Origin of the sequence: Polaribacter pectinis (genome assembly GCF_014352875.1) — a bacterium.
Classification (GTDB): Bacteria; Bacteroidota; Bacteroidia; order Flavobacteriales; family Flavobacteriaceae; genus Polaribacter; species Polaribacter pectinis.
In genome coordinates this window covers 1,688,185-1,745,855 of record NZ_CP060695.1, presented here as the reverse complement: position 1 = coordinate 1,745,855, position 57,671 = coordinate 1,688,185, and the positions used below count along the sequence as shown (strand labels likewise).

The 57,671-nt window shown below is 29.2% G+C and carries 58 protein-coding genes (2 of these 58 only partly in view); 25 read left to right on the top strand and 33 right to left on the bottom strand.

Translation table 11 applies throughout. The features are described 5' to 3' along the window. On the bottom strand, nucleotides 1-711 hold the 5' portion of the coding sequence (locus H9W90_RS07950) for a biotin--[acetyl-CoA-carboxylase] ligase (RefSeq protein WP_187481101.1). 21 nt of this gene lie to the left of the window's left edge; 711 of the gene's 732 nt are visible here — the first part of the coding sequence; the start codon lies at nucleotides 709-711; the stop codon falls past the left edge of the window. Nucleotides 712-798: 87 nt separating this feature from the next. On the opposite strand from H9W90_RS07950, the gene rsfS reads away from it, so the two are divergent. The 10 genes from rsfS (at nucleotide 799) to H9W90_RS07900 (ending at nucleotide 10,734) form a co-directional block, all read left to right on the top strand. Further along, on the top strand, nucleotides 799-1,167 hold the full coding sequence (rsfS, locus tag H9W90_RS07945) for a ribosome silencing factor (protein ID WP_187481100.1): 369 nt from the start codon (nucleotides 799-801) through the stop codon (nucleotides 1,165-1,167). A gap of 21 nt (nucleotides 1,168-1,188) precedes the next feature. Beyond that, the gene (gene ftsH, locus H9W90_RS07940; protein ID WP_187481099.1) at nucleotides 1,189-3,168 is read left to right on the top strand and encodes an ATP-dependent zinc metalloprotease FtsH; all 1,980 of its coding nucleotides are present in this window, start codon (nucleotides 1,189-1,191) and stop codon (nucleotides 3,166-3,168) included. Between the two features lie 21 nt (nucleotides 3,169-3,189). Then, complete coding sequence (locus H9W90_RS07935) at nucleotides 3,190-3,774, top strand: LUD domain-containing protein (RefSeq protein ID WP_187481098.1); 585 nt, start codon at nucleotides 3,190-3,192, stop codon at nucleotides 3,772-3,774. A 1-nt stretch (nucleotide 3,775) separates the two neighbouring features. Further along, on the top strand, nucleotides 3,776-4,570 hold the full coding sequence (locus H9W90_RS07930; protein WP_187481097.1) for a phosphatidate cytidylyltransferase: 795 nt from the start codon (nucleotides 3,776-3,778) through the stop codon (nucleotides 4,568-4,570). A 3-nt stretch (nucleotides 4,571-4,573) separates the two neighbouring features. Then, complete coding sequence (locus H9W90_RS07925) at nucleotides 4,574-5,230, top strand: phosphatidylserine decarboxylase family protein (protein WP_187481096.1); 657 nt, start codon at nucleotides 4,574-4,576, stop codon at nucleotides 5,228-5,230. A 4-nt stretch (nucleotides 5,231-5,234) separates the two neighbouring features. Next, nucleotides 5,235-5,495, top strand: a complete 261-nt coding sequence (locus H9W90_RS07920; protein ID WP_187481095.1) for an acyl-CoA-binding protein — start codon at nucleotides 5,235-5,237, stop codon at nucleotides 5,493-5,495. A gap of 10 nt (nucleotides 5,496-5,505) precedes the next feature. Then, nucleotides 5,506-6,135: a YceI family protein gene (locus H9W90_RS07915; protein ID WP_187481094.1), complete on the top strand. Its 630-nt coding sequence runs from the start codon at nucleotides 5,506-5,508 to the stop codon at nucleotides 6,133-6,135. A 114-nt stretch (nucleotides 6,136-6,249) separates the two neighbouring features. Further along, nucleotides 6,250-10,017 carry a T9SS type A sorting domain-containing protein gene (locus tag H9W90_RS07910; RefSeq protein WP_187481093.1) on the top strand — a complete coding sequence of 1,256 codons (3,768 nt, stop codon included), beginning with the start codon at nucleotides 6,250-6,252 and terminating at the stop codon, nucleotides 10,015-10,017. Nucleotides 10,018-10,035: 18 nt separating this feature from the next. Then, nucleotides 10,036-10,206, top strand: a complete 171-nt coding sequence (locus H9W90_RS07905; protein WP_187481092.1) for a hypothetical protein — start codon at nucleotides 10,036-10,038, stop codon at nucleotides 10,204-10,206. A 54-nt stretch (nucleotides 10,207-10,260) separates the two neighbouring features. Further along, complete coding sequence (locus H9W90_RS07900) at nucleotides 10,261-10,734, top strand: hypothetical protein (protein ID WP_187483895.1); 474 nt, start codon at nucleotides 10,261-10,263, stop codon at nucleotides 10,732-10,734. Here the strand turns inward: H9W90_RS07900 and H9W90_RS07895 are convergent. Both H9W90_RS07895 and H9W90_RS07890 read right to left on the bottom strand, forming a co-directional pair. Beyond that, a complete protein-coding gene (locus H9W90_RS07895) occupies nucleotides 10,727-11,605 on the bottom strand; it encodes a TIGR01777 family oxidoreductase (RefSeq protein WP_187483894.1) in 879 nt (292 codons plus the stop codon). The two genes, H9W90_RS07900 and H9W90_RS07895, sit on opposite strands and share 8 nt — an antisense overlap. 63 nt (nucleotides 11,606-11,668) lie before the next feature. Next, nucleotides 11,669-14,287: a zinc-dependent metalloprotease gene (locus H9W90_RS07890; RefSeq protein WP_187483893.1), complete on the bottom strand. Its 2,619-nt coding sequence runs from the start codon at nucleotides 14,285-14,287 to the stop codon at nucleotides 11,669-11,671. Nucleotides 14,288-14,512: 225 nt separating this feature from the next. On the opposite strand from H9W90_RS07890, the gene H9W90_RS07885 reads away from it, so the two are divergent. Then, a complete protein-coding gene (locus tag H9W90_RS07885) occupies nucleotides 14,513-15,637 on the top strand; it encodes a vWA domain-containing protein (protein WP_088354646.1) in 1,125 nt (374 codons plus the stop codon). 135 nt (nucleotides 15,638-15,772) lie between these two features. After that, on the top strand, nucleotides 15,773-17,239 hold the full coding sequence (locus H9W90_RS07880; protein ID WP_187483892.1) for a MoxR family ATPase: 1,467 nt from the start codon (nucleotides 15,773-15,775) through the stop codon (nucleotides 17,237-17,239). A 38-nt stretch (nucleotides 17,240-17,277) separates the two neighbouring features. On the opposite strand, the gene H9W90_RS07875 is transcribed toward H9W90_RS07880, so the two are convergent. The 6 genes from H9W90_RS07875 to H9W90_RS07850 form a co-directional block, all read right to left on the bottom strand. Then, a complete protein-coding gene (locus tag H9W90_RS07875; RefSeq protein ID WP_187483891.1) occupies nucleotides 17,278-17,766 on the bottom strand; it encodes a YdeI/OmpD-associated family protein in 489 nt (162 codons plus the stop codon). Between the two features lie 2 nt (nucleotides 17,767-17,768). Beyond that, nucleotides 17,769-18,350, bottom strand: a complete 582-nt coding sequence (locus tag H9W90_RS07870; protein WP_187483890.1) for a YdeI/OmpD-associated family protein — start codon at nucleotides 18,348-18,350, stop codon at nucleotides 17,769-17,771. Next, the gene (locus H9W90_RS15485; RefSeq protein ID WP_187483889.1) at nucleotides 18,334-19,128 is read right to left on the bottom strand and encodes a M23 family metallopeptidase; all 795 of its coding nucleotides are present in this window, start codon (nucleotides 19,126-19,128) and stop codon (nucleotides 18,334-18,336) included. Before H9W90_RS15485 ends, H9W90_RS07870 begins: the two co-directional genes overlap by 17 nt. Before the next feature lie 4 nt (nucleotides 19,129-19,132). Then, a complete protein-coding gene (locus tag H9W90_RS07860) occupies nucleotides 19,133-20,458 on the bottom strand; it encodes a M28 family peptidase (RefSeq protein WP_187483888.1) in 1,326 nt (441 codons plus the stop codon). A gap of 4 nt (nucleotides 20,459-20,462) precedes the next feature. Then, entirely contained in the window at nucleotides 20,463-21,785 is a 1,323-nt protein-coding gene (locus H9W90_RS07855; RefSeq protein WP_187483887.1) for a hypothetical protein, read from the bottom strand. A 97-nt stretch (nucleotides 21,786-21,882) separates the two neighbouring features. Next, nucleotides 21,883-22,263, bottom strand: a complete 381-nt coding sequence (locus H9W90_RS07850) for a DUF6249 domain-containing protein (RefSeq protein ID WP_187483886.1) — start codon at nucleotides 22,261-22,263, stop codon at nucleotides 21,883-21,885. A gap of 168 nt (nucleotides 22,264-22,431) precedes the next feature. Here H9W90_RS07850 and H9W90_RS07845 point away from each other — a divergent pair, with 168 nt between their 5' ends. Then, complete coding sequence (locus tag H9W90_RS07845; RefSeq protein ID WP_187483885.1) at nucleotides 22,432-23,016, top strand: RNA polymerase sigma factor; 585 nt, start codon at nucleotides 22,432-22,434, stop codon at nucleotides 23,014-23,016. Beyond that, nucleotides 23,003-23,413 (top strand): hypothetical protein, encoded by a 411-nt coding sequence (locus H9W90_RS07840; protein WP_187483884.1) that lies wholly within the window; start codon nucleotides 23,003-23,005, stop codon nucleotides 23,411-23,413. Before H9W90_RS07845 ends, H9W90_RS07840 begins: the two co-directional genes overlap by 14 nt. On the opposite strand, the gene H9W90_RS07835 is transcribed toward H9W90_RS07840, so the two are convergent. The 4 genes from H9W90_RS07835 to htpG form a co-directional block, all read right to left on the bottom strand. Beyond that, a complete protein-coding gene (locus H9W90_RS07835; RefSeq protein WP_187483883.1) occupies nucleotides 23,410-23,925 on the bottom strand; it encodes a GNAT family N-acetyltransferase in 516 nt (171 codons plus the stop codon). The genes H9W90_RS07840 and H9W90_RS07835 overlap by 4 nt on opposite strands. Before the next feature lie 28 nt (nucleotides 23,926-23,953). After that, nucleotides 23,954-24,856, bottom strand: a complete 903-nt coding sequence (gene ypfJ / locus H9W90_RS07830) for a KPN_02809 family neutral zinc metallopeptidase (protein WP_187483882.1) — start codon at nucleotides 24,854-24,856, stop codon at nucleotides 23,954-23,956. Between the two features lie 315 nt (nucleotides 24,857-25,171). After that, a complete protein-coding gene (locus H9W90_RS07825; RefSeq protein WP_187483881.1) occupies nucleotides 25,172-25,738 on the bottom strand; it encodes a hypothetical protein in 567 nt (188 codons plus the stop codon). A gap of 149 nt (nucleotides 25,739-25,887) precedes the next feature. After that, nucleotides 25,888-27,792, bottom strand: a complete 1,905-nt coding sequence (htpG, locus tag H9W90_RS07820) for a molecular chaperone HtpG (RefSeq protein WP_187483880.1) — start codon at nucleotides 27,790-27,792, stop codon at nucleotides 25,888-25,890. 180 nt (nucleotides 27,793-27,972) lie between these two features. On the opposite strand from htpG, the gene H9W90_RS07815 reads away from it, so the two are divergent. Both H9W90_RS07815 and H9W90_RS07810 read left to right on the top strand, forming a co-directional pair. Then, the gene (locus H9W90_RS07815) at nucleotides 27,973-28,980 is read left to right on the top strand and encodes a 3-oxoacyl-ACP synthase III family protein (RefSeq protein ID WP_187483879.1); all 1,008 of its coding nucleotides are present in this window, start codon (nucleotides 27,973-27,975) and stop codon (nucleotides 28,978-28,980) included. 226 nt (nucleotides 28,981-29,206) lie between these two features. Next, the gene (locus tag H9W90_RS07810) at nucleotides 29,207-29,848 is read left to right on the top strand and encodes a DUF1801 domain-containing protein (protein WP_187483878.1); all 642 of its coding nucleotides are present in this window, start codon (nucleotides 29,207-29,209) and stop codon (nucleotides 29,846-29,848) included. A 12-nt stretch (nucleotides 29,849-29,860) separates the two neighbouring features. On the opposite strand, the gene H9W90_RS07805 is transcribed toward H9W90_RS07810, so the two are convergent. Further along, on the bottom strand, nucleotides 29,861-32,275 hold the full coding sequence (locus H9W90_RS07805) for a TonB-dependent receptor (protein WP_187483877.1): 2,415 nt from the start codon (nucleotides 32,273-32,275) through the stop codon (nucleotides 29,861-29,863). Between the two features lie 167 nt (nucleotides 32,276-32,442). Next, nucleotides 32,443-34,902 carry a TonB-dependent receptor gene (locus tag H9W90_RS07800; RefSeq protein WP_187483876.1) on the bottom strand — a complete coding sequence of 820 codons (2,460 nt, stop codon included), beginning with the start codon at nucleotides 34,900-34,902 and terminating at the stop codon, nucleotides 32,443-32,445. Nucleotides 34,903-34,999: 97 nt separating this feature from the next. Between H9W90_RS07800 and H9W90_RS07795 the strand changes: the two genes are divergently transcribed. After that, the gene (locus tag H9W90_RS07795) at nucleotides 35,000-35,362 is read left to right on the top strand and encodes a CoA-binding protein (RefSeq protein WP_187483875.1); all 363 of its coding nucleotides are present in this window, start codon (nucleotides 35,000-35,002) and stop codon (nucleotides 35,360-35,362) included. Here H9W90_RS07795 and H9W90_RS07790 read toward each other — a convergent pair. Genes H9W90_RS07790 through pyrR form a run of 5 tightly spaced genes read right to left on the bottom strand, consistent with a single transcriptional unit; the run spans nucleotide 35,349 to nucleotide 38,412 of the window. Next, entirely contained in the window at nucleotides 35,349-36,266 is a 918-nt protein-coding gene (locus H9W90_RS07790; protein ID WP_187483874.1) for a ribonuclease Z, read from the bottom strand. The two genes, H9W90_RS07795 and H9W90_RS07790, sit on opposite strands and share 14 nt — an antisense overlap. Continuing rightward, nucleotides 36,263-36,583 carry a T9SS type A sorting domain-containing protein gene (locus H9W90_RS07785; RefSeq protein WP_187483873.1) on the bottom strand — a complete coding sequence of 107 codons (321 nt, stop codon included), beginning with the start codon at nucleotides 36,581-36,583 and terminating at the stop codon, nucleotides 36,263-36,265. Before H9W90_RS07785 ends, H9W90_RS07790 begins: the two co-directional genes overlap by 4 nt. Before the next feature lie 19 nt (nucleotides 36,584-36,602). Further along, nucleotides 36,603-36,935 carry a hypothetical protein gene (locus tag H9W90_RS07780; RefSeq protein WP_187483872.1) on the bottom strand — a complete coding sequence of 111 codons (333 nt, stop codon included), beginning with the start codon at nucleotides 36,933-36,935 and terminating at the stop codon, nucleotides 36,603-36,605. Nucleotides 36,936-36,941: 6 nt separating this feature from the next. Further along, entirely contained in the window at nucleotides 36,942-37,871 is a 930-nt protein-coding gene (locus tag H9W90_RS07775; protein WP_187483871.1) for an aspartate carbamoyltransferase catalytic subunit, read from the bottom strand. Between the two features lies 1 nt (nucleotide 37,872). Further along, a complete protein-coding gene (gene pyrR / locus H9W90_RS07770; protein WP_187483870.1) occupies nucleotides 37,873-38,412 on the bottom strand; it encodes a bifunctional pyr operon transcriptional regulator/uracil phosphoribosyltransferase PyrR in 540 nt (179 codons plus the stop codon). Between the two features lie 191 nt (nucleotides 38,413-38,603). Here pyrR and H9W90_RS07765 point away from each other — a divergent pair, with 191 nt between their 5' ends. Next, nucleotides 38,604-39,965: a tetratricopeptide repeat protein gene (locus tag H9W90_RS07765; RefSeq protein ID WP_187483869.1), complete on the top strand. Its 1,362-nt coding sequence runs from the start codon at nucleotides 38,604-38,606 to the stop codon at nucleotides 39,963-39,965. A gap of 95 nt (nucleotides 39,966-40,060) precedes the next feature. Here H9W90_RS07765 and H9W90_RS07760 read toward each other — a convergent pair whose 3' ends face one another. Further along, on the bottom strand, nucleotides 40,061-40,582 hold the full coding sequence (locus H9W90_RS07760) for a superoxide dismutase family protein (protein ID WP_187483868.1): 522 nt from the start codon (nucleotides 40,580-40,582) through the stop codon (nucleotides 40,061-40,063). A 141-nt stretch (nucleotides 40,583-40,723) separates the two neighbouring features. Between H9W90_RS07760 and H9W90_RS07755 the strand changes: the two genes are divergently transcribed. From H9W90_RS07755 to H9W90_RS07740, 4 genes are all read left to right on the top strand, one after another. Then, entirely contained in the window at nucleotides 40,724-41,647 is a 924-nt protein-coding gene (locus H9W90_RS07755) for a polyprenyl-phosphate transporter (RefSeq protein WP_187483867.1), read from the top strand. Then, nucleotides 41,648-42,655: a DUF368 domain-containing protein gene (locus H9W90_RS07750; RefSeq protein WP_187483866.1), complete on the top strand. Its 1,008-nt coding sequence runs from the start codon at nucleotides 41,648-41,650 to the stop codon at nucleotides 42,653-42,655. Beyond that, complete coding sequence (locus tag H9W90_RS07745) at nucleotides 42,636-43,388, top strand: shikimate dehydrogenase family protein (protein WP_187483865.1); 753 nt, start codon at nucleotides 42,636-42,638, stop codon at nucleotides 43,386-43,388. The genes H9W90_RS07750 and H9W90_RS07745 overlap by 20 nt, the downstream gene beginning before the upstream one ends. Before the next feature lie 96 nt (nucleotides 43,389-43,484). After that, nucleotides 43,485-45,383, top strand: a complete 1,899-nt coding sequence (locus tag H9W90_RS07740) for a DUF349 domain-containing protein (protein ID WP_187483864.1) — start codon at nucleotides 43,485-43,487, stop codon at nucleotides 45,381-45,383. Between the two features lie 72 nt (nucleotides 45,384-45,455). On the opposite strand, the gene H9W90_RS07735 is transcribed toward H9W90_RS07740, so the two are convergent. Together H9W90_RS07735 and H9W90_RS07730 are read right to left on the bottom strand one after the other, a co-directional pair. Further along, nucleotides 45,456-46,229 (bottom strand): zinc ribbon domain-containing protein, encoded by a 774-nt coding sequence (locus H9W90_RS07735; protein ID WP_187483863.1) that lies wholly within the window; start codon nucleotides 46,227-46,229, stop codon nucleotides 45,456-45,458. Between the two features lie 2 nt (nucleotides 46,230-46,231). After that, nucleotides 46,232-47,326, bottom strand: a complete 1,095-nt coding sequence (locus tag H9W90_RS07730) for a Nif3-like dinuclear metal center hexameric protein (RefSeq protein ID WP_187483862.1) — start codon at nucleotides 47,324-47,326, stop codon at nucleotides 46,232-46,234. Between the two features lie 142 nt (nucleotides 47,327-47,468). Here H9W90_RS07730 and lpxK point away from each other — a divergent pair, with 142 nt between their 5' ends. Together lpxK and H9W90_RS07720 are read left to right on the top strand one after the other, a co-directional pair. Beyond that, nucleotides 47,469-48,500 carry a tetraacyldisaccharide 4'-kinase gene (lpxK, locus tag H9W90_RS07725; protein WP_187483861.1) on the top strand — a complete coding sequence of 344 codons (1,032 nt, stop codon included), beginning with the start codon at nucleotides 47,469-47,471 and terminating at the stop codon, nucleotides 48,498-48,500. Nucleotides 48,501-48,643: 143 nt separating this feature from the next. Continuing rightward, the gene (locus H9W90_RS07720) at nucleotides 48,644-49,114 is read left to right on the top strand and encodes a thioredoxin family protein (RefSeq protein WP_187483860.1); all 471 of its coding nucleotides are present in this window, start codon (nucleotides 48,644-48,646) and stop codon (nucleotides 49,112-49,114) included. 87 nt (nucleotides 49,115-49,201) lie between these two features. On the opposite strand, the gene H9W90_RS07715 is transcribed toward H9W90_RS07720, so the two are convergent. From H9W90_RS07715 to H9W90_RS07690, 6 genes are all read right to left on the bottom strand, one after another. Further along, on the bottom strand, nucleotides 49,202-50,302 hold the full coding sequence (locus H9W90_RS07715; protein ID WP_187483859.1) for an OmpA family protein: 1,101 nt from the start codon (nucleotides 50,300-50,302) through the stop codon (nucleotides 49,202-49,204). Between the two features lie 103 nt (nucleotides 50,303-50,405). After that, a complete protein-coding gene (locus H9W90_RS07710; RefSeq protein ID WP_187483858.1) occupies nucleotides 50,406-51,305 on the bottom strand; it encodes a Ppx/GppA phosphatase family protein in 900 nt (299 codons plus the stop codon). 6 nt (nucleotides 51,306-51,311) lie between these two features. Then, nucleotides 51,312-51,800 (bottom strand): SixA phosphatase family protein, encoded by a 489-nt coding sequence (locus H9W90_RS07705; protein ID WP_187483857.1) that lies wholly within the window; start codon nucleotides 51,798-51,800, stop codon nucleotides 51,312-51,314. 33 nt (nucleotides 51,801-51,833) lie between these two features. Continuing rightward, a complete protein-coding gene (pdxH, locus tag H9W90_RS07700; protein ID WP_187483856.1) occupies nucleotides 51,834-52,481 on the bottom strand; it encodes a pyridoxamine 5'-phosphate oxidase in 648 nt (215 codons plus the stop codon). Between the two features lie 5 nt (nucleotides 52,482-52,486). Next, nucleotides 52,487-52,912 carry a hypothetical protein gene (locus H9W90_RS07695; RefSeq protein ID WP_187483855.1) on the bottom strand — a complete coding sequence of 142 codons (426 nt, stop codon included), beginning with the start codon at nucleotides 52,910-52,912 and terminating at the stop codon, nucleotides 52,487-52,489. A 2-nt stretch (nucleotides 52,913-52,914) separates the two neighbouring features. Continuing rightward, nucleotides 52,915-54,348 carry a sodium:solute symporter gene (locus tag H9W90_RS07690; protein ID WP_187483854.1) on the bottom strand — a complete coding sequence of 478 codons (1,434 nt, stop codon included), beginning with the start codon at nucleotides 54,346-54,348 and terminating at the stop codon, nucleotides 52,915-52,917. 96 nt (nucleotides 54,349-54,444) lie between these two features. On the opposite strand from H9W90_RS07690, the gene recR reads away from it, so the two are divergent. Next, on the top strand, nucleotides 54,445-55,062 hold the full coding sequence (gene recR, locus H9W90_RS07685) for a recombination mediator RecR (RefSeq protein WP_187483853.1): 618 nt from the start codon (nucleotides 54,445-54,447) through the stop codon (nucleotides 55,060-55,062). Here the strand turns inward: recR and H9W90_RS07680 are convergent. The 4 genes in view from H9W90_RS07680 to H9W90_RS07665 are tightly spaced (at most 49 nt apart) and all read right to left on the bottom strand, a layout consistent with a single transcriptional unit that may run on beyond the window. After that, nucleotides 55,059-55,655, bottom strand: a complete 597-nt coding sequence (locus H9W90_RS07680; RefSeq protein ID WP_088353096.1) for a CopD family protein — start codon at nucleotides 55,653-55,655, stop codon at nucleotides 55,059-55,061. The two genes, recR and H9W90_RS07680, sit on opposite strands and share 4 nt — an antisense overlap. A 30-nt stretch (nucleotides 55,656-55,685) precedes the next feature. Next, nucleotides 55,686-56,702: a ferrochelatase gene (gene hemH, locus H9W90_RS07675; protein WP_187483852.1), complete on the bottom strand. Its 1,017-nt coding sequence runs from the start codon at nucleotides 56,700-56,702 to the stop codon at nucleotides 55,686-55,688. Between the two features lie 43 nt (nucleotides 56,703-56,745). Further along, the gene (locus H9W90_RS07670) at nucleotides 56,746-57,264 is read right to left on the bottom strand and encodes a TrmH family RNA methyltransferase (RefSeq protein ID WP_187483851.1); all 519 of its coding nucleotides are present in this window, start codon (nucleotides 57,262-57,264) and stop codon (nucleotides 56,746-56,748) included. A gap of 49 nt (nucleotides 57,265-57,313) precedes the next feature. Next, nucleotides 57,314-57,671, bottom strand: partial view of a helix-turn-helix domain-containing protein gene (locus H9W90_RS07665; protein WP_187483850.1) — the 3' end only. Its footprint extends 527 nt past the window's final position; the window shows 358 of its 885 coding nt (coding positions 528-885); the start codon falls outside the window, past its right edge; the stop codon is at nucleotides 57,314-57,316.

Below are 57,671 nucleotides of genomic sequence, written 5' to 3'. Positions count from 1 at the left end.
AATTCCGAATTCTTTAATAAGGTCATCTTCTAACGTAACTTGAAGCTTTCCGTCTTTAGAAATTCCGGAAATAATACCCATAAATAAATTACCATTACTATCTTTAAACATAGTAGTGGTATTTTTTTTGAATAAAAATTTAAGATAACCTTGTTCTAAATCATCAAATTTTTCTGAATTTAAAAGTTGAACCTTCTCTTCAATTTTAGAAATTATTTTTTTTAACAAAAAATCTAAATTGTAATCTTTATTCGTTTCAATTTTTAAAGAAGTAACACTTTTAATTGCATTTGAGAAATCAATTTGATTCACATTTAAGCCAATTCCAACAATTGTGTTCTTAATTCTATCTCCAATAAAAGTATTTTCAATTAAAATACCACATATTTTTTTGTTAGCTGACAGAATGTCGTTAGGCCATTTTATAAAAAGTTTTGGTAGTTTTTCATCAGAAAGTACTTCAAAAACAGCCAAAGAAATGGCAAAATTTAAATATTTTTTATGCTGAATAGCAAGGTTTTTAAAACGAATAAATACACTGAAAGTTAGGTTTTTAAAGGGTTTAGACTGCCAAGTTGTTTCTTGTTGGCCACGTCCATTTGTTTGGTTATCTGTTGCAACAACCGTAAAGTTTTCTAGAGTAGAATTCTTTGCCAAATCTTTTAAAAAAGAATTGGTAGAATCGATGGCATTAAGTTTGATTATTTTCAAGTGTTAAATAAACTGTAAACTAGTTCAATATTACATAAAATACTCGCAAAAAAATAATAACTTTGCGATAAATTAGAAAAAAAATTAATGACAAAAAAGCCAGTCAACACAGACGAGTTAATCGCTGCAATAATAAAAGGAATTGATGATGTTAAAGGAGAGAACATTCAATTACTAGACTTACGAGAAATAGAAAATACAGTATGCGATTATTTTATAATTTGCTCTGGTGGTTCTAACACCCAAGTAAACGCAATTTCTGGTTCAGTACAAAAATTAGTAAGCAAAGAACTTAAAGACAAACCTTGGCATATAGAAGGACAAGGGAATTCTGAATGGGTTTTAATGGATTATGTAAACGTAGTTGTGCACATATTTCAAAAACACGTTAGAGAATTTTATGATATAGAAAGTCTTTGGGGTGATGCAAAAATTACTGAAATAAAACCAGTTTAAACTTTTTGATTTTTAAAACACATGAGTAATTCAAATAAAGAGAAAGATTCTAATGCGCCTAAATTTAAGTTTAATGCTTATTGGATTTATGGTGCTATATTTTTAGTATTAATAGCCGTACAGTTTTTTAACAGCGGAGATCTAGCTACAAAAAGTATATCAAAAAACGAATTTACAGAAGTTTTAGAAGATAATGATATCTCTAAAATTGTAGTGGTAAACAATAATATTGCACAAATTTTTATTAAAGAAGAAGCAATTAAAAAAGAGCGTTACCAAAAATTAGTGAATTCTACTTTTTATAGAAAAGGTACTTTTTTATATGAATACAACTTTGGTGATTTACAAAATTTCGAAAATGATGTAGAGAAAATCAGAAATGAAAAAGACTTAAATTTCGATTTAAAAAATGAAAGTAGAACCAGTATGTTCGATACTATCATTGGTTTTTTACCATTTATTATTTTAATTGCTATTTGGTTATTTTTTATGCGAAGAATGTCTGGTGGCGGAAGCGGTGCCGGAGGCGGAGGTCAAATATTTAATATTGGTAAATCGAAAGCTAAATTATTTGATAAAGACACAAAAGTAAAAACAACTTTCGAAAATGTGGCTGGTTTAGAAGGCGCAAAAGAGGAAGTTCAAGAAATAGTAGATTTTCTTAAAAATCCAGAAAAATATACTTCTTTAGGAGGTAAAATTCCAAAAGGAGCATTGTTAGTTGGTCCTCCAGGAACAGGTAAAACTTTATTAGCAAAAGCTGTTGCAGGTGAAGCAGAAGTACCTTTTTTCTCATTATCTGGTTCAGATTTTGTGGAAATGTTTGTTGGTGTAGGTGCTTCTCGTGTTAGAGATTTATTTAAACAAGCTGCACAAAAATCACCATCTATTATTTTTATTGATGAAATTGATGCCATTGGTAGAGCTCGTGGTAAAAATAGTATGACAGGTGGAAATGATGAAAGAGAAAACACACTGAATCAATTACTAACAGAAATGGATGGTTTTGGTACAGATACCAATGTAATTGTATTGGCAGCAACCAATAGAGCAGATGTTTTAGATAGTGCATTAATGCGTGCAGGACGTTTTGACAGACAGATTTATGTAGACTTACCTAACATTAATGAAAGAAAAGAAATTTTTGAAGTACATATTAAACCTTTAAAATTAGCAGACGATGTTAATATAGAGTTTTTAGCACAACAAACTCCAGGTTTTTCTGGGGCAGATATTGCAAATATGTGTAATGAAGCTGCTTTAATTGCTGCAAGAACCGGTAAAAAAGCAATTCATCACCAAGACTTTTTAGATGCTGTAGATAGAATTGTTGGAGGTTTAGAAAAGAAGAATAAAGTAATTACACCAAAAGAAAAGAAAGTTATTGCTTTTCATGAAGCTGGTCATGCAACAGTAAGTTGGATGTTAGAACACGCTGCACCTTTAGTTAAAGTAACCATTGTACCTAGAGGACAATCTTTAGGAGCTGCTTGGTATTTACCGGCAGAAAGAATGATTGTTCAAACCGAACAAATGTTAGATGAAATGTGTGCTACAATGGGAGGTAGGGCAGCAGAAAAAATTATCTTTAATAAAATTTCTACAGGAGCATTAAGCGATTTAGAAAAGGTTACCAAGCAAGCAAGAGCAATGGTTACAGTATATGGTTTGAATGATAAGGTTGGTAATATTACTTATTACGATTCATCTGGAAACGATTCTTTTGTAAAACCATACAGTGATGACACTGCCAAAAAAATAGATACAGAAATTTCTAAAATGATAGAAGCTCAATATGAAAGAGCAATTGAATTATTAGAAAATAATAAAGAAAAACTTACTATTTTAGCAGAACTATTATTAGAAAAAGAAGTTATTTTTAAGGACGATTTACAAAAAATATTTGGAAAAAGACCTTTTGAAGAAGTAGAAGAAAAAATTGAAAGAATAATTGAAGAAGAAGTAAAAGTTCCCCCAGTTATTAATAAAACTGAAGAATAATAAAACATCTTTAATTTAAAAATGAATTTTTTTAAAAAACTATTCAACATTCCAATAAAGGAAGATACAGAGATTCAAAAACAAGAAGTCGAATTATCTTTAGACGACTTGTTTGTGCATAAGTTCCTTGAAAAAGGAGGCAAGTTCCTGTATTGTCTTAAAAAGGAAGAAGTAACATTCAATCTAAAAAATATTCTTAAAGAAAATAATTGGGAAGAAATTCTGTTATTAGATGATAAATTGTCTTCTTTTTTAAACAAAAAAGAGGCAAAAACAACAAAGAATTTTAAATCTGAAGCCCCAGTTTTTACAACTTGCGAACATTTAATTGCAGACAGTGGAGATATTTTATTTTCATCTAACCAATTAAAGAGTACAAAGCTTTTTGAGCTTTCAGAGAACTTTATTGTTTACGCGACTACAAGTCAGTTAGTTAAAGATACTGGTGAAGGTTTAACCGGAATTAAAATCAACAGAAAAGAAAATTTACCAACCAATATTTCTTCAGTAAAAAATTATAATGTCAATAATAATGATGATAATTTTTTAAACTACGGTAACAATAACTCAAAAAACTTATATTTGCTCCTATTAGAAGATTTATAATATGGGTAACCTTTTAAGAAGGAGTTTTTCTGGGATTATTTATGTCCTTATTTTTGTTTCTGCAATTCTTTTTTCTAAAGAATCGTACGTTGTTTTAACCTCTTTATTTGGGCTTCTTTGTATTTGGGAATTCTCTAAAATGATAAGTTTTAAGAGTCTAGTAACATATGTTTTCTTTGCATTAGCATTGTTTTTAATGATGAAAAGACCAGATAGTTATGCTATAACAGGTGTTTTAATAATTACTATTTTATCTTCTCTTTACTTAATTTATCAATTATTTTCCAAAAAAGAGATTTTATTTTCTAATGATAGATCAAAATTAGGGTTAACAATTAGATATCTTATTTTTTCTATGAGTTTTTTAGTGCTTTTACCTTTGTATAAAGGAGAGTACAACCCGTATTTAATGATTTGTATTTTAGTTTTAATTTGGGTAAACGATAGTTTTGCTTTTCTAGTTGGTAAAAATATAGGAAGGAGAAAATTATTTGTAACAGTATCGCCTAAAAAAACAATTGAAGGATTTATTGGAGGTATTGTTTTTGCATTATTAGCAGCATTGTTAATTAGTAAATACAACACAGATTTTACACTTATAAATTGGATTGTTATTGCGGTAATTGTTTCTGTAATAGGTACCATTGGTGATTTGGTAGAATCTAAATTTAAAAGACAAGCTAATATAAAAGATAGCGGGACAATTATGCCCGGTCATGGAGGGATTTTAGACAGACTAGATAGTTTGTTGTTTGCTGCTCCGTTTGTATATTTGTATATAAATTTTATTATTTAAAGTATGATTCGTTTTCACAAAGAAGGGTATAGAATTATTATTATTGCTTTTGTATTATCAATTGCAGGAATTTTATTGGTAGAAAAATTTATTGAAACTAGTTGGTTGGTAATAACAATTCAAATTATAATTATAGCTTTTTTAATAATTATTCTTCAATTTTTTAGAAACCCTAAAAGGTTAACTGTTTTAGGAGATGATACAATCATAGCACCAGTAGATGGAAAAGTTGTTGTAATTGAAGAAGTAGAAGAACCAGAATATTTTAAAGATAAAAGGTTACAAGTATCAATTTTTATGTCACCAATAAATGTTCACGTTACAAGATACGCAATGAGTGGTGTTGTAAAATATAGCAAATATCATCCAGGGAAATATTTGGTTGCTTGGCATCCGAAGGCATCTACAGAAAACGAAAGAACAACCGTAGTTTTAGAAAACAAAACTTTAGGCGAAGTTTTATACAGACAAATTGCTGGAGCTTTAGCAAAAAGAATTGTAAATTATGCTAAAGAAGGAGATAAAGTTGTGCAAGGAACAGATGCAGGTTTTATAAAATTTGGTTCTAGGGTAGATTTATTTTTACCAATTGGTACTAAACTAAATGTAAAACTTGGTGATAAAGTTAATGGAGGAGTTCAAGTGATAGCTGAAAAGTAATACAATGGATAGTGACTTAGACATAGAGTTTAAAAAAGCCTTCGAGAAGATTTCTGCGCTTAAAAAAGGAGTTGCACCAGATGTAATGCTTAAATTTTATGCTTTTTATAAACAAGCAAATTATGGTAATAAGTTCTCTGCAAATAACGGATTAAACGTAAGAAGTGCTTTTAAATTTAATGCTTGGGTGCAATTAAACGGAATGTCATCAGACGAAGCAAAAAAAGAATATATAGCATTAGCAAAAACAATTTTAAAATCATAAAAACTAAATCATGAAAAAAACATATACAGTATTATTTGTAGCAATGTTGGTATTTAATTTTACAGCATGTAAATCTGAATCAAAAAAAGAGAATACAAATGAAGTTACTACAGTAACTAAAAAGAGTAATGCTACTTTTTCATTAAAAAAAGCAACCAACGAAGTTAATTTTACAGCATATAAAACTACAGATAAAGTTGCAGTAGGTGGTCAATTTAAAGAAGTAAATATATTGTCTGGAGGTGAAGGAAATTCTATTAAAGAAGCTATTAATAATACAGAGTTTTCAATTCCTGTAAGTAGTATTTTTACAAAAGATTCTAGTAGAGATTATAAGATTCAAAAGTTTTTCTTTGGAGTTATGGATAAAACAAAATTACTTTCTGGAAAATTATTGATAGAAAACGATTCTATTGGTTCAGCTACAATTATAATGAATGGTGTTTCAGAAAAAGTTCCATTTACTTACACTATAAAAGATAAAACATTTTCTATGGAAGCAACAATGGACGTAAATAAATGGAATGCTGCTGCAGCATTAGCTTCTTTAAATAAAATTTGTGAAGCTTTGCACACAGGTTCTGATGGAATTTCTAGAACTTGGAATGATGTTGCTTTGAATATTTCATCAACTTTTTAAGTTTTTTTTAGGCTATTTGTAAAAAAATGCTATATTTGAAAAATTATTATTAACAAAACACTTTAAATTATATTAGAATTTAATTAACGATTGCCCTTTTTATCCCCCTAACTAATGACTAAAAAAATTTCCCCTAATTTTTTAAGACGTTTAATTGTCTTAATTATTTTTTCAAAATCATTAACATTCTTTTCACAAAATGTAGACGTATCAATAATTGTAGATTGGAACCAATGGTCTACAGAGAATAAAATTGAGTTATATTCTCCTACAGATATAAAACTTCTTACTATTGTACACCCAAATGGTTATTCAGCAGGATCATCTAGTGATGTTTATGACGCTATATTACCATCAACACCATTAAATATATCTGTAAATGATAATATACCAGCAGAATCTGGCTATTACGTAATTTTGTACGATAGATATGGAGATGGTTGGAATAGTAATGGTAACATGTCTATAACTATAGATGGCGTTGCTAATTCTTTTACTTTTGACGGTAATTTTTCTACAAGTGCAACAAATTCAGAAATTACACAAACGGAATATTTTGCTGTAAACAAAACTATTGTTTTAGATGATGCTAGCTTTAGTTACTCCAAAAATAGTTATTGTGGTGCAGATTCAAATCCGACACCAACAATTACAGGCGAAAATGGAGGAACATTCTCTTCAACTTCTGGGTTAAGTTTAAATAGTTCTTCAGGGCAAATAAACATTGCTGCTTCTACAATTGGTAATTATGTAGTTACATATACAACAACAAATCCTGATCAAAATAGTTCAACAAAAAATATATCAATTACAAGTGAAGATGTTGCAACTTTCTCATATCCAACATCAAGAGTAAATAAAAATGATTTAGATTTATTACCAACAACAACAGGCCAAAGTGGTACTTACAGTTCTACTTCTGGTTTAGATATTAATTCTTCTACAGGTGTTATAGATGTTTCTGATTCTACAGAAGGTACATATACTGTTACATACACAACTAATGGAAGTTGCCCAATAACAATAACAGATTCTGTAACAATTATAAATGAAGCTTTTCCTGGAGTATCACAATATCAAAATAGTAGTAAAAAATATATTGAATACATTCCTGGTACAATGCCAATTATTATTTCTGCACCTCATGGAGGAAGACTACAACCTTCAGAATTACCAACAAGAAGTTGTGGAACCAATGAAATGGATGATAATACGGATGTTTTAATTAAAGAAATTCAGAAAAAATGTTTCGATCAATTTGGGGCATATCCATATATTATTGTTAATAGATTGCATAGAAGGAAATTAGATCCTAATAGAAATGAAAGTGTAGCTACTTGTGGTAATTCTACAGCCAAAATATATTTTGATGCTTTTCATGGTTTTATAGACCAAGCAAGTACAGATATTAATAACAAATTTGGTAAAGGTTTGTATATAGATTTGCATGGTCAAAGTCATTCAATACCTAGAATTGAGGCAGGTTATAATTTACCTAGTAGTTCTTTTGATGAAGATTTAAATAATACTTCAACAAATACAACAGAGTTAGCAAGAGTAACTATTAAAAATCTTATTGAAAATAACATAAGCAATTCAACTTTTGAAGATTTAATTAGAGGTGAAAATAGTTTTGGAGGAATCATGCAAGTTACTGGAGGTATACAATATGCTAATTTAGGTTATGCAGGTTGTTCTAGAACTGAGGGTTATAGAACTGTACCAAGTAATATTGGAAACGGAAATCAAGGTTCTTGTGATGATACAAACCCTGGAAGCAATTCTTATTTTGCTGGAGATTATTACAGTAATATTAGACATGGTTCTGGAGATACTTCTACTAATAATTCTGTTGTACAAGGTGGTGGAACTGTAAAAGGTGGTGGAGGAACCATAGACGGAATAATGACAGAAGTTAACAGAAGAGTAAGAGATTTAGGTAGTGTATATTCTTCAACTTACGGTGTTTCTGATGGAAATAGCCCAACAATACCTTATTTTTCTAGAGATTATGCAAAAGTAATTGAAAAATTTATAGACGTACATTATAATGATTTCTCTAATTTTACTTTTACTGAAAATTCATATTCTATTCATGGTTTAGATCCAACTCCTACAATTAATGGAATTTCTGGTGGAACTTTTTCTAGTACTTCTGGTTTATCAATAAATAGTTCTACTGGTAAGATTGATCTTTCTGCATCTACACAAGGAACTTATATGGTTTCTTATACTGCACCAAATGTTGGTGAGTATTATAAAAAAGAATTTCAAATTACTATTAATGACGCAGCAGTAACAAATGAGTTTATAGCAAATTCTGGAAATTGGTCAGATTCTAATAATTGGAGCTTAACAAGATTACCAATTACTATTGATATAGTTTCTATACCTGTGGGTAAAACAGCAAACTTAAACCTAGAAAATGTATTTGTAAATAATATTTCTGTTGCTGGAGTTCTTAATATTAATGCAGGTAAATCTATTACAGTTACTGAAAACTTAACAACAACCGGTACTACCAAAATTAAGTCTAATGCAACAAGTAGTGGATCATTAATTGTTAATGGAACAGTAACAGGAAATATTTCTTACGATAGGTATATTAAAGATAACACAAGTTGGTATTTAATTTCTAGCCCGGTAGAAAATCAAGATATAGATCTTTTTGCAAATGCAACACCATTGCTTGCTGGTTCTGGAAATAATAGAAGTTTAAGTTCTTATAATAATGTTACACCAGGTTGGGATTATTACCAAAATGGAACTACAACTTCTGGTAATTTTACAATTGGTAAAGGACATTCTATTCGTATTTCTTCTGCAGGAAACATAACATTTACAGGAGATTTAAAAACAGATGATGTTGAAAAAGAGGTGAAAGTAGGAACAAATGGTTGGAATTTAATAGGAAATCCATTTCCTTCATTTCTAAACTTAAATGATCCCGCAAATTCAGTAAATAATATTATTGATATTAATTTTAATGTATTACAATCTGGTTTTAAAGCAATTTATTTTTGGGATACTGCTTCTGCTACTTATAAACCATTTAATAATGCTTCAGACGCAAAATATATTTCACCTGGTCAAGGTTATTTTGTTCGCGTAAGTTCTGATGGTATAATTAAGATGAACGAGAATATGCAGAACCATAAATCTGAAAATTTATTCATGAGAGGAGAATCTGAAAGGTTTGAAATAAAGCTTAAAATGAATAACGGAACTTTAGAAAAAAATACAGATATAAAATATATAAACGGAACAACTACAGGTTTAGATGACGGTTATGATGCAGGTTTGTTTAGCGGCAGTTCTACCTCATTTGCTTTGTATACGCATTTAGTAGCAGAAAATGATGGAACAAAATATGCTTTACAAGCTTTACCAGATTCAGATTTTAACTCAATGATAGTTCCTGTAGGAATTAATGCAATAGCAAATTCTGAAATTACATTTTCGGCAGATATTTTAAATATTCCTAATGGATTGAAGGTGTATATTGAAGACAAAGAGTTAAACACATTTACTAGAATAGATGAAACTAATGCTTCATATAAAGTTGAATTATCATCAGACTTAAATAGTGGAGGTAGATTTTATATTCATACAACAACAGAAACTTTATCTATTACAAATGATATTGTTAAAGAGAATATACAAATTTTTAAAACAGGTAAAAGAATTCTAACAATTAATGGTTTAGAACAAGGAAAATCTAAAGTGAAAGTATACAATACAATAGGAAAAGAAGTATTTAATACTAACTTTTCTAATCAACTTTCTAAAGAAATTATACTTCCAAAATTAACATCAGGAATCTATTTTATTCAACTAGAATCTAATTCAAAAAAAATAAATAAAAAAATAATTTTAGAGTAACCCCTAACTTTAATAATAATGAATTTACAAAAACAAACTAGTAAAGAAATTACTAGAAAAGAAGCAATACAAAAAATTGGCAATTACGGTAAATTTGCAGCTTTAACTGCATTAGGCACTTATATCATTTTAAGTCCAGAAAAAGCCCAAGCCGCTTCACCAGAAGATCCAGGAACAGGTTTCTTTTAAATTGAAATTAAACTTTTATTACTTAATATTTTTTTAACCCCTAAACTAAATACAATGAAAACTATTAAAAATCAATTATTATTTGCGTTCATTTTAACTTTTACAATTGCAACAAACGCCCAAGATAGACTTATGACATTGGGTGTGTACTCAAAATCTTTAATTGCAGAAAATATTGCAGAATATAAAGATGCTCCAATTATAGACAACAAAACATTTACTTATGAATATAAAGGCGGACAAGTACTTGTTATTTTTAATGGAAAAGAACATATAGAATACTATAACAACAATAAAAATTATATAAAATCTTCTATTAAATGGATTTCTAGAAGAGAATGTTTAATAACATTAAAAGAAATTAATTTACCAAATTTTCCTTTTAAAACAGGCACTCATTTAAAAATGGAAATTACTAAAATTAGAGGTAGAAACGTATACTACAAGTCTACATTAGGTGGTAGAACTTGGTTAGGTAAAATGAAAGAAGTGGACAGAGACGGGGAGAGCGTTATAGCGGCTAACTAACAGATTTTAGCGCTATATCTAGAGTCGAAAATCGGAAAGAATATCCATTCTTTTCGATTTTTTTTGATGAAAGCCTACTGCCTTCCAAAAGAATAACTGCTAATTCTCCAAAAACCATTTTTAAAATAAAAGAAGGAACTCCAATTGGTAAAAAAGGACGGTTTATATTTTTAGCTAATTCTTTAGAGAATGATTTACTAGTGTGATATTCAGGAGCAACTGCATTGTATGTACCAGATAAATTATTTTCAATGGAATAAATATACATTTCACATAAATCATCAATATGAATCCAAGAGAGATATTGGTCTCCAGATCCAAGAGGAGAAACAACAGGTGTTTTCATTTTCTCTAAAGCACCGCCTTTTTCAGCTAAAACAATACCTGTTCTTAAAATGGTAACAGGAATTTCTAAAGCTTTAAATTGTGTTGCTGCAGCTTCCCATTTTACACATACTTCACCTAAAAAATCGTTTCCTGCTTTGTCTTTTTCTTCGTAGATTTTATCTGTGGTTTTAGCTCCATAAAAATTACTTCCGGAAGCAGAAATAAATCCTTTTAATTCTATTTTTTGAGCCTTTATTTTATCAAAAATTAAATTTGCTGTTTCAACACGGCTATCAATAATTACTTGTTTTCTTTTATCAGTCCAACGTTCATCAGCAATTCCAGCACCAGCTAAATGAATTATATAGTCTAAATTTTCTAATACTTTTTCATCAATAAAATCTTTAGAAATATCCCATTTATACTCATTTTTAGCAGAAGGATTTCTGCTTAAAATTCTTACTTCATGATTTTTTTTAACTAATAATTCAGTAAGTCTTGTACCTACTAATCCTGTACCACCTGTAATTAATATGTTTGCCATATTGTAAAGATAAAAAAACCGCAATCTAAAAGATTGCGGTTTTTATAAATAATCTTTATAAGGTTATTTAATTTCTGTCATAGTATTGGTTATTAATGTTTTTAAGTGATTTTTATGTGCTTTAGTAGCAATATCACCCGTATTATTACTAACCCAAGTTTTAATGTTTTTAAGATTGTAAATTGCCATTGATTTAGCTGCAACAGGATATCTACTACTAGATTTTCCTGTAATTATATTAATCAATCCTTTAGTATAGGCAGCTTGTAAATTCTGACGGAAAGAATTAACGCTTCCTCTAATATCTTGTTTAAACATTGCATTGTTTAAATCTGTCATATAAGTAGATAATTTATATTCGTTTCCATACAATTCTGAATTTGAAATTCTTTGCAATGTATTCGGGTGCATAATATGTGCTAAAATTCTAGTTTGATAACTTAAAACTTGCTCATGAATTTTTGGGTCTTCTGTCCCACTAAAGAAATTATAGCCTCTTCTTTGTCTTGCTAAATAGTTATATACGTCTGCTGGTGCATTAAATGCATCTGGAGCAAAAACATATTTTTCTAAAGCATTCATTGCTCTTTTTTGGTCTTCTAAACTTACTGGAGTGTAAGGTTTAACAGATGCATCTTGCCCAGGTTTAGTTCTATCAACATAAACACCACCAATAAATCTTGATATAACACCAGCAGCAGTTGCAGATTGTCCACTTAAAATATAGTAAGCTTGTCTTAATTGCATGTAAGATTCACCAGAAGTTCCAAAACGAGTTTTAATATCTTTCATCATTGAATTAGATAATTCAATTCTGTCAATAGAATATCTAATTTGGTCGTTAGATAAATCGCCAATCATAACTCTTGGGTCAATTGCTTTTCCAGGTGAACGCATATCATCAGCATCATTTCCAAAAATTAATGCAGGTTCTGTAGATCTTGCTAATAAAGCTTCTCTTTCAGAATCTGATTTAAAAGGTGTGTAACCAAATTGAATAGCCCAAACATCATAAGGTCCAACAGCCATATCGTAATATTGCCCTTGTTTGCTTCTGTCTTTTGTTAAGTTGATTCCTGCATAATCCATCACTGAACCAGTTAACGCTTTTCCTTTAATGAAATTTGCATCTGCTAATTGTTCTGGAGAAAATAACTGACTTGCTTTCATATTGTGATTCAATCCTAAAGTATGCCCAACTTCGTGCATAATTAAAGATTTCATTCCTTGTTCTTTCATTCCTTTCATTTCTAAATCAGAAGCTCCAGCTGCAGCTAAAACCGTTTGACCGAACAATGTGTTTTCATGCATTAAATGCCCTTTAGAACAGAATAAATGATTGTTTTTATTTTGAAAGAATTTTGCTTTTTCTTCTTCTTCAGTTTCCGCAGTAAAGTTTAAGGCTGCAGCATTGTTAAAAACTCTATCATAATAAACTCTGTTTGTAAAATGCACATATTCTAACATAATATCTGCTCCTAAAATTTCTCCAGTTCTTGGGTTTACAAAACTTGGCCCATAACCACCAAAAGGAGGATTAGGAGAAGATGTCCAACGTAAAACATTGTAACGAACATCACCAGCATCCCAATCTGCGTCATCTGGTTGTACTTTAACAACCATTGCATTGTTAAAACCTGCTTTCTCAAAAGCTTCATTCCAAGCTAACACACCTTCTTTAATAGTTTCTATAAATTCTTTTGGCGTTGTATTCTCTATCCACCAAGTAATTGGTGTAACTGGTTCAGAAATTGTTGCATTAGGATCTTTTTTCACTAATTTCCATCTGTGAATAAAATCTCTATAATTTACAACATCTGTAGATGTCATATCATTTGTTTCTGTTAAGAAATAACCTACTCTTGCATCATCTAATCTTGTTTCATAATCGCTTTCTGGCATATTCATAAATGTATGAAAAACCTTAATAGAAACATTTCTACCATCAGTAACTGCTGCGCTTCCGCCGTTTAAAACAGAAGGGTTATTGTAAACATATTCAGTTTTAACGTTTGTGTTCTCTGGATAATTTTTAATTTCTTCTACTTTAGACTTTCCTTTGTCAAATCTTCCTAAACTAAAAGCTAAAGGAGAACTTCCTGGAAATCTTGGTCTTTTAACTCTCGTAAAAGTTTCTGATAGAAATAATCCATCTGCATCAATTAAAAATTCTCCGGTTTTTTCATCTTCTGCTAAAATTTTACCAGCGGCAACAACTGCATCACTAATATTTGCTTCAGAGGATTTAGAAATTGCATTGTTTTTATCAAAATAGAAAGCAGTATTAGGTGCAATAAATTCTAATCTGTTAAAAAATTTTTTCAAATTAAAAACAGTAGAGCCTTGGTAAGCACCTCTAAATTGACCTGCTTCTACAACTCCGTCTGCAATTTGAGAGAAGTAGATAAAATCTTTATTTAATTGGTCTTTTTTTACTAATAATTTTACAGAACCTGTAATTGTGTCTTGAAAAATAGTAAATAAGCCCTCTATTTTTTTACTACTCTTTGTTAAATCTTTAATAGATTTTCCTTTCTTTTTAGGAGGTGTTTTTTTAACAGTCTCTTTTTTGTCTTTTTTCTTTTTCCAAAATTGGGCATTTGAATCTTGCACACCTAAAATTGTTAGGGTTAAGAACAAAGAACAAATGATTTTAAATGACCTTGAGTTGGTTGTTTTCATGTGATTATTGAGTTGATTAATAAAGTGTTAAATTAAATTTTAAATAATAATTGAATGTTAATTTTATGATAAAATGAATTTTATAACTAAAAGACGCTGTTTTTTTAAATTAGTTACATTTTAATTTGATTTTTTTTATTTGTCATAAAAGAATTCAATAATAAGATATGCTAAACAAATGTTAATCTGTAAATAAAGCTATTAGAAAGCCGTATTTTTATAGTGATGAAAAATAAAGAAAACAGAAAAGGATTTGTCTTTAAAACATACGAAGCAGAGAACCAATCTCCGTTTGAAATGCTTTTTGAAATTTTTAAAGAACTCATAACACATACTTCTGGAGATTTTGATGAAGCCATAGATTGGTTGCGTTCTTTGGATAAAGAATATAAATTAACAGACGAAAATTATACCATTGACGATTTTATTGAAGATTTAAAAAAGAAAGGCTACATAAAAGAAGAAATTAATGGTGATGGAACAGGAGGAACAAAAATTACTCCGAAAACAGAACGTGCGATTAGACAACAAGCGTTAAACCATATTTTTGGAAAGATAAAAAGAAGTGGTGCAGGAAATCATAAAAGTAAGTCTCCAGGAATTGGAGATGAACATACTGGAGATTTTAGAAATTATCAATTTGGTGATGCTTTAGACAAAGTATCCATCACAGAAAGCATTAGAAATGCTCAAATAAATAACGGAATAGACAACTTTCACCTAACAGAAAACGATTTGGTGGTTGAAGAAACGCTTCATAAAAGCCAAATGAGTACTGTATTAATGATTGATATTAGTCATTCAATGATTTTGTATGGAGAAGACAGAATTACGCCTGCCAAAAAAGTTGCAATGGCTTTGGCGGAATTAATTACAACTCGTTATCCAAAAGACACGTTAGATATTATTGTTTTTGGAAACGATGCTTGGTCTATCAAAATTAAAGATTTACCTTATTTGCAAGTTGGGCCTTATCACACAAATACTGTTGCTGGTTTAAATTTAGCGATGGATTTATTGCGAAGAAAACGAAATACCAACAAACAGATTTTTATGATTACAGATGGAAAACCAAGTTGTTTACGTTTGCCTGATGGACAATATTATAAAAACAGTAATGGTTTAGATACCCATATTGTAAACAAATGTTATGCAATGGCACAACAAGCCAGAAAATTACACATTCCAATTACCACTTTTATGATTGCTCAAGATCCATATTTAATGCAATTTGTAAGAGCATTTACGCAAGCTAATCAAGGGAAAGCATTTTATACAGGCTTAAAAGGTTTGGGAGAAATGATTTTTGAAGATTATGAAACGAATCGAAAAAAGAGAATTAAAGGATAATAAATAGCCCATCTAAATCTTCCCAAAGGGAAGACTTTTAGCAAGTTTGAGGGAAAAAAGAAAATTATAAATAACACACACACAGATAAACACAACAGTATTTCCTTTCCTTCGGAAAGGATTAAGGATAGGCTTATGAATTTAGAAAACATAAAAACATTAGGAGAATTAAAAAAATCAGGATATAAATCAAAATCCATTAAAGACGAATTACGAGAAAACCTCATTAGTAAAATAATGAATAAAGAAACTGTCTTTAAAGGAGTGCATGGTTATGAAAATACCGTAATTCCTGAATTAGAACGTGCAATATTAAGCAAACATAATATTAATTTATTAGGTTTAAGAGGACAAGCTAAAACACGTTTGGCAAGATTAATGGTCGATTTATTGGATGAATTTATTCCAGTTGTGGAAGGTTCAGAAATTAATGACGATCCACTGAATCCTATTTCGAGATTTGCGATTGAAACTATTAAAGAAAAAGGAGATGAAACGCCTATTTTTTGGTTACACAGAAACGAACGTTTTGCTGAAAAATTAGCAACACCAGATGTTACTGTTGCAGATATTATTGGTGATGTAGATCCAATAAAAGCAGCAAACCTAAAATTGAGTTATGCTGATGATAGAGTGATACATTATGGAATGATTCCACGTGCAAACAGATGCATTTTTGTAATTAATGAATTACCAGATTTACAAGCTAGAATTCAAGTAGCGCTTTTTAATATTTTACAAGAAGGCGATATTCAAATTAGAGGTTTTAAATTGCGTTTGCCATTAGATATGCAATTTGTATTTACAGCAAATCCTGAAGATTACACCAATAGAGGAAGCATTGTAACTCCACTAAAAGATAGAATTGGTTCGCAGATTTTAACTCATTATCCAGAAAACATAGAAGTAGCAAAAGTAATTACACAGCAAGAAGCGAATAAAGCAAGTTCACAAAAAGAATTTATAGAAGTGCCTGAATTGGCAAAAGACTTATTAGAACAAATTGTTTTTGAAGCAAGAGAAAGCGAATATATAGATGCTAAAAGTGGCGTAAGTGCACGTTTGAGTATTTCTGCTTTTGAAAACCTTTTAAGTACTGCAGAAAGACGCGCACTAATTTCTGGTGATGAACAAACGATGATTCGTTTAAGCGATTTCGATGGAATTATTCCTGCAATTACAGGAAAGGTAGAATTGGTTTATGAAGGTGAACAAGAAGGTGCACATGTTGTTGCAGAAACATTAATTAAAAATGCGATTAAAACATTATTTCCTGCTTATTTTCCTGAAATTAAAAAATTAGAAAAACAAGATGCAGAAACACCTTATGATAATATAATTTCTTGGTTTTTTAATGCTAAAGATGATTTTGAATTGTTAGATGAATATACAGAACAACAATATAAAAATGAGTTAGATAAAATAAAACCTTTAGATGATTTTATAAAAGAACAGCAACCAAATATGAATGAAGCTGACACTTATTTTATGAAAGAATTTGTTTTATGGGCTTTGGTTGAATTTAAAAAATTAAGCAAACACAGATTTACAGAAGGTACACAGTTTAAAGATCCTTATGGAAGTTTTATAAGTGGATTATAGAAATATTAAAAGAAGCGAGAAATCGCTTCTTTTTTGTTTTATTCTAACTTAAACATTTTAATAGGTTCATGATTACCACGTTTTAAATTCTCACACATAATCAAAGCTTTGTCAATTTTTTGTTGGCTGGTTTTATAACGAATAACACCATAAATAATACTTCGTTTTTTTCCTGCTGTAAAGCTTTCAAAAATTTTATAAGCATCATAATCGCTCATTAAAACTGCTTCTAATTCTTCTGGCATCTCCACACCATATTTAGAAGTATCTTCAAAAAGTTGTATTTCAAATTCATCCCCTAAAGACAAACCCAATTCTTTTTGTTTTTGTTTAGAAATCATCATTTTAAAATCTCCAGAAATTTTGTCTTTTTTAATTGCTGCGTAAAAATCAAGCTTCATATTATTGAAATTGAGCTCCACTTTTACACGATTCATTTTTTTATCTGCAAAAGGTTTATAAACCGAATTAGGAATAAATATATTGTGATTATTTATGTGAGTCAATTTTAGTTTTTCTGTTTTCATATTTACCAATTTCCTCTAGATTTCATATTTTTTTCACAAAGAGAAACAATTTCAGCAATTCTTTTTTCTCTTGTTGCTGGTCTTTTTGCTTGATTTACCCAATACAAATAACTCTTTCTGTAACTTGGCGCAAAATTATTATAGTTTGTAAAAGCGGTTTTGTTTTTATTGAATTCGATTTGTAAATCATCAGGAATAATCCCTTTTTCAACATCATCCAAAGCAGTCCAAGAACCATTTTTCTTTCCTAATTTTATAATTTCTAATCCGTTTTTGTGCATTAAATTAGCTTTCGATAATTCTTTAATGTATTTTTTATTTAAAGCACTCCAAACACTTTTAGGATTTCTTTTGCAGAAATATTGTCTACGTTTTCCATTTCCTAAACTTTTTACGGTAGAATCTATCCAACCAAAACACAAGGCTACTTTTACAGCTTCTTCCCAACGCATAGATTCTTCATCATTTTCTACTTTATAAAAAATAAGATAAATGCCTTCTGAAACTTCATGATTTTCGGACAACCAATTGCGCCATTCAACATCATTTTTAAAGTAAAATTCTGGTTTAGTTGTTTTTGGCATATTTTCCTTTTTTATATCTTTTTGTAGGAATTGAATCTAAAATATAAGGAATTGAAATCAACCCGTTTTTAGTTGGTTTATAAATTACAAAATGCAAATGAGGTTCTGTAGACATTCCTGTGTTGCCAGAATAACCAATTAATTGGCCTTTCTTAATAGTATCACCAACTTTAACTAATACACCGTTTTTCTTTAAATGAGCATATTGTGCAAACGTTCCATCATCATGAAAAATAAAAATCATATTGGCGTCATTTAGATATTTCTTGCTACTGCCTCCAATATTAGAATCACTTTTTATTCTAATAACAATACCTTCTCTCATGGCGCAAATTTCTTGTCCAACATTCATTTTAATATCTATTGCGTATCTAGATCCATCACCTTTGTGAGTAAAATTAGTGTTTTGGCCCTGTAACACTTTATATCTTTTCCCTTTTAAGAAAGGCAAGTTATAATTGTATAAAGTATCATATTTTTTGAAAGAAGATTCCCCATAATGTAGCGTAAATTTATAGTTTTTAATAATTGTACTTGTATCAATTTTAGATTGATGAAATTTTAAAACAGTTAAAGTGTCTGGTTTTTCAAAATCAAGATAAGTTTCCTTTTTATTGGTTATATCTTCAATTTTTAAAAATGATGTAGAGATTACATTATTTTTTAATACTACAAAAAGTGAATCATCTTCATGCTCAAAAGTAATATAACCAGGTATGTTATCCTTTTTTGAACAAGAAGCAAAGAGCAATAAAATGAATAGAATTCTTAAAAACATAAACTTATCTCAAAATTTTGTTTGGGAAAACCACCACACTTTCATGTCCATTATCGCCAACTGCAGCAACACCAAAAAAGAAATTATCTATTACAATTCCATCTAATGTAAATTCGGTAGTTTCTACATATCTAGAATTGTCCCAAGTAGGAGAAGTAGTATCTCTCCAATAAATTTTGTAGCCTTTTGCACCTTCCACTTTAGTCCATTTTAATTTTGCAGATGCTTCTACAATTCCGCCAATTGCAACTTCTTTTGGAGCTTCTGGCGCCCAAGCTAAACCTGCTAAATTAATTGCATTTACAGCTGTTAATTTTTTAGCATAATCGAAATTTACATGCTCAAAAGTATCTCCGTATTTTATTCCGTTTTCTACTCTAATATCTTGGTGTTGCTGTGTATAATTTTCATGTGCTTCCATAATTCTAATTCCAGCAAAACCTAAATCGTTAAAAGGTCTATGATGCCCTCCACGTCCAAATCTGTCTAGTCTATATATCATCATTGGGTTCATTTCTGGCATGTATGTTTTTACATTTTTATGAATGTATCTTGCTAATTGACGCGAAATTCCATCAACTTCACCACCATAAAAACGACGCATTTTTCTCTGATTTTCCGTTTCATTTGCAGGAACAGGTTCAGAGAAAATTCTAAAAGATCTATTGTCAATAACACCATCAACTCCAGTTATATTACCAATCATATCATTATTTAAAATGCCGATAATTTCCCAACCATATTCTTTGGCATATTTTGCCAAACCTGCACCACCAAAAAGACCTTGTTCTTCACCAGATAAACCAACATAAATAATACTACTTTCAAATTTATATTTACTTAAAACCCTTGCTGCTTCAATAGTTCCTGCCATTCCTGATGCGTTATCATTTGCACCTGGAGCATCTGTTGTAAAATCCATAGTATCACTTGCACGAGAATCTATATCTCCACTCATAATTACAAATTTATTCGGGTATTTTGTGCCTTTTTGTATAGCTACTACATTTACAACCCAAGCATCATGAGGAACTCTTCTATTTCCCTCTTTTGTAACAAAATCTTTCTGATAAAATGTATTGATACAGTTATTACAATCGTTAGAAATTTTATCAAATTCAGATTTTATCCAACGTCTTGCAGCTCCAATTCCACGTGTTTTAGAAATGGTATCAGAAAACGTGTTCCTTGTTCCGAATTCGGTTAAAGTTTTTATATCTGATTTTATTCTATCGGCAGAAACTGAATTGATAATATCATATATTTTCTGATCTGTTTGTGCAGAAACAGTTATTGTAATCAATAGGAGTAATAATGTTATTTTTTTCATGAGTTTATTCTTTAAAATACCAAAACGGAATTGTAATATCGGTTACTTTTATAGTGTCTTTTTTTCTTTTTCGTAATCTTTTTAATTTTAAAATATGTTTTCCTTCAGAAAGGTTTTTAATATTAATATATGTTTCAAAACCTATTTGGTCTTTTTTGTTTTTAGAAATTAAAAAATCTGAATTAAACTTTAGCGAGTCTATATAAACTTGGTGAGTTGTATTAAAAATTTCTAAATATTTGTTAGTTAAACTGTCTCGTACTTTTAGAGAGCTTGTAGAATCGTATTTTATAATATCAGAATTAAAACCTCTCTTGTCCTCTTTTGGTTTTAAAGTAGGATGATATGTATACATTTGGTTTTCTAAATTACCCGTAAAAACTTTAAATACTTTTAGATAAGAATCTGTTATAACTTTAGATTGAATTGTAGCCATAGTAACAAAATCATCATCATTAATTAATAAGTTTTCGTAGTTTTTTGTATTCAAATATGCAGTGGAAACATATTTTGCAGAATCTAAATAATTTGTTTTTTTCTGTTTAAAAGAAACTAAAACTGAAATGGCAATATATGAAGGCACTAAAAATATACTCAACCTTTTTGTGAATCGATTATCTAAAAAATTATAAACTAAAGGTCTGTATAAAAACGTTAGCGTTAAAAAACTAAACACCCAATAGAAAGGAAAATAAATTTTAGATAACCATTTTTTCTTTTTTAAATATCCTTGTGTTAAAAAATCTATAAATACCATTAAAGTACCAATTACCAGAAAACATATTAGAAATACTCCAATAATTGTTCTTGGTACTTCTGGTAAACTGTCATTAGATATTATTAAAATTGCTACTGCAACAAAGCAAAGTATTGTTATTGAGATTGAAATAACATAGAAAATAAGTAGGAAAGTAACAGCAAATAAAACACTACAATAATTCTCTAAAGTGGCTACATATTTATCAAAAGAAACAATACGTTTTTTTAAATACTTTGTAAATCTATTATGATAATTCAGTTTTTCAAAATCGATATCACCAGAAACATAACGTAATCCTAGAGCACCTATCCATAAACCTCTTAAAATAACATGAATTAGAAGATTAAAAATAAGAATAGAACAAGCAATAAAAGCGGTTAATAATAACGCAAAAGAGTAAAACTGTTTGTCGTTTTCTGCAATAATCATTGCAGTTCTTACATGAGGAATAGCGGTGATTAAACCAAAAATAGCAAAACCAGAAATTAGCAATTCTAACTGCCAACTTTCTTGCTGTAATTTATCTAGTAATTCTCTAAACTTACTGTCTTTATAATCATTACTCATCAAAAAAATATTTTGAATAAAGATAGGAACTTTTTAAAAACAAAAAAACCACTTCACATAAAATGAAATGGTTTTAAATTAAGTTTTGGGTAATTGCTTATTCTTTGTCTAATTTTTTAGTTTGTTTAAAACCAACTAATAAAGAACCACCTGCACATAAAAAGATAGATGCAGCATACAAAGTTTCTGAACTAATATAATTATCTGGTCTGTTTTGCCAATCTCCACTGTAACCAAAATTATAGCTTAATAAACTTCCTAATAAGATTCCAACTCCAATTCCCATTGCTAATAAACCTAAATTCAAGATTAAAACTTTCCAAAAAGGTGCAGCTTTTCTATTTTGATTTGTCATAAAAATAGAAGCATCTGCTCCTTTTTCTATTAACGCCATACGTTCTTTGTTTCTGGTTGAAAAATATAAATAGAATACTCCAAATATGCTTCCAAATATTACTGCTAAAACTGCTACTTCCATAATTTATTTTTTTAAGTTTAAAAATGATTAATTTTATTGTGTTTGTAGCTTTGACGATTACTTTTAAAAGTAGGTTACAAAAAATGATAAAAAAAATAAAAAAATATTTTTTTAAAATTATTTCATAAAAACTGTAACCTATTTATATAAGAGACAGTCAAAGATAAAATGACTAACAACAACGACCAACTATATATAACAAAAGTCATTAACGGAGATACAAACGCATTTGCTTATCTTGTTGATACTTATAAAAACCTAGTTTATTCTTTGGCATATAAAATGACAAAGAATAGGGAAGAGGCAGAAGAAGTTAGTCAAGATACTTTTATAAAGGCATATAAAAATTTAAAGAACTTTAAAGGAGATTCTAAATTTTCTACATGGTTGTATAAAATTACGTATCATGCATGTTTAGATAATATCAAAAAGAATAAAAAGAACCAAAATACGTTTGAAATTAATGAGATTACATTCAATCAAATAAAATCGGTTGATGATATTTTACAAGGAATAGAAAGAAAAGAACGTGCTAAAATTATGGATGCTTGTTTATTAAAATTACAAGAAGACGAGCGTTCTTTAATTTGGATGTTTTATTATGATGAGTTAAGTTTGAAAGAAATTATGGAAGTAACTCAATTATCTGAAGCCAACATAAAAGTAAAATTACACAGAGCAAGAAAGAAGTTATTGGCAATTGTAGAAGAGAATGTATCACCAGAAATAATTAATCATTATGGGAGAAAATAAACACATAAAAGAATTAGATGCTTTTGCAAAAAAGTATGTAAAAGAAATAAAAGCAGAAAAACCTTCAATAGATTTTACTGCTTCTATAATGCAAACTATTGCCGAAGAAAAGACAGCTGACGTTTTTAAAACGACTGCATTAATTTCCAAGAAAGTTTGGTTTTTAATATTGGGTTTACTTGCTGCTGCAATTTTTATCCCTTTTAAAGAATCTAAAGGAACAAGTTTAAATATGCCAGAAATTCATTTTTCTTTCCTAGAAAAAATTCAGATTTCTAATTTATTTGAATCTATTTCAGTTTCTAATACGGTTTTATATTCTGTGTTTTTCTTCGGATTAATGGTAATTGCACAAGTGGTTTTCTTAAAAAATCATTTTGATAAACGATACCACTAAAACTCTAAATAAAGTATATGATTAGGATTCGAATGTGTTTCTGAAATTCTAAAATCGTAATCGCCCACTTTTTTAAAACCCATTTTTTTGTAGAAAGAAATTGCTTTTGCATTCTCTACCCAAACTGCTAACCAAATTCCTTTTTGATTGTTTTTTTTAGCCAATTCAACATTAAAGTTGAAAAATTCCTTCCCTAAATTTAAGCCATAAAACTCTTTTAACAAATACAATCTACTCATTAAAGTGATGTTTTTATCAGCTACAATTTCATTTTCTGAATTGAAAACAATTTTAGAATATCCAGCAACTTCACCCTTATAATAGATAATATAATATTGAAAATTAGAGTTCGATAACTCTTCAATAAAGTTTTTTTCGTTAAAATTATTAGAAATATAACTGTCTATATCTTTTTTTGGAGCCGAATGACCATGAGCAGGTAAAAAAGAAGCAACACTAATTTTAGCTAAAAGTTTTGCACTTTGTAGTGTAGCCTTTTCAATTTTTATCATTTTTAAAATAAACTCGAATTAAAAATAATTACAAAGAACGAGCGCTGAAAGTATCTCCTTGATTAATGTCTCCAGTATCGAAACCTTTTTTAAACCAACGCATTCTTTGTGCGGAAGTTCCGTGAGTAAAAGAATCTGGCACAACTCTTCCTGTAGATTGTTTTTGCAAACGATCATCACCAATTGCAAAAGCAGCATTTAAAGCTTCCTCTAAATCGCCTTTTTCCATCATTCTATTAGTTTTTTGAGAATGATGTGCCCAAACACCCGCTAAAAAATCTGCTTGTAATTCTAACATCACAGAATATTTATTGTATTCAGTTTGGCTAACTTGTCCACGCATTCTTTGTACTTTACCACTAATACCTGTAATATTCTGAATGTGATGCCCAACTTCATGAGCAATTACATAGGCTTGTGCAAAATCTCCTGGCGAATTCATTCGATCTTCCATTTCTTGGAAAAAGCTTAAATCGAGATATAGTTTTTTATCAGCAGGACAATAAAAAGGACCTGTAGAACTAGAAGCGCTTCCACAGCCAGAAGAAACAGATCTTGTAAAAATAACTAAAGTTGGTTCTTTATAATTTTGTAATAATTTATTCCAAACATCCTCTGTATCTGCTAAAATGGTAGCACAAAAATTAGCCAATTCATTCTCTTTTGGTGTGCCTTTGTAATCGGATGAATTTGTAATTTGATTATTGTTATTAGAACCTCCAGTTAATAATTGCAAAGGATTATTTCCAGTGAAATACATTACAGCCAAAACAACACCTACAATAATTAACCCTTTTTTAGAAGTAACTAATTTAAGTAATAAAGGAAGAAGCATTGTTAATAAACCACCACCAATTCCACCACCACTAGAAGAAGATTGCCCTCTTCTATCTTCTACATTAGAACTTTTACGTCTACCTTTCCATTTCATAATTAACTTGCTATAAATTTAAAAAGCTAAATTTAATATATTTTTTTAGACTGTAGATAAACTTTTTAGAGATTGCTTAAAAATTGTTTTAAAAGTTGAATGTTTAAAACCAATATTGGGTATAGTAGTTTGGTGAAAACTAAAGTTGAGGTTTGGGAAGTTTGAGGGATTGGTTCGTTTAACGTGTTTGTACAAGGTTATTTGCGTGGTTTAGCTATAAAGTTAGTAAATAATTACTGACAAAGAAAATCCGCGAGGATTTTCGTAAGTAAGCAAAAAATAAGCAATTAATTTTGTACGGTGTTGTACAACGTTTTATTTCTTTTTGTATTCCTTTATTTTAAATGTTTCGTCACAAAAATTATAAGTTTTCCATTTTCCAATTTTTCTTCCATTCAACCATTTACCTTCTTTCCATAATTTCAAATTTCCTTCTTTTTCATTTGAGTTATACTCTTTTTCATAACTTTCAATTAAAGTTTTTTTATTAGAGTTTAATATTTGATAAAGAGTGGTTTCAGGTTTCAAATCAATTTTTGATGTTTCAATAATTCTATAGAGTTGATTCTTATTATTGAATTGTTTTTGATAAATTAAATTCCCAAAACTTCCATAAAAAACTTCATAAAATAATCTCCCTTTTTTGTTAAATAATTGTTGTTTCCCACTTACAATTTCATAAGTATATTCTCCATATTCATAAACCAAAAATTTGGAAATTTCTTTAATTCTACCATTTCTAAATTTTTTGATTTTTGTTATTGAGTCAATTGGTTTTAGATTTTTCGTTATTTCAATGAATTTTTCAGAATGTTGAGAATGAGAAAATTCAGCCTTTAAAAAAGCAAATAATGTTAATATTATGACGAATTTTATTTTCATTCTTAATGTTGTACAACTATAATGATATGGAACGTTTCAATGTTTTATATCAGAAGTTAAACGAAGTTAGCTGATTTTTTTTAGAAAGTCAAATAAAAAACCTCCCAGTTTTCACAAGGAGGCTTTAATACTTAATGCAACTGTGTTGCTTATTTAATTAACTCGTAACTTCTTTTAATAAACTTCGTTAACTCTTCACCATGTAAAAGGTTTTGAGATAATTTTGCTAAATCGAAAGCTTGAGAAATTAAATGTTTCTGTGCAGCTTCATCTTTATTATTTAAAATTTCAGAAACTAAAGGACTGTTGGTGTTTACAACCAAGTTGTACATATCTGGGAAATTACCCATTCCCATCATTCCTCCACCTCCAGAAGCTTGCATTTCTTTCATTCTACGCATAAATTCTGGTACAGTAATCATAAATGGAGAAGATGCAGAATCCATAGCTTCTAATTGAACTGTATACGTTTCTTTAGGAACAGCAGCTTCAATTATTGGCTTTAATTTGTCTTTTTCTTCATCCGATAATTTAGAAATTACGTTTTCGTCTTTCTTAATTAAATTATCTACGTGATCAGAATCTACTCTTGTAAACTTCACTTTAGCATCTCCACCTTCTAATTTCTGCATTAAATGAGAAATAATTGGCGAATCTAATATTAAAACTTCATAACCCTTAGCAGTTACATCTTGTATATAACTGTGCTGTGCGTCTTTGTTAGAAGCATATAAAATAACATGATTTCCATCTTTGTCAACTTGAGAATCTTTTGTTTTTTCAATCAATTCATCAAACGTAAAATACGTATCTGCTACTGTTGGGTATAAAGCAAATTTCTTTGCTTTGTCAAAGAACTTATCTTCAGACAACATTCCGTATTCGATAATTACTTTAATATCGTTCCATTTTTTCTCGAAATCTGCTCTGTCTTTTTTGAATAAAGAAACTAATTTATCAGCAACCTTTTTAGTAATATAACCAGAGATTTTCTTTACTGCTCCATCTGCTTGTAAATAAGAACGAGAAACATTTAAAGGAATGTCTGGAGAATCGATAACACCTTTTAACATCTGTAAAAAGTCTGGTACAATTCCTTCTACATTATCAGTTACAAAAACCTGATTTTGATACAACTGAATCTTATCTTTTTGCATATCCATAGATTGCGTTAACTTTGGGAAAAATAAAATTCCTGTTAAGTTAAACGGATAATCTACATTTAAATGAATATGAAATAAAGACTCTTCAAACTGCATTGGATACAATTCTCTATAGAAATTCGCATAATCTTCATCTTCTAAATCCGCAGGTTTTTTATTCCAAGCAGGATCTGTATTATTGATGATTTTATCTACAGTAATTTGTTTGTGAGGTTCTGTAGTTTCTTTACCTTCAGCATCTTTAGTTGTTTTAGGCTCAAAATTAGGATCGTTAATTTGTTTTGTTCCAAATTTAATTGGTACTTGGTTAAAACGATTGTATTTGTTTAATAAACCTTCAATTTTACTTTCTTCTAAAAATTCTAAAGAATCTTCTGCAACATGTAAAATAATTTCTGTTCCTCTGTCTTTTTTGTCGTGTTCAACTAATGTGTATTCTGGAGAACCATCACAAGTCCAATGAGCAGCAGGTTCGTCTTTAAAAGACTTTGTAATTAAGTCTACTTTATCTGCAACCATAAAAGCAGAGTAAAAACCAAGACCAAAATGCCCAATAATTCCTGCTTCGTTGTCTTTATATTTGTCTAAAAACTCTTCAGCTCCAGAAAATGCAATTTGGTTGATGTATTTTTCAACCTCATCTGCAGTCATTCCTAAACCTTGGTCTTTAATTGTAATTGTTTTTGCATCTTTATCAATGCTTACTTCAATTTTAGCATCACCTAATTCCGTTTTTGCTTCACCAATAGAAATAAGGTGTTTTAGTTTAGAAGTTGCGTCTGTTCCGTTAGAAATAAGTTCACGTAAAAAGATTTCGTGATCAGAATACAAGAATTTTTTAATCAGCGGAAAAATATTTTCTACTGATACATTAATGTTTCCTTTTGCCATTTTATATTTATTTTAATTAAATTATTAATTGTGATAACTCAATAGTCAAAAAAAATACCAAAAAGAGTTTTGTGACAAGATGACAGAATAGTGTCTTTTTTGGTAGTTTTCTATCCGAAGAAAAATCACTATTTTAGCTTGAACAAACAAACAATTTAGAACTTAAAAAATATATACAGAATGTATAACTCAAAAATAACTGGTTTAGGATATTATGTTCCAGAAAACGTTGTTACCAACAACGATTTAAAGGAATTTATGGATACTTCAGACGAATGGATTCAAGAGAGAACAGGAATTAAAGAAAGACGTTGGATAAACCCAAAAACAGGAGACACAACTGCAGTTATGGGGGCAAAAGCTGCTAGAATTGCAATTGATAGAGCTGGTTTAACAAAAGATGATATCGATTTTATTGTCTTTGCAACTTTAAGTCCAGATATGTATTTTCCTGGAGGTGGAGTACAAGTGCAAGAAATGTTAGACATGCCAACAATTGGTGCTCTAGATGTTAGAAACCAATGTTCTGGTTTTATTTATGCAATGTCTGTTTCAGATCAATTTATAAAAACAGGAATGTATAAAAACATTTTGGTTATTGGTGCAGAAAATCATTCTGGAGGTTTAGAACGATCTACAAGAGGAAGAAATGTAACCGTTATTTTTGGTGATGGAGCAGGAGCAGCAGTTTTATCGAGAACCGAAGAAGAAAGAAAAGGAATTTTATCTTCTCATTTACATTCAGAAGGGAAACATGCCAAAGAATTAGTTTTAGAAGGACCTTCTACACAAAGATGGGTTCCAGAAATTTTAGAAGAAAACGATCCAGAAGACGTTTCTTATTACCCATATATGAATGGTCAATTTGTATTTAAACATGCAATTGGGCGTTTTTCTGAAGCAATTGTAGAAGGTTTAGAGGCCAACAATTTGCAGAAAGATGATATTGACATGTTAATTCCACATCAAGCGAATTTACGTATTGCACAATTTATTCAGAAGAAATTTCAATTATCAGATGATCAGGTGTATAACAACATCATGAAATACGGAAACACAACTGCTGCTTCTGTAATTATTGCGTTAACTGAAGCTTGGGAATTAGGCAAAATAAAAGACAACGATTTGGTTGTTTTAGCTGCTTTTGGAAGTGGTTTTACTTGGGGAAGTGTTATTATTCGTTGGTAATTAGTATAGAATTACTGACATGAAAAAAAAGTATAAATTACTGCTCTTAATATCTAATCTTGGATTGATTTTTTTTGGGCTAAATATTTTTTTAAATATACTTCCTTTTGAAAGCTCTAAAGTGAATCCTTTAGTTATTTTATTATTTTGTGTGATTAATATTATAATTGCCCTAAAATCTTCTTTTGAAGCTTCTAATAGTAAATAGCTATAAAGTTATTTTAAAATGAATAAGAAAGTAGAAACTTATTTAGAGAATCTTACAAATTGGCATAGTGAATTAAAACTATTGCGAAATATTGCATTGTCTTGTAATTTAGAAGAGGATTTTAAATGGAGAAATCCATGTTATACTCATCAAAATAAAAATATTTTTCTACTTTTTAATTTTAAAGAATATTGTGGAATTACTCTCTTTAAAGGAGCTTTATTAAAAGATGAAAAATCTATATTAGTTCAGCAGACTGAAAATATGCAGTCTGCTAGACAATTAAGATTTAAAAATCTTGAAGAAATTTTAGAAAATGAGTCGCTTATAAAAGCTTATATTTTTGAAGCTATTGAGATTGAAAGATTAAATAAAAAGGTAAAAACTAAAAGTGTTTCAGAGTTTAATTTTCCAGAGGAATTAACTGAAATTTTTGATAAAAATGTAGATTTTGAAGAGGCTTTTTATTCTTTAACTCCTGGAAGACAAAAAGGATATTTACTCTTTTTTGACAAAGCAAAACAATCAAAAACAAGAATTTCAAGAATTGAAAAATACAGAAATAGAATTTTTGATGGAAAAGGAATAAACGATTGTGTTTGTGGTTTGTCTAAAAGAATGCCAAATTGCGATGGTTCTCATAAACAGTTAGAAACTTAATTATTTCTCAATTTACAAAACGCCACCACTACCTTGAGTTTCGTTTTCTTCTCTATATTTTCTATCTCTTTCTCTATTTTTTCCACTTCCGAAGTTGTAAGAAAAACCAAGATAAATAGAACTATATTCTAAACTAAAATTTCCCGTTTGTGGAAATGGATTTGTTGAAGAAAATGCCAATTTATAATTGTCAAAAATATCTGTAGCTCTTATAGATAAAGCACCATTTCCATCGAAAATAGAAAGTCTTGCTGAAGCATTTAATAAGAAATATGGATCTACTTTAAACTGTACACCTTCACTTTTTCCTCTGTAAGAACTAGATAATTGAAAACTCAATTTTTTTGAAGCTTTAAAACTATTGCTAACTCTTGCGCTAAAAAGTGTGTTTTTTACACTTTCCTTTTTGTTGTTAATTAATCCTTGGCTATCTTGAATGTACAAGCTTGAACTTGGTCTTAAAGTCCACCATTTTGTTGGTTTAAAACTAGATGAAAATTCTAAACCATAACTATCTGCAGTATCATAATTTGCATAAGAAAGAATTTGTCTGTCTGCATTCAAATCATCTTTATTAATAATTCTTCCTATACTATTGTTGGTGCTTCTGTAAAACGTTCCCAAAGTTAGATATCCTTTTGTAAGTGTTTTTGTGTAATTTACTTCAAAAGAATTTGTGAACTGTGGTGTTAAAGTTCTATTACCAACAGAAATTGTTAGTGGAGAAGTCCATTCTTGAATTGGCGTTACTTGGTTTATTCCTGGCCTGTCTACTCTTCTGCTATACCCAAGTTGAAACTCATTATTTTCTGAATGATAATAGGTTAAGAAAGCAGAAGGATAGATGCTAAAAATGTCATCAGAATAGTTCTCTAAATTTGTTTGTTGTGTGTTAGAAAAAATACCATCAACAGAAAATTGCTCGAAACGAAAACCAGCTTGCAATGCTATTTTTTTATACTCTTTGTTGTAATTTATATATGCAGAATAAATTTCTCTATCATAATTAAAGGTTGAATTTCCTCTTGGAGCCGTTGCTGGATTTCCACCAGTTTCTACCTCTTGGTCTGTAATAATATTGTTAAAACTTTTTTGAGTTCTTGCTTCTAATCCTAATTCTAAATTTCCACCTTTTATGGGTTTAGAATAATCTAAATTCACTAGAAAAATAGAATTATCATTTATAACAGTATTGGTATAATTGTAAATTTTAGAAGACGGATTTATAGTTTCTTTATTAAAATCGTTTTGTGGGTTTTTACTTTTAGAATAATTAAATTCTAACTCAATTTGTTGCCCTTTATCATCTATATCTAGTTTGTAATCTAAATTGTATGCTTGTTCTTTAATATCAAAAACAGATAAATTTGGCGTATTTAAAATCAAATTTCCATTTTCTACGGTTTTTGTTTTGATGTGAAAATCTGTGTCGGCAAAACTTTGTGTAGTGTAAAAAGACAATGTATTTTTTTTATCAATATAAAAGTCTAATCCTGTTTTTATATAGTGAGAAGTGGAATTGTCTAAATAATCTATGGTTTGAGATAAATCTTTATCACTTCTATCAAAATTTGCAAATGTTTCAAATTTACCAGCATCAACACTATAATTTCCATAAAAGTTGACTTTTCCTGTTCTATAATTTAAGTCTAGAGAAGCAGTAGGACGTGTATTTATGCTGTGTTCTGCTCCTATAGAAAATGAACCATTAAAACCAATGATTGTGTTCTTTTTTAGAATGATGTTTATAATTCCACTCATTCCTTCAGGATTGTATTTTGCTGATGGATTTGTAATTAACTCGACACTTTTTACAGATGAAGATGGTATTTGTTTCAATAATTGAGATGGAGATAAATTAGAGGGTTTTCCATCAATTAAAACTCGCACATTTTCATTTCCTCTTAAATTGATGCTTCCATTTTGAAAATTTACCTGAACAGAAGGGATATTTTCTAACATTTGCAGAGAATTTGTACCAGCAGAAGCCAAATCTTTACCAACATTTATTACTTTTCTATCTATTTTTTGAACAATTGTAGAGGTTTCAGATTGAATAACAACCTCTTCTAATTCATCTATATCTTCTTCTAAAAAGATAGTTTTTAAATCTATTTTTGATTGAGATTTAGTTAGAATAAGTGTTCTTTTAATTGTTTTAAAACCAATAAATTGTATGTCTACAAAGATGGAGTCTAAAAGAATTTCATCAATTTCAAAAATCCCTTTATCATTAGTAATTCCACCACCAACAATCACTTTAGTCTTATCCTTACAAATAATATTTGCATAAGGAATTGGTGTTTTAGATTTAAAATCTACAATTTTACCTGTAATAAAACCTATGTTTTCTGTTTTTTCTTTTTCTGTTTGAGATAGCAACGAAAATGAAAAAAAGAATATAATTAGAGGTATAAACTTTTTCATATTATTCTATTAAAACTTGTACGAATCATAGCAATTGAGAGTTTGTACAAAGAATGTTAAAAATAGGTATAATTTGTTAAAAAATAAAAAGTTGAAGAGAAAAATAAAACCTCAATTTTTGAATCACAAAAATTGAGGTTTTTTAATCAAATATCTAGTAATGAGGTTTAAAAGAATCCGCCACCACCATCTTTTTCATTATCATCTCTATTTCGTCTTCTTTTTGCTTTATTTTTTCCACCACCAAATCTATAGTTAAAACCAAGATATGCAGTTCTGCTTTCCCAATTAAATTGTCCGTTTTGTGTATAAGGATTCTCTGAATTAAAGGCGAATTTCATTCCTTGAAAAATATCATTCACTCTAAAATTAATTGTTCCTTTCCCTTTAAGTACACTTAAACTTGCACCTGTGTTTACCATCCACATATTTTCTGTTTCCCATTGAATGTCTTTAGACGGACCTCTGTACATTGCAAATAATTGTAAGCTTAAATTTTTTGTAGCTTTAAAACTATTGCTAATTCTTGCGTTAAAAACTTCATTTGTAACTTCTATTCTTTGTGGATTTGCTGAAGTTAAATCTACGCTACCCAACTGTTTTTGAGAATAAAAATCCATACTAGAATTAATTCTCCACCAATTATTTACTTTATAGTTTGTAGAAAATTCTAAACCATAAGCACTAGTGTCATCAAAATTTCTAAAAGTTAAAATTTGTGCTCTATTATTTGGGTCTAAAAGATCTACATCTGTAACTCTAGAAATTACATCATTAATTTTTCGGTAAAAAGTACCTAGTGTTACAGAACCGTTTTTAATTTGACGTGTATAATTTAGTTCAAAAGAATTGGTAAATTGTGGAATTAAATCAGGATTACCTACTGAAGTAATTAATGGAGTGCTCCATTCTCTAATAGGATTTACTTGGCTAATTCCTGGTCTGTCTACACGTCTACTATAACTAACTTGCCATTGGTTTTTTTCTGAAGCAGCATAGGTGAAAAATGCTGATGGATATACAGAAAAAATATCATCTGTAACTTGCGGTGCAGCTACATTATTTTGTTTAAAATTCCCAACAATTTCATACTGTTCTAAACGTGCGCCCAATTGCATGGTTAATTTCCCGAATTTATGTCCGTAATTTACATAACCAGAATAGATTTTTCTATCATAATCAAAAGACGAATTTCCTAAAGGTTCTGTTCCTGTAACGTTACCATTTGCATCAAAAGTATAACGCTCTTGGTCTGTTAAATTAATATTTGCTGTTTTGTTTGTTCTGTATTCTAAACCTAACTCTAATTTTCCTTCTTTAGAAACTGGGTTTGTATAATCGATATTAATTAACGTGTTACTTCTGTCATTTTCAATATCGTTAAAGTAATTTAATAATTTGTAATCTTGGTCAGAAGGAGTTCTTGTTAAGTCGTTGTTTGTTGCGTCTTCTGGATTGTCAGTTTTAGAATACGTAGCTTCAAATTCTAAATTATGCCCTTCTTTTTCGAAATCTACTTTGTAGTTTACGTTATAAGTACCTGTTTTATTTCTTTGGTCTTGTACGTTTGGCGCGTTAGAAATTAATGTTCCGTTTTCAGTAATTCTTGTAGTTCCAGTTCCACCACCAGTAAATCTATTTTGAGTTGTATAAAAAGACAGTGTATTCTTGTCATTCAAATAAATATCTGCACCAACTTTAAATAAATGAGATTGATTATTATTTATAAATTGAAAGTTTTGTAAAATGTTAGAGCCAGGTCTATCTACAAAACCATAGTTAAAATTATCACCTCCATTATAGCCGTAATTCGCAAAGAAATTTACATTTCCGGTTTTATAATTCATGTTGGTAGAAGCGTTGTAACGCACATAATGTCCTGCAGTAATACCAGTGTCAACAGAACCATTAAAGCCCATATTTGCATTCTTATTTAGAATAATATTGATAATTCCACTCATTCCTTCAGGGTTGTATTTTGCTGATGGATTTGTAATTAATTCAATGCTTTTTATAGAAGTAGAAGGTATTTGTTTTAATACTTGAGCTGCAGAAATATTTGTTGGTTTTCCGTCGATTAAAACACGAACATTGTCATTGCCACGCAAACTAATAGAACCAGTTTGGCTATCTACACTTACAGATTGTACGTTGTTTAGTAATTCGGATGCAGTAGTTCCTGCAGCAGTTAAATCTTTACCAACGTTAATTACTTTTCTATCTACTTTTTGAACCACAGTAGAGGTTTCTGCTCTTACCACAACTTCATCTAAAGAAGCGCTATCTTCATTTAAGGTAATAGTTCCTAAATTAATATTCTTATTTTCTTTGGTAATATTTATTTCTTTAGAAAATGTTTTAAAACCAATATATTGAACTTCAATAAGGCTTTTTCCATTAGGAATGTCTTTAATATTAAATAATCCGTTTTCGTCAGTAATTCCACCAGTAACAATTTTTTTGGTTACATCTCTAACTACAATATTTACATAAGGTAAAGCTTGTTTAGAAGTGTTGTCTATTACTTTTCCTGAAATTACTCCAGGTTTTACAAGGTTGCTTTTTGCCATTTGAGCAAAAGAATTTGCAGATACAATTAGTAACGCAAAAAGTAGTATTTTTTTCATTGTGGGTTGATTTTATTCTATTGTTTGATGGTATATAGACGTACAGATGTTTATATTTGTTACTGATATTAACACTGTTTAACGTATCTTTAACAATATGAAAAATATAACACTAGTTCTTGGCGCGTCTACAAATCCTAATAGATATTCTAATATTGCAATTAAAAGATTGATGGGTAAAGAGTTGCCTGTTGCTGCTTTAGGTTTAAGAAAAGGAAAAATAGGAAATGTTGTTATTGATGATGAAAAACAAGATTACAAAAACATAGATACTGTTACTTTATATCTAAATCCTAAAAGACAAGAGGAATATTATAATTACATTATTGGTTTAGCACCAAGAAGAGTAATTTTTAATCCTGGAACAGAAAATATGGAGTTTGTAAAATTGTTGAAAGAAAATAATATTGAGTCAGAAATTGCTTGTACGTTAGTTTTATTATCTACTAATCAATACTAAAAGTTTTTCCTGGTTCTGCTAATTCAACATTAGAAAAAACAGTTTCTGCTTCTTTTTTAAATAAAGAAATATCTTTATATCTACCTGAATAATGACCTACAACTAACTGCTTTACATCTGCATCTTTGGCAATTTGGGCAGCTTCAATAGAAGTAGAATGTCTTGTTTTTTTAGCTAAATCTTGTCTGTCATCTAAAAAAGTAGCTTCATGATATAATAAATCTACATTTTTAATAATGGGTACAATATCTGGTTTGTAACAAGTGTCACTACAAAAAGCAAAGCTTAATGGTTTTGGCGGATTCATTGTTAATTCCTTATTAGAAATAATTTCACCAGACGCTAAAGTTATATCCCTACCCGCTTTTATATTATTGTAATCTGCTTTATCAATTTCAGGGTAACCGCTAATATTTAGCATATTCAGTTTTCTCGGTTTTTCCTTTTCTGTAAATAAATATCCGTTTGTGTAAACTCTATGTTTTAAAGGAATTGTTCTTACCGAAACTTTATCATCTTCAAAAATAAGTTCACTTTCTGTAGAAGATAATTCATGAAAAATCATATTAAATTTTGCATGAGATTCAGAAATTTTTAGCATTTGTAATGTTGCTTTTTTAATGCCAACAGGACCAAAAATATGCATTTCTTTTTCTCTACTTAATATACCGTAAGTAGATAATAAACCAACCAAACCATAAAAGTGATCTCCATGTAAGTGAGAAATAAAAATATGGTCTATTTTAGAAAAACCGACTTTGTATTTTCGCATTTGACGTTGTGTACCTTCACCACAATCAATTAAAAAATGACGGTTGTTAATTTCTAAATATTGCGAAGTTGGAAATGCGTTAATACGAGGAGTTGCTGAATGACAGCCTAGAATAGTTAGATTTAGACTCATCTAATAACAAAACGTTTAGATATGATTTTCTTCTTATCTTGAATGCTATAAATATACATTCCTGCAGCTAAATCATTCTTGTAAAAAGGAAAAGAGTTCTTTCCTAATTTTGTTTGAATTTTTTTATTGAAAACAGTTTTTCCTAAAACATTCTTTACTGTAAATGTAATTTCTGTATTAGAATTTGCTGTAAATATAATTTTTGTTGAGTTTGTGAAAGGGTTTGGAGCAGCAGATAAATCATCCAAAGATATTTCTTGCGAAAAACCCACGAATGAAAAACTAAAAAGTAAAATAAAAAGTATTTTTTTTATCATATGCTTTATTTATTGGTTTCTAAAAACCTAACTCTCTTTCTATTGCTTCCATTTCTAAAACATCTTCTGCTTCTTGTAAAGTAGGAACGATGTTAAAATTTTCTGGAAAATCATCTACATCAACATTTGTGTTTACAATTACAAATGATGTGCCATTTTCCTTTTTTTGGGTGGCAATATCCAAAAATAATAAAAAATCTTTATTATTAACGTTAATATCATCAGAAATTTGAAGGATGATATGCTCTTTATTTTGTTCTTTTTCAGATTTTAAAAAGGAATTATAAAATTCAGAAAATGAATTTTCATCCGAAGAAATGAGAGTATAATTTTCTTTTTTTACGGTAAGCATATTATTTTATCTTTTAACTTGTTGCGCCAATAAATAAATAACCGCCATCCTTACAGCAACTCCGTTTTCAACTTGATTCAGAATAATGGATTCATTAGAATCGGCAACATCACTTGTAATTTCTACACCACGATTTATTGGTCCTGGATGCATTATTACAATTTTCTTGCCAAGATTGTCTAAAATCTCTTTATTTATGCCAAAAAGTTGCGTGTATTCTCTTGTTGATGGAAAATATTTAATATCCATTCTTTCATGTTGCACACGTAAAACATTGGCAACATCACACCATTCTAAAGCCTTTTTTAAGTTGGTTTCTACTTCTACACCTAAACTAGTAATGTATTTAGGTATTAAAGTTGTTGGCCCACAAACTTTTACTTTTGCGCCTTGCAATTGCAGTGCAAATATGTTAGATAAAGCTACTCTAGAGTGTAAAACATCACCAACAATTACTATTTTTTTTCCTTTTACAGAACCTAGTTTTTCTCTTATAGAATATGAATCTAATAAGGCTTGTGTTGGGTGTTCATGAGTTCCGTCTCCAGCGTTTATAATCTTTGCATCTACATGTTTCGATAAGAAAACACCAGCACCAACATTTGGGTGTCGCATTACAACAATGTCTACTTTCATAGATAAAATGTTGTTAACTGTATCTATTAATGTTTCTCCTTTTTTTACTGAAGATTGACTCGCAGAAAAGTTAATTACGTCTGCAGATAAACGTTTTTCAGCAAGTTCGAAACTTAATTTTGTTCTGGTACTGTTTTCAAAAAATAAATTTGCAATGGTAATATCTCTTAAAGAAGGAACTTTTTTAATAGGCCTATTAATTACCTCTTTAAAATGATCTGCAGTTTTAAAAATAAGATCAATATCGTTTGTATTTAGATATTTTATTCCCAGTAAATGTTCTACACTTAATTCTGACATGTTATTTTTGTTCTATGTAAACTGCGTCTTTTTTATGCGTTTCGTTCCAAGTTACTAAAACTTTTTCTTCGTTTATAGCATCTACTTGTCTTCCTCTATAATTTGGCTGAATTGGTAAATGTCTACTAAAACGTCTATCAATTAAAACCAATAATTCAATATTTTTTGGTCTTCCGTAAGATTGAATTGCCGTTAAAGCAGCTCTAATACTTCTTCCAGAAAATAAAACATCGTCTATAATTACTACTTTTTTATCTTCAATTAAAAAATTCATTTCAGTAGAAGAAGCAGCCAATGGTGTTTCTTTTCTTCTAAAATCATCTCTGTAAAAAGTAATGTCTAAAAGACCTAATTCTAAATTTTTGATGTTGTATTCTGTCTTTAACAGATGTGCTAATCTATTGGCAAGAAAAGAACCTCTTGGTTGTAAACCAATTAAAACAGTATTTTTAAAATCATTATGGTTTTCGATTAACTGACACGCCAATCTATGAAGTATGATTTCAATATCTTTAGAGTTAAGTAAGGTTTTTCTGCTCATAAGAAACCTATCATTTTAAGTAGATAGTTATTGAAAATCAAAATTACAGCAAATAAACGTATACACAAAATTAAAATGCGCTAAATAAATAAAGGATGTTGTTAATTAAATTGTTGAAAACAAAAAGAAGCATTTTAAAAGTGGAACAAGACTTGTAGTACCTTTAAATTAATAATTCAAATCTAAAAGTTATGTCTTTAACAAAATTTGAATCCATGCTTAAAACCAACAATATCTATTTTTTTGATTTGGTTGAGTTTGAAGAAATCATAATTCATTATTTAGATGTTGGTAAACACGCACTTGCTAAAAAAGCAGTAAAGCTAGGTTTAGAACAACACCCACAATCTGTAGATTTAAAATTATTACAAGTAGAATTGTATGTTTTTGAAAATGAGATTGATAAAGCTTCTTCTTTATTAAAAAAGATAGAAAAAATAGAACCTAATAATGATGAGGTTTTTATTCAAAAAGGTACAATAAATTCAAAAAAAGGATTGCACAAAGAAGCTATTTTAGACTTTGAAAAAGCACTTTCTTTTACAGATGATAAAGTAGATATTTGGTCTTTATTAGGAATGGAATACCTTTATTTAGACGATTTTAAAAATGCTCGTTTAAACTTTGCAAACTGTATAGATGCAGATGTAGAAGATTATTCTGCACTTTACAACATTGTGTATTGTTTTGATATGGAAGAGAAACATAAAGAAGCAATTTCATATTTGAATATGTATATTGATAAAAACCCTTATTGCGAAGTTGCTTGGCATCAATTAGGGCGTCAATATTTTATTTTAAAAATGTTTAAAGAAGCTTTATCTTCTTTTGATTATGCTGTTTTAATAGATGAATCTTTTATTGGTGGTTATTTAGAAAAAGCAAAAACTTTAGAAGAATTAGAACGTTATCAAGAAGCAATAGATAATTATTTAATTACTTTAGAATTAGATGATCCAACAGCGTTTGCATATTTAAGAATAGGTGAATGTTACGAGAAAATAGATAAATACAACGCAGCAATTTCTTACTACAAAAAAGCTGTACATGAAGATCCTTTGTTAGATAGGGGGTGGATTTTATTAACGAACTTATATTACGAACAAGAAAACTATCAAAAAGCTGCTTATTACATATCCAAAGCAATAAAAATTGATGAGGATAATTTTATGTATTGGAGAAGATATTCAGAAATAAATTTAAGACTTAACTTTTTTGAAGAAGTAATTATTGGTTATAATAAATGTTTAGCTATTGGTGATGATGGATTAGAGGTTTTTGTTGGTTTATCAGATGTTTTATCTTTTTTAGGTGAATTTAATAAAGCTTTAAGTTTTATGGTAAAAGCTGAAAAAACTTACGGAGGTTTTGCAGAAATAGAATATAGATTGGCAGGTTTATATTTTCTTCTAAATAAAGAGAAAAAAGCATTAGAGCATTTAATAATTGGTTTAGAAACAGATTACGATTATCATATAATTTTAAATGAAATTTATCCAACAGTTTTTGAAGATTCTAAAGTTCAAAATCTAATTCAGTTTTATAAAAAATAAGATGGAGTAGTAGAGCTATTATAAATATTGAAAAATAAAAAACCACTAATTAATTTAATCAGTGGTTTTTTATTTAAAAGAAGTGGTTGTCTTTTTTATCTAACTTTAATTTCCCCACATCCAACTCTTGGTCCTGCTGCGCCAGAAGGTTGAGAGCTAAAATCATCTGGTCCAGCATGAACAATAATTGCTTTTCCAACAATATTTTTTGTTTCATCTTCACAGTTAATACACCATAAATCTGTTTCTCTTTCAATGGTTCCTTTACCATCTTTATCGGCAACTATATTACCAATATCTCCAACATGAAATGGTTCTTGCATCCATTTTCCATGATTTTCATTTGTTGGGTTCCAATGACCACCAGCAGATTTTCCATCGGGTGCAGAACAATCTCCTATTGTGTGAATATGAATAGCATGATTTCCTTCGCTTAAGCCAAATACTTCAGCTTTCATAACTAACTTTCCGTTGTTCTCTTTAAAAGTTACGTTTCCTGTTACATTACTATTACTTCTGGCCTCTATATTTACAATTGCAGTTTTTTCTTCACCCTTACCACAAGAAAATAGAATAAGTGTAATTAGTGATAAAATTAAATTTTTTAGAATTTTCATAATTTCATTTTTATTAATAATTACCTCTAAATTACAAAAACTGTTACAGTTAAAAAAGAATTGGTCATTAGAATTGAAAGTAGATTATTATTTTCTTTTTCTAATTTCTACTATCTTCGTTTTTTAAAATCAAACCAAAAAATGAGTAGAAGTTTAAAAGAGTATATTGTTGTCGGCTTAAAAGGAATGGCAATGGGTGCAGCAGATGTGGTGCCAGGTGTTTCTGGAGGTACAATTGCATTTATTTCAGGAATTTATGAAGAATTATTAAGTTCTATCAGTAATGTTAATTTAGGTTTGTTTAAAACTTTAAAAAATGATGGAATAAAAGCTGCTTGGAAACAATTAAATGGTAGTTTTTTATTGGCTTTATTTATAGGGATTTTTATCAGTATAATTTCATTAGCAAAAGCTATAAAATACCTTTTAGAAAACGAACCTATCTTATTATGGTCGTTCTTTTTTGGATTGGTTTTAGCAAGTATTATTTACATTGCAAAACAGATTGAAAAATGGAATTTTATTTCAGTTTTAATACTAGTTTTAGGTGCGTTTTTAGCATATTATATTACCACTTTAAATCCTTTGGTTTCAGAAAATTCGTCTATATTATTTATGTTTTTGGCTGGAGCTATTGCAATTTGCGCAATGATTTTACCCGGAATTTCAGGAGCTTTTATCCTAGTTTTATTAGGTGCATATAAACCTATTTTAGCAGCAGTAAATGATAGAGATTTTAAAACAATTGCTGCTGTTGGTTTTGGTGCAATTATAGGTTTGTTAAGTTTCTCTAAAGTCTTAAAATGGTTATTTGCAAATTACAAAAATTATACTCTTGCTGCTTTAACAGGTTTTATAATTGGTTCTTTAAATAAGATTTGGCCTTGGAAAGAGACGTTAACTTGGCGCACAAATTCTCATGGAGTAGAAGTGCCTTTTAACCAACAAAGTGTATCTCCTTTTTCTTTTAATGGAGATGCAGAATTAACAATGGCAATTGTTTTAGCTATTATTGGTTTTGGTTTGATTTTGTTAATGGAAAAACTAGCTGTTAAAAAACAGTAAATGCATAAACAACGAAATTTTGTTCAGAAAACATCCCTTTTTTTAAAAGGCTTGGCAATGGGAGCGGCTAATAAAGTTCCTGGAGTTTCTGGTGGTACAGTTTCTTTTGTTTTTGGCTTTTATGAAGAGTTAATCTACTCATTTAGAAAAATAAACTTAATAGCTTTAAAATTACTTTTAAATGGCCGTTTTTCTAGTTTCTATAAATATGTAAACGGACAATTTCTTCTCTTGATAATGGGAGGAAGTATTTTTAGTTATTTTAGTATTTCTCTTGTTTTAGATTACTTTTTAGCGAATTATGAACTTTATGTATGGAGTTGGTTTTTTGGGATGATAATTGGTTCTATTTACTACATTGGAAAAGATTTTGGAGAATGGAGTACCAAAAATATTATTTCATTAGTAATAGGTGCTTCTATAGGTTTAGGAATTAGTTTTTTAACTCCTGCAACAGAAAACGATAATCTTTGGTTTGTTTTTGTTTGTGGTATTATAGGGGTTTCTGGTATGACACTTCCAGGTCTTTCAGGCTCATTTATTTTAATTTTACTAGGAAACTATGTTTTACTTTTGGTGGATTCTGTTAATGAGTTATTTCATATAATAGTTCGTCTTTTATCAGGAGATTTTAAGGTACTTTCTGATCCTGTAAAAATGAGATACTTAAAAATAATTAGTGTTTTTACAGCTGGTTCAGCATTTGGGTTGGTTTCAATTTCTCATGTTTTAGGCTATGTTTTAAAACGATGGAATCAAATTGTAAACGCTGTTATTATCGGTTTTATCACAGGTTCTTTAGGTATAGTTTGGCCTTGGAAAAAAGCAACTTTTTTAAATATAAATGGAAACATTCAATTAGATAAAAAAGGAAATAAAATTATAGAAAATTACGAGCGTTTTATTCCAGATTTTTCAAATATAGAAACTTGGATTGCAATTTTCTATGTTGCACTTGGTATAGGTTTAATTTTAGTTATAGATTATTATGGAAGAAAAAAGAAATAAGTTGTTTGGTTTATTAGGTAAAGATATTTCCTACTCTTTTTCTCGAGGTTATTTCACAGAAAAGTTTAAGAATTTAGAGTTAAAAAAACATAAATATGTAAATTTTGATATTCAACAAATTACAGATTTTCCTTCAATAATTAAAAATGAAGAATTTCTAGAAGGTATGAACGTTACTATACCTTATAAAGAGGAAGTAATTACCTATTTAGATAAATTAGATAAAACAGCAAAAAAAATTGGAGCTGTTAATACTATAAAATTCACAAAAAGAGGAAATTTAAAAGGGTATAATACAGATGTTTTTGGTTTTGAAAATTCGATTAAACCTTTTATAAAAAAGCATCATAAAAAAGCTTTAATATTAGGTACAGGTGGTGCATCTAAAGCAATTGCTTTTGCGCTTAAAAAAAATGATATAAAGTTTAAGTTTGTTTCTAGAAAACCACAGAGAAAGAAAGAGATTTCTTATGCAGATTTAACTGAAGAAATTTTAGAAAAATACCAAATAATTATCAATTCTACACCAGTTGGAACTTCTCCAGATGTAGATAAATCTCCTAATATACCTTATCAATTTATCACTGAAAAGCATCTTTTATTCGATTTAATTTATAATCCAGAAATCACTACTTTTTTAGCAAAAGGTAAAGAAAAAGGAGCTACTATAAAAAATGGATATGAAATGTTAGAACTTCAAGCAGAAGAATCTTGGAGAATTTGGAATAGATAATTTTAAATGAAACTTTTATAGTTAAGATGATTTGTTAATTCTTTAAGTTGTCACTATCTTTATAAACAATTATTATGGACCTTAAACATTGTAGATATGTTAGATAAAAATGAAGAAAACGCAGATAAAGCGTTAGATAAAGTTGAAGAAGTAAAAAGTGAAACTTCAATTGAAAACAGTAATGATGAAACAGTAAAAGAAAATGTAGTTGATGAAACTACAGAAGCTGTTGATGAAATTGAGAAATCTGTAGCAGAGGAGGCAGAAAATGATTCTGAAAAAGAAGATGAAGTTCCTACTGTAGATTATGATGCGTTTTCTTTAGAAGATTTGGTAACAGAGCTTAAAAAGACAATTTCTAACAACCCAGTTCAGAAAATTAAGAATCAAGTAGATGGTATAAAAAATGCTTTCAACAAACAATTTGGAGCGTTATTAGCCGAAAAGAAAGCTGCTTTTTTAGCTGAAGGAGGTAATTCTATCGATTTTCAATTCTCTAGTCCTATAAAATCTGATTACAATAAATTATTGTCTGATTATAAAAGTCAACGTGATGAATTTTACGGTAATCTAGAAAAGCAACTAAAAGATAATTTAGAAAAAAGATTAGTAGTTATAGAAAGTTTAAAAGATTTAATACAAAATGCAGACTCTGCAACTATGTATAAAAAATTTAGAGAACTACAAGACACATGGCGTTCTATTGGACCAGTTTCTAAAACAAAATATAATGATACTTGGAAAATATACCATCATCATGTAGAAAGGTTTTATGATTTATTACATTTAAGTAATGACTTTAGAGACCTAGATTTTAAGCATAATTTAGAAGAAAAATTAAAAATCATTATTAAGGCAGAAAAACTTGCAGAAGAAAGCGATATAAATTTTGCCTTTAAAGAACTGCAAGATTTACATAAAATCTGGAAAGAAGATATTGGGCCAGTTTCGCAAGAAATGCGAGAAGAAGTTTGGAAGAAATTTAGTGCAGCAACAAAGAAAATTCATGATAAACGTCATGAACACTTCAAAGAAATGCGATCTAAATACCAAGAAATTATTGATAAAAAACTAGATGTTGTTGCAAAAATTAATGCATATGATACTTCTAAAAATAATTCTCATAATGATTGGCAAAAGAGTATAAAAGATATAGAGGCTTTAAGACAACAATATTTTAGTGCTGGTAAATTACCATATTCTAAAAGTGAAGAAGTTTGGCAACAGTTTAAAGGAGCTACAAAGAAATTTAATAGCGAAAAGAACGTTTTTTATAAGCAAGAAAAAGGAGATCAGCAAGATAATTTAAAAAAGAAAATTGCTTTAATTGAAATTGCCGAGTCTTTAAAAGAAAGTGAAGATTGGGAAACTGCTACAAATACTTTGAAAAAAGTTCAAGCAGATTGGAAAAAAATAGGACATGTTCCACGTAAGTTTTCAGACGATATTTGGAAACGTTTTAAAGCTGCTTGTAACCATTACTTCGATCGTTTTCATCAGCAGAAAAATGCAGTTAGTAAAGAGCAACAAGAAACTGTAGATGCTAAAAAAGCTTTTTTAGAATCTTTAAAAGAAGAAAAAGAAGCTACTAAAGAAACTGTTTTAGAAGCTATAAATAAATGGAATGAGTTAGGTAGACTGCCTAGAAATGTTCGTCATTTAGATGGTAAGTTTAATAAACAAATAGATAGAATGTTAGAAGGCCTGTCTTTAGATAAGAAAGAGGTTTCTATGTTAAAGTTTACAAATGTTGTAGATGGTTTAGCAGCAGATAATGATGTTAGAAAATTAGATTCTGAACAAATTTTTGTTAGAAAAAAGATTGATGAAGTTGTAAAAGAAATTCAACAGCTAGAAAATAATCTTGGATTTTTCTCTAATGCTAAAGATGACAATCCGCTTGTTATAAATGTAAAAAACAAAGTGAACGAGTTTAAGGAAGATTTAGCAGTTTGGAAAGACAAGTTAAGTTACTTAAAAAATCTAGATTACTAAAAAGTAAATATCATAAAACAAAAAACTCGAAGCAAAAGCTTCGAGTTTTTTTATGAAATTGTTTTTCTTTTATTAAGAAAATAATTTATCAATTTTTGCTTTTTCTTCTTCAGCTAAAGCAGCATCAACTAAAATACGACCACTATGCTCGTCTATAGTTATCTTTTTTCTATTAGCAATTTCTAATTGTACTTGTGGTGGAATTGTAAAATAAGAACCTCCAGAAGCTCCACGTTCAATTGCAACAACAGCTAAACCATTTTTTACTTTAGTTCTAATACGTGAGTATGCAGAAAATAAATGACCTTCAATAGCTTTAGAAAACTCTTCAGATTTTTCAGATAAAAGTTTTTCGTCTTTTTCTGTTTCTTTTAAAATAGCATCTAATTCTGCTTTTTTATGGCTTAAATGTTTTTCTTGTTTAGCTAACTTTTCTTTAGTAGCATCAACAACTTCCATTTTTTGAGCAATTTTTGCCTTGTATTCGTTAATTCTCTTTTCAGCTAATTGAATTTCTAATTCTTGAAACTCAACTTCTTTAGATAAAGAATCGAACTCTCTGTTATTTCTAACTTTTTGCTGCTGCTCGTCATATTTTTTCATTAACGCGTTAGATTCTTCAATCGCTAACTTTTTGTTATTGATATCCGTTTCTAAATTAGCAACATCTTGTTCTAAATTAGCAACTCTAGTATTTAATCCGGCAACTTCATCCTCTAAATCTTCAACTTCTAAAGGTAATTCACCTCGTACGTTTCTAATATCGTCAATTCTAGAATCAATTAACTGTAAGTCGTATAATGCTCTTAATTTTTGTTCAACGGAAATTTCTTTCTTCTTTGCCATGTTTATATATAATAAATAGGATTTGTACTTTTTTCTGATAAAATGACTGCAAAATTAGTGAATTTTTTCGTAAGATAATCAACCAAAAGGTTTTTTGTAAACTGTTCACTCTCATAATGTCCAATATCTGCTAATAAAATACTGTTTTCAGCAGTAAAAAACTCATGGTATTTAAAGTCTGCACTCACATAAGCATCTGCTCCAGCTCTTTTTGCATTAGTAATTGCAAAACTACCAGAACCACCTAAAACAGCTACTTTTTTTATTTTTTTATTGATATAATTAGAATGACGAACACAAACTGTTTTCATAGTCTTCTTTAAAAATAGTAAAAACTCTTTTTCGTCCATTTCAGAAGAGAGTTCACCAATCATTCCCATTCCTATATCTTGATGTATGTTTTCTGTAGTAATTATTTCGTAAGCAACTTCTTCATAAGGATGATTTTCTTGTAATGATTTTAATATTCCAGCTTCATTCTTACTTTCGAAAACAACAGAAATTCTTGTTTCTTGTTCTGTATGAAGTTTACCTTTTTCTCCAAAAACAGGATTAGAATTTTCATTTCCTCTAAAAGTTCCTTCTCCTTCAATGTTAAATGAACAATTATCATAATTACCAATATTACCTGCGCCAGCATTAAAAAGAGACTTTCTTAAATTTTCTGCATCTTTTACAGGAACATAAGTAGTTAACATTTTTATAATTCCTTTTTTAGGAATAAGAATCTTTGTTTTTTTTAAGCCAAGAACTTCACACATTTTTGCTGAAACACCATTTTTAGAATTATCTAAAGCTGTATGAGTTGCATAAATAGCAATATCATTTTTAATGGCTTTTAAAACAACGCGCTCTACATAAGAGTTGCCATTTATTTTTTTTAATCCACTAAATATAATCGGATGAAAACTTACTATTAAATTACAATTCTGGGCAATTGCTTCATCTACAGTTTCTTCTAAAGTATCTAAAGTAACCAATACATTTGTAACTTTTGTTTGGTAATTACCCACAAGTAATCCAACATTGTCAAAATCTTCGGCATATTTTAAAGGCGCTAATTCTTCTATGTAATTTGTGATGTTTTTTATTGTCATTTAAAAAAGTATTGAAAATCAAAGTTAACATATTTAATCGAAAAATGTAATTCTTACACTAACAGGAATTATAACAAAAAGAATTTTAATTTTTGAAGTTTATTAAATAAATTAAAAATTCTTTTGTTGTATTTTTACGTTGATGAAACTTGTTCGTTTTTTACTATTTCCATTAGCCGTTTTATACGATTTGATAACCTCAATTCGTAACTTTTTCTTTGACGTAGGTATTTTTAAACAAACAACTTTTAAAATGCCAGTAATTGTTGTTGGTAATTTAAGTGTTGGTGGTACTGGAAAAACGCCACAAATAGAATATTTGGTTCGTCTATTAAAAGATGCCCACAAGGTTGCAATTTTAAGTAGAGGCTATAAACGAAAAACGGAAGGTTTTGTTATGTTAAATGAAACACATTCTGCTGAAGATGTAGGAGATGAACCTTTACAGTTTTATAAAAAGTTTAAAAAAATTAATGTTGCTGTAGACGCAAATAGGGTAGAAGGTATTAAGAAAATTATAGCAACTAAATCTCCAGAAATTATTTTATTGGATGATGCTTTTCAACATAGAAAAGTAAAAGGAAGTTTTTATATTTTGCTTACAAAATATAACAATTTATTTGTTGATGATTTTTTACTACCAACTGGAAATTTGCGTGAAAATAGGAGCGGAGCAAATAGAGCAGATGTAATTGTAGTTACTAAATGCCCTAAAGAATTAGACAAAAATCAGCAAGAAAATATAAAAAAGAAACTTCAGAAGTATAAAAAAGAAATTTATTTTACTACAATTTCTTATGCTGAAAAATTGTCTGGAAGTAGGCAAATTTTGATAGAAGAACTAAAAGACTATCAAGTTTTATTGGTTACAGGTATTGCAAACCCTAAACCATTAACAGATTTTTTATCTGATAAAAAAGTTAATTATCAGCATTTAAAGTTTGCAGACCATCATCATTTTTCTTCAACAGAAATTAATGCTATTCAACAGAAATTTGATGCCATAAATTCTAATAGAAAAATAATTTTAACTACAGAAAAAGATTTTGTTAGGTTAGAAGGAAGGTTAAATGAGGTTTCTTTTTTAGGTATAGAAACTACTTTTTTAGATGTTACAAGTACTTCTTTTAATTTGTTAATAAAAAGCCACGTACAACAAAACCAACGCTGTTAGAACGTTGGTTTGTCTATTTTTGATTTTCGTTAGGATGTCTTTTCAGATCACTTAACATATATTTGACACTGTATTTTTTGTAAAGTCACAAGGCAATTTTTTAATTGGTATTATTTTTGATACTTTTGAAGAAACAAGTTTATATGAAAAAAAGTATTATCAGTTTTGCTATTTGTTTTTTCTTTTTAGGAACCGTTTTTTCTCAAGAAGAAGTTGTTGTTAAGGAAGAGGTTACATTATCTTGGGAAGCTAGTTTTAAAGAAGCTCTAAAGAAATCAAAAAAAGAAAAAAAACCTGTTTTAATTTATTTTACAGGATCAGATTGGTGTGGGCCTTGTAAGGTTTTAGATAAAAATTTATTCCACACAGATAAATTTAAAGGAATTGCTGATAAAGATTTAATTTTATATGAAGCAGATAACCCTAGAAACAAAGAACTTGTAGAGTCAGATAAATTAAAAGAAAATTTTAAATTAATAAGAAAGTATCACGTACAATCTTATCCTACGTTGGTTTTTGTAAATCACAAAGGAAAAATGATTGGTTATAAAAAAGGATTAATTTTAACTGAATACTATTATCCATTTATACAATCTGTTATAGAAAACTATTAAAAATTAATATTTAAGCATAAAAAAAACCGAAGTAATTTTTAATTACTTCGGTTTTCTTATTTATAAATTATTACTTAAAAGTAACTCTTATTTTTGGTTGATTACTCTAAAAGTAGTTCTTCTGTTAGCTCTGTGTTCTGCTTCAGTACAAGAAACTCCGTCAGAACATCTGTTAGTTAATCTAGACTCTCCAAAACCGTTTCCAGTTAATTGGCTTGGGTTTACACCTTTAGAGATTAAATAGCTTGTTACTGCTTGTGCTCTTCTTTCAGATAAATCTTGGTTGCTTTCTTTTGTTCCTCTCATATCTGTATGAGATTCAATAGCAACAGAGATTCCATCTTTTAAGATAGGTAATAATCTTGCGTCAATGATTCTTTTAGCTCCAGGAGTTAAAGTTGCGCTTCCTAAATTCCAAGTAATAGGTAATGGAGTATTGTTTACTAACTCACATTCTACTTCTTTCCAAGTTGTTAAACCACCTTTGCTTACTAAAACTTCTTTAGTTACAGTTTTGTATTTAGCAGCAACAGTAATTTCTTCTTTCCAAGCATCTTTTACTAAAACTACTTTTTTAATAGTTCCGTATTCTGCAGGAATATCTATAGTTCTTGTTGTTGGAGGAGTTACCATCACTTTTTTAGTATATGTTTTTTCGTATCCAGGAACTGGTGTAGAAACAGTATTTGCATCTGTATCTAATTTAGTTAAAGGTACAGTTACAAATTGTGCTGGTACTGGCTTATAACACCAATATCTACAGTCATTAGGGTCACTAGATTCACAATCTGGTGCTTTTTCACTCATTTCCCAATTTGCAGATGCAGCTTTAGTTTCTATTACTTCAGAGTCTGGAGTAAAAGTAGCTTTTACAGCTCTTAATTTATTAGCGTCTTCTTTTGCAACATAAGAAACAGTTTTTGTTTCCCAAACAGCAGCTACAGGAACTAAACGCGTTCCAGCTTCTTTAATTAAAACTCTTTCTGTTACAGTTTTGTATTCTGCAGGGTGTGTTACAATTCTTTTGTATGCAGGTGCAATTTCAATTGTTACATCTTCATTTTTCCATACTTCTGGAGTTTTACAATTTACATAACATTTTCCTGGTTCAGGATTTGTTGGTAAGTCTTGCCCAAAAGCAATTGCGCCAAACATTAAAAATGCTCCGCTTAATAAAATTTTCTTCATGTTTATTTGTTTTGATTATATGTTAGTGTGACACTAGGTTTTTTAAAAAGTCACAACGCAATTTACAAAAAAAACAAGAAATGTTAAAAAAATGTTAAGGAAATTATAATTTCTTATAGAATAAGCTCTTAATTATACCGTCTGAAAGTCCGATTTTTGGAACATAAATTTTCCTTGCACCACTCCATTTCATTGCAGATAAGTATATTTTTGTAGCAGGAATAATAACATCTGCTCTATCTGGATTTAAACTTAATTCAGATACTCTTTCATCAAAAGACATTTGTTTTAAAAACTGATATTGAGCATTTAAATAAATAAAAGAAATTGGTTTTCCTTCAGTTCTACCAGACATTTTAAATAGTTTGTTAATGTTTCCTCCAGAACCAATTAAAGAAACTCTCTTTAAACCTTGGGTATTCTTTTTGATCCACTTTTCTACGTTAGCAAACATTTCTTTGTTAACAGATTTTTTATTGTTTAATAAACGAACTGTTCCCATTTTAAAGGATTTAGAGGTAATAATTTTTCCTTTAGAAAATATAGTAAACTCTGTACTACCACCACCAACATCTACATATAAATAAGAGTTATCTCCCTCTATTAATTGATTTAAATCTGTAGAAGAAATAATAGCAGCTTCTTCTTTTCCACCAATGATATCAATTTTTACTCCAGTTTCAATTAGAATTTTTTCTGCAACTTCTTTACCATTTGCAGCTTCTCTCATTGCAGAAGTAGCACATGCCATATAACGTTCTACTTTATGAACTTTCATTAAAAGTTTAAAAGCTTCCATGGCATTAATCATTCTTGTAATATTTTCCTCACTAATAATACCTTCACCAACAAATGCATCTGCTCCTAAACGAATTGGTACACGTACTAATGATGATTTTTTAAATTGAGGATCTCTATCTTCAGCAACAATTACGTTGGAAATTAGTAATCTAATTGCGTTAGAACCAATATCAATTGCGCCGTATTTTTTTATTTCTAACAAACTAATCTATTTATGGTTTTTAGGAAATTCGGACAAGAAAGTTTTTCCTTTTTTTATGTTTTTCCAATGCTTTTCATCAAATTGAAGTCCAATAATACCACAAGTAGCTACATGTGCAATTGGTGTATTACCAAATTTGTTTACAAAAGTATTAATTCCATGATCGTGGCTAAAAATAATGGCAGAGTTAAAACCATCATCAAGAGCATTTACAGTTTTTACCAAATAACCATCGCTAAAACTATAAAGTTGTCTTTTTATTTGAAGGTTAGCTAAAGGATATTCAAAGTTTTCACAGAAAATAACTGCAGTATGTAAAGCTCTGTTTGCACTACTAGAAATAAAAACGTCTGGTCTGTCTACTTTTTTTGACAAAAATTTTGACATTAAATATGCGTCTTTAATTCCGCGTTTTTTTAGAGGTCTGTCAATATCTTCTATTCCAGAGTACTCCCAAGAAGATTTTGCATGTCTAACAATGTATAAAGTTTTCATTTAATTGAATTGTTGAAGTGTAAATATAAAAATTTATGACGCTAATCTTTCTAATTTCCAAGAAAAATCTTTTTCTAAAATATATCTAATTCTATCGTGTAATCTATTTGGTCTTCCTTGCCAAAATTCTATAGAAATTGGTTTTACTAAATAACCTCCCCAATGTTTTGGTCTAGGAATTTCTTCACCTTCAAACTTTTTTTCTATTCTTAATAAGTTTTCTTCTAGCTCTTTTCTAGTAGAAATTACAGAACTTTGGTCAGAAGCCCAAGCGCCTAGTTTACTTCCTTCTGGTCTAGAATCGAAATAGCCATCAGATAAATTTTCAGCTTGCTTTTCTGCGATTCCTTTAATAATAATTTGTTGTTCTAAAGCTGGCCAAAAGAATGATAAACAAATATTGTTGTTTTCTGCAATAGCTTTTCCTTTTTCTGATGTATAGTTTGTGTAGAAAATGAAACCTTCCCAAGTAAATTTCTTTAATAAAACAACTCTACTTTTAGGAAAACCATCTTTTCCAATGGTAGAAACTGTCATTGCATTGGTTTCGTTTACAGTTTCAGATTCTTCTGCATTTCTAAACCAAGTTTGAAATAATTCCATAGGGTTTTCTGGACAATTGCTTTCTAAAAGCTCATGTTTTTCGTACGATTTTCGGTAATTACTTAAATCTTTTTGCATTTTATTTAATTAAATATATATCTAATTCCTATTGAGTTTCTAATTCCTGAAGCGTCTGTAGCATCAGAAAAATGATACGCACTTTCTAAAACTAACCCGAAGTTTCTAACTTCTTTAAAAGGTGTTATTTCTATTTGAAGCGGCAAGTAAAAACTTTCAATAAAATCTGTTTTATCTGAATGAAATGGAAAGGTAGAAACACCAATACCAAAGTTTAAATTATAAGCCTTTTTAGAAACAAGTTTGTAAAGTAGACTAAATTCCGTGTTAAATTCAATTCCTAAATTATCATTTACTCTTAATTCTGCTTGTAGTTTATCTGAAAAAGCATAGTTCACTCCAATTTCTGCATCAAAATAACCAGTTATTTTAAACTGACTAAATGTTGAAAGGGAAGTGAAAATTAAAAGTGCTAAAAAAAAATTTTTCATAATTATCTTCTTTTAATTATTGTTAACCCAATAAATGTTAGAAAACCATTTAAAACTAAAACGAAGAATCCAAAATCAAAACCAAAATTTTCTTTACTGTAATAACTAATAATGTAAGTAAGAATTGGCGCAATAATACAAATTACAGGCACTATTTTGTCTTTAACCTTTTGTTTAGTGAATAAGCCAAAAGCATACAAACCTAAAAGGGGGCCATAAGTATAACCAGCAAACGTAAATATTTTAGCAATTACACTGGCATCTGCTATAAAGTATTTAAAAATTAAGATAACAGCAATTAATACAAATGAAAATATAATGTGAATTCTCTTTCTAATCTTCTCTTGTTCTTCAGCATTTCTTTTTTTATCAATTTCTAAAATGTCTATACTAAAAGACGTAGTTAAAGAAGTTAGGGCAGAATCTGCACTAGAATATGCAGCTGCAATTAAACCTAACAAAAAGAACATTGCTGTTGCCAAACCTAAAGTTCCTTTGGTTGCAATTATTGGAAAAAGTTGGTCTTTATGAGCATCAATTCCGTTTTTCTGCGCGTAATCTGTTAATAATACACCTAACGCTAAAAAGAAAAAGTTAACAATTACTAATACAATTGTAAACCAAAACATGTTTTTTTGTGCATCTTTTAAGTTTCTGCAAGTAAGGTTTTTTTGCATCATATCTTGGTCTAAACCAGTCATAACAACGGCTATAAAAGCACCAGCTAAAAACTGTTTCCAAAAATAATTTCCAGCATTTACATCTTCGAAAAAGAATGTTTTAGACAATTCACTATCTGCAACATAAGAGAATAAATTACTTATTTGTAATTCGTCAGAAATAGTGTAAATACAAACACCAACTGCAATCAGCATAAATAATGTTTGCAATGTATCTGTCCAAACAATGGTTTTAATTCCTCCTTTAAATGTGTATAACCAAATCAATAATATAGTTATGGAAACTGTAACCCAAAAAGGAATTCCGTAAGCGTCAAATAAAATTACTTGCAACACATTTGCTACTAAAAACAATCTAAAAGCAGCACCAATTGTTCTAGAAAGTAAGAAAAAACTGGCACCTGTTTTATATGAATATTCGCCAAATCTATCTTGTAAGTATGTATAAATTGAAGTTAAATTGAGTTTGTAATAAAGAGGAAGCAGTACTAAACCAATTACTGCGTAACCAACAACATACCCTAAAACCATTTGAAAATAACTCATTCCTTGCGCTTCTACCCAACCAGGTACAGAAATAAAGGTAACACCAGAAAGAGATGCGCCAATCATACCAAAAGCAACCAAATACCAAGGTGAAGAGTTGTTAGCTTTAAAAAAGGTTTTATTGTCTGCAGATTTTCCTGTGATATAAGAAATAAGTATTAATACAGAAAAGTAAGCAACAATTAATAAGATGATATACTCTGGCTTCATTTTAAGTTATAATTAATGATACGAATATATGTTTTTTAGAAGTCTTTTCTCTTTTTTATTGATTCTTTTCTCGATAATAAGTTAAATTTGCAAACTATGGATTTTTCATCAAAATTATTAGAAAATGCTGTAAATGAAGTTTCACGTTTGCCAGGAATTGGTAAAAGAACTGCATTGCGTTTGGTTTTACATTTACTAAAACAACCAACTGACAATACAAAGTATTTGTCTGAAGCTTTGTTGCATTTAAGAAATGATGTAAAAACTTGTGAAAAATGCCACAATATTTCTGATACAGCTTTGTGTGATATTTGTAACAACCCAAAAAGAAACCCTGAAATTGTTTGTGTTGTTGAAGACATTAGAGATGTAATGGCAATTGAAAGTACGTCTCAATTTAATGGATTATACCATGTATTGGGTGGGAAAATTTCTCCCATTGAAGGAATTGGTCCCCAAAATTTGCAGATAGAATCGCTTATTAATAAAGTTGAAAACGGAGAAGTAAAAGAATTGATTTTTGCTTTAAGTTCAACTATGGAAGGAGATACCACAAATTTCTATATTTTTAAACAAATAGAGAAATTCGATATTACAACATCTACAATTGCACGTGGAATTTCTGTAGGCGATGAATTAGAATATGCAGATGAAGTTACTTTAGGAAGATCTATTGTGAATAGAATTCCTTTTGAACAAAGTATTAGAGGTTAATTCTCTAAATTTTTGGTTTCATCACTTTCTAAAACCTCTTTTTCTGCTTTATCCCAAGATTTTTTCTCGCGAATTCTCTTGTACAATTTAATTCCCAACATCATTAAAATTCCGAAAAGAATAATACCAACAACTCCCCAAATCCAATTGATAGCGCTTTTTACGGTTACTAAAAAAACGACAGCAAATAAAATTATCGTAGAAATTTCATTAAACATTCGCAATTTAAAAGCAGAATATTTTACAATATCTTTTTGAAGTTTACTATAAATATTTTGGCAAAAACCATGGTAAAAATACAATGCTAAAACGAATGCTAATTTTACCAACATCCAAGGTTCAGATAAATAATATGGATTTTGATATAACATCCAAAAAGCAAAAATACTTGCTAAAATTGCTGACGGCCAAGTAATAATATACCAAAGTCTTTTAGTCATCAATTTATATTGCGTTTGCAAAATAGATTTTGCAGGTTCTAATTTATTTTCAGCTTCCGTTTGATAAATAAATAACCTCGGAATGTAAAATAGACCAGCAAACCAAGTAACTACAAAGATAATGTGTAATGCTTTTACGTATAGAAAATCCATGTTTTAAAATTACAATTTATTAATTAAAAATTACGATTTCTCCCATTCATTAATCCAAGAAACCATAACATCTACCCAATCATCATTATCATTCATACAAGGAATGTGTTTGTAATCTGTTCCTCCAAATTTTAAGAACTCTTCTTTTCCTTCCATTGCAATTTCTTCTAAAGTCTCTAGACAATCTGCAACAAAAGCAGGAGTTATTACTGCTAATTTCTTTTTTCCTTCTGATGGAAATTTCTCTAACTCAAAATCTGTATAAGGTTTTAACCAAGGATCTTTTAATAATCTCGATTGAAAAGAATTACTATATGTTCCTTTTTTCAAATTTAAGAATTTTGCAATTTCTTTTGTAGTCTCAAAACATTGGTGTCTATAACATGTGTGATGTGCAACCGAATTACGTTCACAACAAGAACCATCTAATTTACAATGACTATTTGTAGGATCAGATTTTTTAATGTGTCTTTCAGGTATTCCATGATAAGAAAATAAAATATGATCGTAATCGAAATCTTTTAAATGATTCGCAATATTGTTGCTCATCGCTTTTATATAATCTGGTTCATTATAAAAAGGTGGTAAAACATCTAATTTTACATCAGGATATTTTTCTGCTAAAATTTCTTCAGCCTTAACAACTACAGTTTCAAAAGAAGACATTGCATAATGAGGATATAAAGGCGCTAAAAATATTTCTGTAACTCCTTTATCAACCAAATTTTTGATTCCTTTTTCCATGGACATAGAACCATAACGCATTGCCAATTCCACAGGAATATCTACTTTTTGTTTTACTTTTTCTGTAAATCTTTCTGAAATTACAACCAAAGGCGAACCTTCATCCCACCAAATTTTCTTGTAAGCAGCTCCAGATTTTTTCGGACGGAAATTTAAAATAATTCCTTTTATTAAAACGTAACGTTTCCAATAAGGAATATCAATTACACGTTCGTCCATTAAAAATTCGTCTAAATATTTTTTAACGTCTTTTGTTTCTGTTGAATCTGGTGATCCTAAATTGTTTAATAATATTCCTTTCATTTATAAAAAAGTTTCAAAAATTTCAAAAAGAAATTTTGTGTTGTTATTCTTGCCTGTTGTTAGTTAAAAACTGATTCGTTACCTCATATAGCGAAATCGCTAAACTATGAATTACATTCATGCTCGAATTTCTACCAAACATAGGAATTGAAACTGTATAATCGACTAAATCTATGTTTTCAATTCCGTTTCTTTCGCTTCCCAAAAGTAAAACGATTTTCTCATGATTTTTAAAATTAAAATCTTGAATATTTATGCTTTTATCAGTAATTTCTATTCCAATAATTGTATTGCCTGCTGCTTTTAATTTGTTGATAATTTCAGCAAAATTAGAATAAGTGTCATGTTCAATTTGGTTGACAGTGTTTCTCGCAGTTTTCTTTACAATTCTATTTTCTATTGTTGGTGAGTTCTCGTGAAAATAAATTTTTTCAACTCCAAAACTTTCGGAAATACGAAAACACATTCCAATATTTTCTGGAGTTCTAATCGCATCACAAACAATTGTTATTGGAAATTGTTTCTGCTTATTTTCGATATCGTAATGTGTTAGTTGTTTCAATTTTATAATTTCAAAGTTTTAAAGTCTGCAAACTGCGACTGTAAATTGTTTACTGATTCAGGCTCATTACATATTTCTTTGGTGTTGTGCCAAATTTCTTTTTAAAAGCTGCAATAAAATGACTTGCAGTACTATAACCAACCTGTAAGCCAACTTCATTTACATTGTACTTGTTGCTTTCTAATAATCTTCTAGAGTGTTCCATTTTATAATCAAACAAAAAACTATAGACTGTGTCTCCATAAATTTGCTTAAAACCTTCTTTTAGTTTTTTTAGACTCAAACCAATTTCGTTTGCTAATTCTTGCAAACTTGGTGGTTCTGCCATTCTTGTTATAATAATTTCTTTCGCTTTTCTAATTTTTATAACATTTTGTTCATCAACTAAAAATGGACAATATTCTGCA

What these genes read in the sequence shown, in the direction of transcription:
- rsfS (WP_187481100.1), top strand. Translation starts at nt 799, where the DNA reads ATGACAAAAAAGCCAGTCAACACAGACGAGTTAATCGCTGCAATAATA.
- ftsH (WP_187481099.1), top strand. Translation starts at nt 1,189, where the DNA reads ATGAGTAATTCAAATAAAGAGAAAGATTCTAATGCGCCTAAATTTAAG.
- H9W90_RS07935 (WP_187481098.1), top strand. Translation starts at nt 3,190, where the DNA reads ATGAATTTTTTTAAAAAACTATTCAACATTCCAATAAAGGAAGATACA.
- H9W90_RS07930 (WP_187481097.1), top strand. Translation starts at nt 3,776, where the DNA reads ATGGGTAACCTTTTAAGAAGGAGTTTTTCTGGGATTATTTATGTCCTT.
- H9W90_RS07925 (WP_187481096.1), top strand. Translation starts at nt 4,574, where the DNA reads ATGATTCGTTTTCACAAAGAAGGGTATAGAATTATTATTATTGCTTTT.
- H9W90_RS07920 (WP_187481095.1), top strand. Translation starts at nt 5,235, where the DNA reads ATGGATAGTGACTTAGACATAGAGTTTAAAAAAGCCTTCGAGAAGATT.
- H9W90_RS07915 (WP_187481094.1), top strand. Translation starts at nt 5,506, where the DNA reads ATGAAAAAAACATATACAGTATTATTTGTAGCAATGTTGGTATTTAAT.
- H9W90_RS07910 (WP_187481093.1), top strand. Translation starts at nt 6,250, where the DNA reads ATGACTAAAAAAATTTCCCCTAATTTTTTAAGACGTTTAATTGTCTTA.
- H9W90_RS07905 (WP_187481092.1), top strand. Translation starts at nt 10,036, where the DNA reads ATGAATTTACAAAAACAAACTAGTAAAGAAATTACTAGAAAAGAAGCA.
- H9W90_RS07900 (WP_187483895.1), top strand. Translation starts at nt 10,261, where the DNA reads ATGAAAACTATTAAAAATCAATTATTATTTGCGTTCATTTTAACTTTT.
- H9W90_RS07895 (WP_187483894.1), bottom strand. Translation starts at nt 11,605, where the DNA reads ATGGCAAACATATTAATTACAGGTGGTACAGGATTAGTAGGTACAAGA.
- H9W90_RS07890 (WP_187483893.1), bottom strand. Translation starts at nt 14,287, where the DNA reads ATGAAAACAACCAACTCAAGGTCATTTAAAATCATTTGTTCTTTGTTC.
- H9W90_RS07885 (WP_088354646.1), top strand. Translation starts at nt 14,513, where the DNA reads ATGAAAAATAAAGAAAACAGAAAAGGATTTGTCTTTAAAACATACGAA.
- H9W90_RS07880 (WP_187483892.1), top strand. Translation starts at nt 15,773, where the DNA reads ATGAATTTAGAAAACATAAAAACATTAGGAGAATTAAAAAAATCAGGA.
- H9W90_RS07875 (WP_187483891.1), bottom strand. Translation starts at nt 17,766, where the DNA reads ATGAAAACAGAAAAACTAAAATTGACTCACATAAATAATCACAATATA.
- H9W90_RS07870 (WP_187483890.1), bottom strand. Translation starts at nt 18,350, where the DNA reads ATGCCAAAAACAACTAAACCAGAATTTTACTTTAAAAATGATGTTGAA.
- H9W90_RS15485 (WP_187483889.1), bottom strand. Translation starts at nt 19,128, where the DNA reads ATGTTTTTAAGAATTCTATTCATTTTATTGCTCTTTGCTTCTTGTTCA.
- H9W90_RS07860 (WP_187483888.1), bottom strand. Translation starts at nt 20,458, where the DNA reads ATGAAAAAAATAACATTATTACTCCTATTGATTACAATAACTGTTTCT.
- H9W90_RS07855 (WP_187483887.1), bottom strand. Translation starts at nt 21,785, where the DNA reads ATGAGTAATGATTATAAAGACAGTAAGTTTAGAGAATTACTAGATAAA.
- H9W90_RS07850 (WP_187483886.1), bottom strand. Translation starts at nt 22,263, where the DNA reads ATGGAAGTAGCAGTTTTAGCAGTAATATTTGGAAGCATATTTGGAGTA.
- H9W90_RS07845 (WP_187483885.1), top strand. Translation starts at nt 22,432, where the DNA reads ATGACTAACAACAACGACCAACTATATATAACAAAAGTCATTAACGGA.
- H9W90_RS07840 (WP_187483884.1), top strand. Translation starts at nt 23,003, where the DNA reads ATGGGAGAAAATAAACACATAAAAGAATTAGATGCTTTTGCAAAAAAG.
- H9W90_RS07835 (WP_187483883.1), bottom strand. Translation starts at nt 23,925, where the DNA reads ATGATAAAAATTGAAAAGGCTACACTACAAAGTGCAAAACTTTTAGCT.
- ypfJ (WP_187483882.1), bottom strand. Translation starts at nt 24,856, where the DNA reads ATGAAATGGAAAGGTAGACGTAAAAGTTCTAATGTAGAAGATAGAAGA.
- H9W90_RS07825 (WP_187483881.1), bottom strand. Translation starts at nt 25,738, where the DNA reads ATGAAAATAAAATTCGTCATAATATTAACATTATTTGCTTTTTTAAAG.
- htpG (WP_187483880.1), bottom strand. Translation starts at nt 27,792, where the DNA reads ATGGCAAAAGGAAACATTAATGTATCAGTAGAAAATATTTTTCCGCTG.
- H9W90_RS07815 (WP_187483879.1), top strand. Translation starts at nt 27,973, where the DNA reads ATGTATAACTCAAAAATAACTGGTTTAGGATATTATGTTCCAGAAAAC.
- H9W90_RS07810 (WP_187483878.1), top strand. Translation starts at nt 29,207, where the DNA reads ATGAATAAGAAAGTAGAAACTTATTTAGAGAATCTTACAAATTGGCAT.
- H9W90_RS07805 (WP_187483877.1), bottom strand. Translation starts at nt 32,275, where the DNA reads ATGAAAAAGTTTATACCTCTAATTATATTCTTTTTTTCATTTTCGTTG.
- H9W90_RS07800 (WP_187483876.1), bottom strand. Translation starts at nt 34,902, where the DNA reads ATGAAAAAAATACTACTTTTTGCGTTACTAATTGTATCTGCAAATTCT.
- H9W90_RS07795 (WP_187483875.1), top strand. Translation starts at nt 35,000, where the DNA reads ATGAAAAATATAACACTAGTTCTTGGCGCGTCTACAAATCCTAATAGA.
- H9W90_RS07790 (WP_187483874.1), bottom strand. Translation starts at nt 36,266, where the DNA reads ATGAGTCTAAATCTAACTATTCTAGGCTGTCATTCAGCAACTCCTCGT.
- H9W90_RS07785 (WP_187483873.1), bottom strand. Translation starts at nt 36,583, where the DNA reads ATGATAAAAAAAATACTTTTTATTTTACTTTTTAGTTTTTCATTCGTG.
- H9W90_RS07780 (WP_187483872.1), bottom strand. Translation starts at nt 36,935, where the DNA reads ATGCTTACCGTAAAAAAAGAAAATTATACTCTCATTTCTTCGGATGAA.
- H9W90_RS07775 (WP_187483871.1), bottom strand. Translation starts at nt 37,871, where the DNA reads ATGTCAGAATTAAGTGTAGAACATTTACTGGGAATAAAATATCTAAAT.
- pyrR (WP_187483870.1), bottom strand. Translation starts at nt 38,412, where the DNA reads ATGAGCAGAAAAACCTTACTTAACTCTAAAGATATTGAAATCATACTT.
- H9W90_RS07765 (WP_187483869.1), top strand. Translation starts at nt 38,604, where the DNA reads ATGTCTTTAACAAAATTTGAATCCATGCTTAAAACCAACAATATCTAT.
- H9W90_RS07760 (WP_187483868.1), bottom strand. Translation starts at nt 40,582, where the DNA reads ATGAAAATTCTAAAAAATTTAATTTTATCACTAATTACACTTATTCTA.
- H9W90_RS07755 (WP_187483867.1), top strand. Translation starts at nt 40,724, where the DNA reads ATGAGTAGAAGTTTAAAAGAGTATATTGTTGTCGGCTTAAAAGGAATG.
- H9W90_RS07750 (WP_187483866.1), top strand. Translation starts at nt 41,648, where the DNA reads ATGCATAAACAACGAAATTTTGTTCAGAAAACATCCCTTTTTTTAAAA.
- H9W90_RS07745 (WP_187483865.1), top strand. Translation starts at nt 42,636, where the DNA reads ATGGAAGAAAAAAGAAATAAGTTGTTTGGTTTATTAGGTAAAGATATT.
- H9W90_RS07740 (WP_187483864.1), top strand. Translation starts at nt 43,485, where the DNA reads ATGTTAGATAAAAATGAAGAAAACGCAGATAAAGCGTTAGATAAAGTT.
- H9W90_RS07735 (WP_187483863.1), bottom strand. Translation starts at nt 46,229, where the DNA reads ATGGCAAAGAAGAAAGAAATTTCCGTTGAACAAAAATTAAGAGCATTA.
- H9W90_RS07730 (WP_187483862.1), bottom strand. Translation starts at nt 47,326, where the DNA reads ATGACAATAAAAAACATCACAAATTACATAGAAGAATTAGCGCCTTTA.
- lpxK (WP_187483861.1), top strand. Translation starts at nt 47,469, where the DNA reads ATGAAACTTGTTCGTTTTTTACTATTTCCATTAGCCGTTTTATACGAT.
- H9W90_RS07720 (WP_187483860.1), top strand. Translation starts at nt 48,644, where the DNA reads ATGAAAAAAAGTATTATCAGTTTTGCTATTTGTTTTTTCTTTTTAGGA.
- H9W90_RS07715 (WP_187483859.1), bottom strand. Translation starts at nt 50,302, where the DNA reads ATGAAGAAAATTTTATTAAGCGGAGCATTTTTAATGTTTGGCGCAATT.
- H9W90_RS07705 (WP_187483857.1), bottom strand. Translation starts at nt 51,800, where the DNA reads ATGAAAACTTTATACATTGTTAGACATGCAAAATCTTCTTGGGAGTAC.
- pdxH (WP_187483856.1), bottom strand. Translation starts at nt 52,481, where the DNA reads ATGCAAAAAGATTTAAGTAATTACCGAAAATCGTACGAAAAACATGAG.
- H9W90_RS07695 (WP_187483855.1), bottom strand. Translation starts at nt 52,912, where the DNA reads ATGAAAAATTTTTTTTTAGCACTTTTAATTTTCACTTCCCTTTCAACA.
- H9W90_RS07690 (WP_187483854.1), bottom strand. Translation starts at nt 54,348, where the DNA reads ATGAAGCCAGAGTATATCATCTTATTAATTGTTGCTTACTTTTCTGTA.
- recR (WP_187483853.1), top strand. Translation starts at nt 54,445, where the DNA reads ATGGATTTTTCATCAAAATTATTAGAAAATGCTGTAAATGAAGTTTCA.
- H9W90_RS07680 (WP_088353096.1), bottom strand. Translation starts at nt 55,655, where the DNA reads ATGGATTTTCTATACGTAAAAGCATTACACATTATCTTTGTAGTTACT.
- hemH (WP_187483852.1), bottom strand. Translation starts at nt 56,702, where the DNA reads ATGAAAGGAATATTATTAAACAATTTAGGATCACCAGATTCAACAGAA.